47 protein-coding genes (2 of these 47 only partly in view) are annotated in these 57,671 nt (G+C 60.3%); 22 read left to right on the forward strand and 25 right to left on the reverse strand.

Going from position 1 to position 57,671, the window contains the following annotated elements; all coding sequences use genetic code 11:
- From chlG to J5J10_RS21935, 3 genes are all read left to right on the forward strand, one after another.
- Nucleotides 1-637: the 3' portion of a chlorophyll synthase ChlG gene (gene chlG / locus J5J10_RS21925; RefSeq protein WP_211931747.1), read on the forward strand. Its footprint begins 284 nt before the window's first position; the window shows 637 of its 921 coding nt (coding positions 285-921); the start codon falls outside the window, past its left edge; its stop codon occupies nucleotides 635-637.
- Between the two features lie 62 nt (nucleotides 638-699).
- Nucleotides 700-2,019 carry a BCD family MFS transporter gene (locus J5J10_RS21930; protein WP_249116985.1) on the forward strand — a complete coding sequence of 440 codons (1,320 nt, stop codon included), beginning with the start codon at nucleotides 700-702 and terminating at the stop codon, nucleotides 2,017-2,019.
- Nucleotides 2,020-2,023: 4 nt separating this feature from the next.
- Nucleotides 2,024-3,277 (forward strand): geranylgeranyl diphosphate reductase, encoded by a 1,254-nt coding sequence (locus tag J5J10_RS21935; RefSeq protein ID WP_249116986.1) that lies wholly within the window; start codon nucleotides 2,024-2,026, stop codon nucleotides 3,275-3,277.
- 248 nt (nucleotides 3,278-3,525) lie between these two features.
- On the opposite strand, the gene J5J10_RS21940 is transcribed toward J5J10_RS21935, so the two are convergent.
- On the reverse strand, nucleotides 3,526-3,987 hold the full coding sequence (locus tag J5J10_RS21940) for a TspO/MBR family protein (protein WP_211931749.1): 462 nt from the start codon (nucleotides 3,985-3,987) through the stop codon (nucleotides 3,526-3,528).
- A 163-nt stretch (nucleotides 3,988-4,150) separates the two neighbouring features.
- On the opposite strand from J5J10_RS21940, the gene J5J10_RS21945 reads away from it, so the two are divergent.
- The 3 genes from J5J10_RS21945 (at nucleotide 4,151) to J5J10_RS21955 (ending at nucleotide 7,659) form a co-directional block, all read left to right on the forward strand.
- Complete coding sequence (locus tag J5J10_RS21945; protein ID WP_211931750.1) at nucleotides 4,151-4,540, forward strand: cytochrome c family protein; 390 nt, start codon at nucleotides 4,151-4,153, stop codon at nucleotides 4,538-4,540.
- A 179-nt stretch (nucleotides 4,541-4,719) separates the two neighbouring features.
- A complete protein-coding gene (locus tag J5J10_RS21950) occupies nucleotides 4,720-6,627 on the forward strand; it encodes a 1-deoxy-D-xylulose-5-phosphate synthase (protein ID WP_211931751.1) in 1,908 nt (635 codons plus the stop codon).
- 111 nt (nucleotides 6,628-6,738) lie between these two features.
- Nucleotides 6,739-7,659: a cobalamin B12-binding domain-containing protein gene (locus tag J5J10_RS21955; protein WP_249116987.1), complete on the forward strand. Its 921-nt coding sequence runs from the start codon at nucleotides 6,739-6,741 to the stop codon at nucleotides 7,657-7,659.
- A 40-nt stretch (nucleotides 7,660-7,699) separates the two neighbouring features.
- Here J5J10_RS21955 and J5J10_RS21960 read toward each other — a convergent pair whose 3' ends face one another.
- The 5 genes from J5J10_RS21960 to J5J10_RS21980 all read right to left on the reverse strand — a co-directional run bounded on the left by J5J10_RS21960 (nucleotide 7,700) and on the right by J5J10_RS21980 (nucleotide 13,658).
- Nucleotides 7,700-8,590 carry a dihydrodipicolinate synthase family protein gene (locus J5J10_RS21960; protein ID WP_211931752.1) on the reverse strand — a complete coding sequence of 297 codons (891 nt, stop codon included), beginning with the start codon at nucleotides 8,588-8,590 and terminating at the stop codon, nucleotides 7,700-7,702.
- 25 nt (nucleotides 8,591-8,615) lie between these two features.
- Nucleotides 8,616-10,235, reverse strand: coding sequence for an ABC transporter ATP-binding protein (locus J5J10_RS21965; RefSeq protein WP_211931753.1), 1,620 nt, complete (start codon nucleotides 10,233-10,235; stop codon nucleotides 8,616-8,618).
- Nucleotides 10,228-11,151: an ABC transporter permease gene (locus tag J5J10_RS21970; RefSeq protein WP_211931754.1), complete on the reverse strand. Its 924-nt coding sequence runs from the start codon at nucleotides 11,149-11,151 to the stop codon at nucleotides 10,228-10,230. The genes J5J10_RS21965 and J5J10_RS21970 overlap by 8 nt, the downstream gene beginning before the upstream one ends.
- A gap of 9 nt (nucleotides 11,152-11,160) precedes the next feature.
- Nucleotides 11,161-12,075, reverse strand: a complete 915-nt coding sequence (locus tag J5J10_RS21975; protein WP_211931755.1) for an ABC transporter permease — start codon at nucleotides 12,073-12,075, stop codon at nucleotides 11,161-11,163.
- 83 nt (nucleotides 12,076-12,158) lie between these two features.
- Nucleotides 12,159-13,658 carry an ABC transporter substrate-binding protein gene (locus J5J10_RS21980; protein WP_211931756.1) on the reverse strand — a complete coding sequence of 500 codons (1,500 nt, stop codon included), beginning with the start codon at nucleotides 13,656-13,658 and terminating at the stop codon, nucleotides 12,159-12,161.
- A 386-nt stretch (nucleotides 13,659-14,044) separates the two neighbouring features.
- On the opposite strand from J5J10_RS21980, the gene J5J10_RS21985 reads away from it, so the two are divergent.
- From J5J10_RS21985 to J5J10_RS21995, 3 genes are read left to right on the forward strand one after another with little or no spacing between them, the layout of a single operon-like run.
- Nucleotides 14,045-15,232: an exo-alpha-sialidase gene (locus tag J5J10_RS21985; protein ID WP_211931757.1), complete on the forward strand. Its 1,188-nt coding sequence runs from the start codon at nucleotides 14,045-14,047 to the stop codon at nucleotides 15,230-15,232.
- 1 nt (nucleotide 15,233) lies between these two features.
- Nucleotides 15,234-16,190: a 4-hydroxythreonine-4-phosphate dehydrogenase PdxA gene (gene pdxA / locus J5J10_RS21990; RefSeq protein ID WP_211931758.1), complete on the forward strand. Its 957-nt coding sequence runs from the start codon at nucleotides 15,234-15,236 to the stop codon at nucleotides 16,188-16,190.
- A complete protein-coding gene (locus J5J10_RS21995) occupies nucleotides 16,187-17,311 on the forward strand; it encodes an iron-containing alcohol dehydrogenase (RefSeq protein ID WP_211931759.1) in 1,125 nt (374 codons plus the stop codon). Before pdxA ends, J5J10_RS21995 begins: the two co-directional genes overlap by 4 nt.
- 44 nt (nucleotides 17,312-17,355) lie before the next feature.
- Here the strand turns inward: J5J10_RS21995 and J5J10_RS22000 are convergent, their stop codons facing one another.
- Together J5J10_RS22000 and J5J10_RS22005 are read right to left on the reverse strand one after the other, a co-directional pair.
- On the reverse strand, nucleotides 17,356-18,078 hold the full coding sequence (locus J5J10_RS22000) for a FadR/GntR family transcriptional regulator (RefSeq protein ID WP_208553677.1): 723 nt from the start codon (nucleotides 18,076-18,078) through the stop codon (nucleotides 17,356-17,358).
- A 3-nt stretch (nucleotides 18,079-18,081) separates the two neighbouring features.
- On the reverse strand, nucleotides 18,082-19,110 hold the full coding sequence (locus J5J10_RS22005; protein WP_211931760.1) for a four-carbon acid sugar kinase family protein: 1,029 nt from the start codon (nucleotides 19,108-19,110) through the stop codon (nucleotides 18,082-18,084).
- A 744-nt stretch (nucleotides 19,111-19,854) separates the two neighbouring features.
- Here J5J10_RS22005 and J5J10_RS22010 point away from each other — a divergent pair.
- The 4 genes from J5J10_RS22010 (at nucleotide 19,855) to J5J10_RS22025 (ending at nucleotide 24,672) form a co-directional block, all read left to right on the forward strand.
- Nucleotides 19,855-20,991, forward strand: a complete 1,137-nt coding sequence (locus tag J5J10_RS22010; RefSeq protein ID WP_211931761.1) for a sugar ABC transporter substrate-binding protein — start codon at nucleotides 19,855-19,857, stop codon at nucleotides 20,989-20,991.
- Between the two features lie 122 nt (nucleotides 20,992-21,113).
- Nucleotides 21,114-22,646 (forward strand): sugar ABC transporter ATP-binding protein, encoded by a 1,533-nt coding sequence (locus J5J10_RS22015; RefSeq protein WP_211931762.1) that lies wholly within the window; start codon nucleotides 21,114-21,116, stop codon nucleotides 22,644-22,646.
- Nucleotides 22,647-22,654: 8 nt separating this feature from the next.
- A complete protein-coding gene (locus J5J10_RS22020; RefSeq protein WP_208553673.1) occupies nucleotides 22,655-23,704 on the forward strand; it encodes an ABC transporter permease in 1,050 nt (349 codons plus the stop codon).
- Nucleotides 23,705-23,712: 8 nt separating this feature from the next.
- On the forward strand, nucleotides 23,713-24,672 hold the full coding sequence (locus J5J10_RS22025) for an ABC transporter permease (protein WP_211931763.1): 960 nt from the start codon (nucleotides 23,713-23,715) through the stop codon (nucleotides 24,670-24,672).
- Between the two features lie 62 nt (nucleotides 24,673-24,734).
- Here the strand turns inward: J5J10_RS22025 and J5J10_RS22030 are convergent, their stop codons facing one another.
- From J5J10_RS22030 to J5J10_RS22090, 13 genes are all read right to left on the reverse strand, one after another.
- Nucleotides 24,735-26,432: a PP2C family protein-serine/threonine phosphatase gene (locus J5J10_RS22030; RefSeq protein WP_211931764.1), complete on the reverse strand. Its 1,698-nt coding sequence runs from the start codon at nucleotides 26,430-26,432 to the stop codon at nucleotides 24,735-24,737.
- On the reverse strand, nucleotides 26,422-28,506 hold the full coding sequence (locus J5J10_RS22035) for a hypothetical protein (protein WP_211931765.1): 2,085 nt from the start codon (nucleotides 28,504-28,506) through the stop codon (nucleotides 26,422-26,424). Before J5J10_RS22035 ends, J5J10_RS22030 begins: the two co-directional genes overlap by 11 nt.
- Nucleotides 28,507-28,508: 2 nt before the next feature.
- The gene (locus J5J10_RS22040; protein ID WP_208553669.1) at nucleotides 28,509-29,540 is read right to left on the reverse strand and encodes an ABC transporter substrate-binding protein; all 1,032 of its coding nucleotides are present in this window, start codon (nucleotides 29,538-29,540) and stop codon (nucleotides 28,509-28,511) included.
- 34 nt (nucleotides 29,541-29,574) lie between these two features.
- A complete protein-coding gene (locus J5J10_RS22045; RefSeq protein WP_211931766.1) occupies nucleotides 29,575-31,719 on the reverse strand; it encodes an MFS transporter in 2,145 nt (714 codons plus the stop codon).
- Nucleotides 31,720-31,729: 10 nt separating this feature from the next.
- A complete protein-coding gene (locus J5J10_RS22050) occupies nucleotides 31,730-32,518 on the reverse strand; it encodes a hypothetical protein (RefSeq protein ID WP_211931767.1) in 789 nt (262 codons plus the stop codon).
- 92 nt (nucleotides 32,519-32,610) lie between these two features.
- The gene (locus J5J10_RS22055; protein ID WP_208553666.1) at nucleotides 32,611-32,973 is read right to left on the reverse strand and encodes a hypothetical protein; all 363 of its coding nucleotides are present in this window, start codon (nucleotides 32,971-32,973) and stop codon (nucleotides 32,611-32,613) included.
- Between the two features lies 1 nt (nucleotide 32,974).
- Complete coding sequence (locus tag J5J10_RS22060) at nucleotides 32,975-34,837, reverse strand: tetratricopeptide repeat protein (protein ID WP_211931768.1); 1,863 nt, start codon at nucleotides 34,835-34,837, stop codon at nucleotides 32,975-32,977.
- Nucleotides 34,838-34,847: 10 nt separating this feature from the next.
- On the reverse strand, nucleotides 34,848-35,501 hold the full coding sequence (locus J5J10_RS22065) for a DUF3540 domain-containing protein (protein ID WP_211931769.1): 654 nt from the start codon (nucleotides 35,499-35,501) through the stop codon (nucleotides 34,848-34,850).
- Between the two features lie 35 nt (nucleotides 35,502-35,536).
- Nucleotides 35,537-36,559: a hypothetical protein gene (locus J5J10_RS22070; protein WP_211931770.1), complete on the reverse strand. Its 1,023-nt coding sequence runs from the start codon at nucleotides 36,557-36,559 to the stop codon at nucleotides 35,537-35,539.
- A 42-nt stretch (nucleotides 36,560-36,601) separates the two neighbouring features.
- Nucleotides 36,602-38,119 (reverse strand): type VI secretion system tip protein TssI/VgrG, encoded by a 1,518-nt coding sequence (tssI, locus tag J5J10_RS22075; RefSeq protein WP_211931771.1) that lies wholly within the window; start codon nucleotides 38,117-38,119, stop codon nucleotides 36,602-36,604.
- Between the two features lie 48 nt (nucleotides 38,120-38,167).
- Entirely contained in the window at nucleotides 38,168-38,572 is a 405-nt protein-coding gene (locus tag J5J10_RS22080; protein ID WP_208553661.1) for a PAAR-like domain-containing protein, read from the reverse strand.
- A gap of 1 nt (nucleotide 38,573) precedes the next feature.
- Entirely contained in the window at nucleotides 38,574-39,686 is a 1,113-nt protein-coding gene (locus tag J5J10_RS22085; protein WP_211931772.1) for a pentapeptide repeat-containing protein, read from the reverse strand.
- Nucleotides 39,679-42,879 carry a DUF2169 domain-containing protein gene (locus tag J5J10_RS22090; RefSeq protein WP_211931773.1) on the reverse strand — a complete coding sequence of 1,067 codons (3,201 nt, stop codon included), beginning with the start codon at nucleotides 42,877-42,879 and terminating at the stop codon, nucleotides 39,679-39,681. The genes J5J10_RS22085 and J5J10_RS22090 overlap by 8 nt, the downstream gene beginning before the upstream one ends.
- A gap of 431 nt (nucleotides 42,880-43,310) precedes the next feature.
- On the opposite strand from J5J10_RS22090, the gene J5J10_RS22095 reads away from it, so the two are divergent.
- From J5J10_RS22095 to J5J10_RS22110, 4 genes are all read left to right on the forward strand, one after another.
- Complete coding sequence (locus J5J10_RS22095) at nucleotides 43,311-43,823, forward strand: Hcp family type VI secretion system effector (RefSeq protein ID WP_208553658.1); 513 nt, start codon at nucleotides 43,311-43,313, stop codon at nucleotides 43,821-43,823.
- Nucleotides 43,824-44,131: 308 nt separating this feature from the next.
- Complete coding sequence (tssH, locus tag J5J10_RS22100) at nucleotides 44,132-46,816, forward strand: type VI secretion system ATPase TssH (protein ID WP_349252103.1); 2,685 nt, start codon at nucleotides 44,132-44,134, stop codon at nucleotides 46,814-46,816.
- 112 nt (nucleotides 46,817-46,928) lie between these two features.
- Entirely contained in the window at nucleotides 46,929-48,584 is a 1,656-nt protein-coding gene (locus J5J10_RS22105) for a sigma 54-interacting transcriptional regulator (RefSeq protein WP_211931774.1), read from the forward strand.
- Nucleotides 48,585-48,681: 97 nt separating this feature from the next.
- Complete coding sequence (locus J5J10_RS22110; protein WP_211931775.1) at nucleotides 48,682-50,136, forward strand: serine/threonine-protein kinase; 1,455 nt, start codon at nucleotides 48,682-48,684, stop codon at nucleotides 50,134-50,136.
- On the opposite strand, the gene J5J10_RS22115 is transcribed toward J5J10_RS22110, so the two are convergent.
- The 4 genes from J5J10_RS22115 to J5J10_RS22130 are packed head-to-tail and all read right to left on the reverse strand — an operon-like array spanning nucleotide 50,133 to nucleotide 52,270.
- Complete coding sequence (locus tag J5J10_RS22115; protein WP_208553655.1) at nucleotides 50,133-50,909, reverse strand: MinD/ParA family protein; 777 nt, start codon at nucleotides 50,907-50,909, stop codon at nucleotides 50,133-50,135. The two genes, J5J10_RS22110 and J5J10_RS22115, sit on opposite strands and share 4 nt — an antisense overlap.
- 56 nt (nucleotides 50,910-50,965) lie before the next feature.
- Nucleotides 50,966-51,409, reverse strand: coding sequence for a hypothetical protein (locus tag J5J10_RS22120; RefSeq protein ID WP_208553654.1), 444 nt, complete (start codon nucleotides 51,407-51,409; stop codon nucleotides 50,966-50,968).
- Nucleotides 51,410-51,466: 57 nt separating this feature from the next.
- Nucleotides 51,467-51,904 carry an ATP-binding protein gene (locus tag J5J10_RS22125; RefSeq protein ID WP_208553653.1) on the reverse strand — a complete coding sequence of 146 codons (438 nt, stop codon included), beginning with the start codon at nucleotides 51,902-51,904 and terminating at the stop codon, nucleotides 51,467-51,469.
- A 9-nt stretch (nucleotides 51,905-51,913) separates the two neighbouring features.
- On the reverse strand, nucleotides 51,914-52,270 hold the full coding sequence (locus J5J10_RS22130; RefSeq protein ID WP_208553652.1) for an STAS domain-containing protein: 357 nt from the start codon (nucleotides 52,268-52,270) through the stop codon (nucleotides 51,914-51,916).
- 211 nt (nucleotides 52,271-52,481) lie between these two features.
- On the opposite strand from J5J10_RS22130, the gene tssA reads away from it, so the two are divergent.
- From tssA to tssF, 5 genes are all read left to right on the forward strand, one after another.
- On the forward strand, nucleotides 52,482-54,140 hold the full coding sequence (gene tssA / locus J5J10_RS22135) for a type VI secretion system protein TssA (RefSeq protein ID WP_211931776.1): 1,659 nt from the start codon (nucleotides 52,482-52,484) through the stop codon (nucleotides 54,138-54,140).
- 172 nt (nucleotides 54,141-54,312) lie between these two features.
- Nucleotides 54,313-54,819 (forward strand): type VI secretion system contractile sheath small subunit, encoded by a 507-nt coding sequence (gene tssB, locus J5J10_RS22140; protein WP_211931777.1) that lies wholly within the window; start codon nucleotides 54,313-54,315, stop codon nucleotides 54,817-54,819.
- Nucleotides 54,820-54,912: 93 nt separating this feature from the next.
- Nucleotides 54,913-56,394: a type VI secretion system contractile sheath large subunit gene (gene tssC / locus J5J10_RS22145; protein ID WP_211931778.1), complete on the forward strand. Its 1,482-nt coding sequence runs from the start codon at nucleotides 54,913-54,915 to the stop codon at nucleotides 56,392-56,394.
- Between the two features lie 80 nt (nucleotides 56,395-56,474).
- A complete protein-coding gene (gene tssE / locus J5J10_RS22150; RefSeq protein WP_208553648.1) occupies nucleotides 56,475-56,885 on the forward strand; it encodes a type VI secretion system baseplate subunit TssE in 411 nt (136 codons plus the stop codon).
- Between the two features lie 13 nt (nucleotides 56,886-56,898).
- On the forward strand, nucleotides 56,899-57,671 hold the 5' portion of the coding sequence (tssF, locus tag J5J10_RS22155; protein ID WP_211931779.1) for a type VI secretion system baseplate subunit TssF. The gene runs 976 nt beyond the window's last position; only the first 773 of its 1,749 coding nucleotides appear in the window; its start codon is at nucleotides 56,899-56,901; its stop codon lies beyond the right edge, outside the window.

Here is a 57,671-nt window from a genome sequence, read left to right on the forward strand (position 1 = left end):
GGGTCGCTGGGGTCTGTACATCGCCATTCTGATGTCGATATTGTCGGCACTTGTCGCGGCGCTGCTTGGCCCTTTTGTGCTTATCGCATCCCTGATCGGCCTCGTCTTCGCATGGGCCTACAGCGCACCGCCTTTCCGCTTCAAGCAGAACGGCTGGATCGGCAACGGGGTTGTAGGCCTGAGCTACGAAACACTTCCCTGGATTACGGCGACCACCGCGATGACCGGCCTTGTTCCGGATGCTGACAATCTTGCGATTGCCCTGCTTTACGGTCTCGGAGCACACGGCATTCTGACACTCAACGACTTCAAGTCCATGCGCGGCGACCGGGAAATGAACATCGCCACACTTCCGGTTCTGCATGGAGCCAGAAATGCAGCCTTGATCGCCTGCATTGTCATGGCACTGCCGCAGATCGGCGTTATCGGCTTGCTGGCACATGAGAACCTTGCCTACCACGCCGCGGGCCTCTGTCTCCTGCTGGCGATACAGGTCGTGTGCATGATCCGCTTCCTTCGCGATCCCGTCGGACGCGCCGTCTGGTACTCGTCGATCGGCGTAGGCCTCTACGTCAGCGGCATGATGGTGGCGGCGTTCGGTCTCCGCCATCTCGCACTCGTCAATTCTCTGGGTTGAAGGACTCGCCGATGTCTCACCCTCGACCGGCAATCGAAGCGAACAAAGCGATACGGTCAGGGTTGAGCTGGATCGATATTGGACGCCTTGGTATCGTACAGGCAGCCCTTGCATCGATCGTGGTGTTGACCAACTCGACGCTGAACCGCGTCATGATCGTTGAACTCGGTCTTGCGGCTGTCGTGCCGGGCTTACTCGTCGGCATACACTACGCGGTACAGCTAAGCCGTCCGATGTGGGGGCACCGGTCCGACACCGGCGGCTCGCGCACGGTCTGGATTCTCGCTGGCTTGGGCACACTGGCACTCGCGGGCACCCTCGCCTCGTCGACAACCTACCTCTTTGCTGAGCATCCAAACCTGGGTTTTGTGATCGCCGTCCTCGCATATGTGATGATCGGCATGGGCATCGGGGCAAGCGGCACCTCCCTGCTCGCGCTTCTCGCAACCCGCACGGCGACCGAACGTCGCGCGGCGGCGGCAACGATCACCTGGATGATGATGATCTTTGGTATCATCGTCACTTCGATCGCCACCGGAATAGCTTTGGAGCCCTATTCCCATGGCCGGCTGGTGACGGTGACTGCAGCAACGGGGATCATCGCGTTACTTGTTGCCTGGCTTGCGGTCAGAGGCATCGAACAAAAACCGATGGTGGCAGCCGCTCCGGATCAGTCCATGCCGCCCCAGCGCTTCCGTGACAGCCTGCGCGACGTGTGGGGCGATCGGCAGGCGCGGATACTAACCCTGTTCATCTTTCTGTCGATGTTCGCCTTCTCGACGCAGGACCTCATTCTCGAACCGTTTGCCGGCCTGCTCTTCGGCATGACGCCAGGCCAATCGACCCAGCTCTCGGGACTACAGCATGGGGGCGTCCTTCTTGGCATGGCAGCCTTCGGTCTGGCAGGCATTGTGTTTGGCAAACGAGTTGCCAATCTCCCGAGGCTCTTCATCATCATCGGCTGTCTGGGCTCTGCCGGCGCGCTTGCATTTCTCTGTATCGCCGCAACAATCGCGCCGAACTGGCCGCTGCCCTACAATGTGTTTTTGCTCGGCCTCGCCAATGGTATGTTTTCAGTCGCTGCCATTGGCACGATGATGTCGCTTGCCGCAGCCGGCGCGCACGCCAATGCGGGGATGCGGATCGGTGCCTGGGGCGCGGCTCAGGCCCTTGCATTTGGTCTTGGCGGTCTGTTCGGAAGTTTTGCCTTGGATCTCGGTCGCGGTCTCGCGATGACAGACGGACATGCCTTTGCAACGGTATTCGGTTTCGAAGCGATCCTTTTCATGGCGTCGGCGGGCCTCGCATTGGCTATCGGCAACCGGTCGGCATCGACCGACGCACCGCAATCCTGCTCACCCTTACTGCAGCCGGCGGAGTGACCGAATGGAAACGCAAATTCGTCGAAACCAACAGCGTCCGGCAGAACCGATGTTTCCGGAAATGTTCGACGTCGCCGTGATTGGCGGTGGTCCAAGCGGCGCAATCGCCGCGGAAAGACTTGCAACGGTTGGCCGCAGTGTTCTTCTCGTCGATCCCGGCAACCGCATCAAACCATGCGGCGGCGCCATTCCGTCGAGAACCCTCAAGGACTTTGGCATTTCCGAAGACATGTTGGTGGCGAAGGCAAATGCAGCGCGCGTGATTGCCCCCTCGGGACGAGCAGTCGAGATGCGGATCGGCAATATCGGCTTTGTCGGAATGGTGGATCGCGCCACGTTCGACCCTTATCTGCGTGAACGAGCCGAACATGCCGGTGCGAGACGGTTGAATGGAAAGCTCATCTCGGTCGAAGAAGGCAAAGATGGCACGTTGCAAATGACATTTTCGCAGAACGATGGTGATGCATCGTCACAGAATTTGCAACTTCGCGCCCGAATGTTGATCGGCGCGGACGGCGCAAATTCGGCCGTCAGGCGACTGATGTTTCCGCGCGCAAAACGTCCTCCCTATGTGTTTGCCTATCACGAAATCATTGAAAGCCCGCGGGAAACGGAGACAACCCCCTGCGCCACCGATCAATGCGATGTGGTCTATGACGGACGGATTTCTCCGGACTTCTACGGCTGGGTCTTTCCGCACGGCACCACGATGTCGGTCGGCTGCGGTTCGGCTGTCAAGGGGCATAACCTGCGGCAGGCAACGGCGGATTTGCGGCGAGCGGCAGGCCTGGCTAGTTGCCGGACCATCCGCCGAGAAGGCGCACCGCTGCCGCTCAAACCGATGCGGCGCTGGGACAATGGCCGGAATGTCGTTCTGGCCGGAGACGCGGCCGGCACGGTCGCGCCGTCATCGGGCGAAGGCATCCACTACGCCATGCTGTGCGGGAAACTCTGCGCCGACGCGGTCGATACCTGTCTGAGAACCGGCAAGGCATCTTCCCTGCGGCAGGCCCGCCGCATCTTCATGCGAGCGCACGGACGGGTTTTCCTGATCCTCGGCATCATGCAAGCGGTCTGGTACCGCAGTGACCGGATGCGGGAAAAATTTGTTGCCATGTGCGCGGACCCAGATGTCCAGCGGTTGACCTGGGAATCCTACATCAACAAGAAGATCGTACGGCGCGACCCGCTTGCGCATGTCAGGGTGTTTTTCAAGGATATCGGCCAGTTGCTCGGCATCACGGCGGGTCAACAATGAAACTATTGACCGAGTTACTCGCCTCGGGCTGGATCAGCGCGATCGCGGTCGCGATCCTGTGGGCTGAAACCCTCGTGCTGTCATTGCTCTCCCATGAGCCAGGGCGTCGCTTCCGTTCTCTCGCCGCCAACGCCTGTTCGGGAACCTTCCTACTGCTGGCCGTCGGGATGGCTCTGCGTGGCGATGATCCGCGCGCGATACTCATTTTGCTCGCCGGATCGCTTGTCGCGCACGGCCTCGATATCCTGTCACGCACGCCCATCGATCGGCTGCGTGTTCAGCCGCAACACGGTATAATTCAACATGCCAGCGGTGCTGACCCAGGCAATGTAGGGAATAAACAAAAGTGCGCTGATGACGGAAACCGGCCACGCGGTCACGATGAATCCGAGGATGGAGATCCACAGCAGCGCGATATCTGCAAGCGCCAGATCCATACGGCGAAGTCCAAAGAACAGCCAGGACCACATGGCATTGAACACGATCTGAGCGCACCAGAAAGCGAGCGGCAGAGACCAGCCCGCCAGCGTCCATACGCTCCAACCGGCGTAGGCGATGCCAGCGTAGAGAAGCGACCATACCACCGGGAACGCCCATTTTGGCGGCGTCCAGGATGGCTTGCGCAAGGTTTCGTACCATTGGCCCGGCTTGAACACCGCGCCACTCGAGGCCGCGATAAGAACAATGACGATAAAGGTGACAGCGGCCATGACCTGCTCCTGTGATTGGGAACGACGCCCGACACTACACATCGTCGGCTATCGCGCAACGTCGGCGGAACAAGATCGTTGCACAGAGTGCTCGAACACCTTCTTGATCGCCCGTTCGGCGGCACTACTTTTTTATCCGCAGCTTCGTTACGGGAGGTAACCAATGTCGAAGTTTTTCGCATTCGCATTCAGCATGGCCGTTGTATTGGCGCCGACACTCACTCTTGCCCAGGAGGGAGACGCCGCCGCCGGCAAGACTGTCTTCAACAAATGTATGGCCTGTCACAACGTGGACACCGACAAGGCCAAGGTCGGCCCGTCCCTGAAGGGCGTGATCGGCCGGCAGCCCGGCACCGTGGAGGGCTTCAAGTATTCCAAGGCCATGGTCGATTTCGGCGCCGGCAAGGTTTGGGATGAGGCACTTCTGGCCGCGTATCTGCCCGACCCGCGCGGCCTCGTGAAGGGGACCAAGATGGCATTTGCCGGCCTGAAGACCGACAAGGAGGTCGCCGACGTGATTGCCTACCTGAAGCAGTTCAGCGAGCCGCAATGAGCCTGGTCAAGGCCAAAAGCTTGACCCGTGACAATACAAATCGGGCGATGTGTAAAAAAAAGTTTACACATCGCCCGATTTACCGGAAGATGACTTTCCATTCCCGACACCTGGGTGCAGGTCGATAGATTCGACAGCCCGGCAGCGACAACCGGGAAGCGTCAGGGCGGGAGGAAAACATGGGCTTGATATCCGCGTCGGTCGCAACCCCGATTCTCGATGGCATACGCGATCCATCCGATCTCCGGGCGATGAGTGACGACGAACTCGTCCATCTGGCCGATGAACTCCGATCCGAAACCTTGAGCATTGTGTCGCAGACAGGCGGTCATCTAGGATCAAGCCTTGGCGTGGTCGAACTCACCATCGCCATTCACACGGTGTTCGACACACCCCGCGACAAGCTGATCTGGGACGTTAGTCATCAATGCTATCCGCATAAGGTCTTGACCGGCCGACGCGAAAGAATGCGCACGCTGCGCAAACAGGACGGTCCCTCAGGTTTCACGCGCCGCGCCGAGAGCATCTACGACGCCTTCGGCGCCGCCCATTCGTCGACGTCCATCTCCGCCGGCCTCGGTTTCGCCGTCGGCCGCGACCTGGGAGCGGATGTGGGTGACGTCGTATGCGTGATCGGCGATGGCGCTATGTCCGCCGGCATGGCGTTCGAGGCGATCAACAATGCGGGTGCGTTGGGGAAACGGGTCTTCGTCATCCTCAACGACAACGCCATGTCTATCTCCCCTCCGACCGGAGCGCTGTCCTCGCACCTTGCTAAACTTTCAGGGCGGCTTGAAGACGCAACTGAATATCTCGACGGTAGCGTGTCGAACCTCTTCGAGCACATGGGCTTCACCTATCACGGACCGATTGACGGTCACGACCTGAAGGGTCTGCTTGCAACGCTGCGCCACCTGAAGAGCGACGGCCAGGGTCCGATCCTCGTGCACGCTGTGACCAGGAAGGGCGCAGGATATGTCCACGCCGAAGCCTCCGAGGACAAATACCACGGCGTCAATCGGTTCGATATCGCGACGGGCATCCAGGAAAAGGGTGTCGCCAAGGCACCGACATTCACAAAGGTTTTCGCGACGGCGCTGGTTGCCGAAGCCGAACGCGACCCGCGTATCGTCGCGATTACCGCAGCGATGGCGGCAGGCACCGGCATAGACGTTTTCTCGCGCGCCTTCCCTGATCGCTCCTTCGATGTGGGAATAGCCGAACAGCACGCAGTCACCTTCGCAGCCGGCCTGGCCGCGAGCGGCCTGAAGCCATTCTGTGCGATCTACTCGACATTCCTGCAAAGGGCCTATGACCAGATCGTCCATGATGTGGCGCTGCAGGGCCTCCCCGTCCGTTTCGCGATAGACCGGGCGGGCCTGGTCGGCGCTGACGGCCCCACGCATGCCGGTTCGTTCGATATCGGCTATCTCGCGAACCTTCCGGGTTTCACGGTGATGGCAGCGAGCGACGAGGCCGAACTGGTGCATATGATCGCGACCGCGGCCGCACACGATAAAGGACCGATCGCATTTCGTTATCCGCGCGGCGAAGGCGCTGGCATAGCATTGCCGCCACGCGGCGTAGTCCTCCCGATCGGCAAGGGGCGGATCGTCGAACATGGATCAACGGTAGCCCTCCTGTCGTTCGGAACGCGCCTGTCGCACTGTCTTTCCGCTCGCCGGACATTGGCTGCGCACGGCATTTCGGCCACCGTAGCCGACGCGCGCTTTGCCAAACCGCTCGACACCGAGCTTATAGAAGACCTGTTTTCAAATCATCGCCTGCTGATCACGATCGAGGAGGGGGCGACAGGCGGGTTTGGGTCGCTCGTTCTTCATCATCTCGCAGGCAGAGGAATGTTGGACGGTCGGTGTTGCGTACGCACCATGACGCTCCCCGACATCTTCATCGCCCAGGGCTCGCCCGAACAGATGTACGACGCAGCCGGCTTGACCTCACGTCACATAGAGCAGTTGGTTCTTTCAACATTACCACGGCCACGGGCGCGCCATGGCCATGGACGCCATGGTCTTGGTGGGAAGCAGAAGGGCCTTTCGGCGTTACAACGACCGGAGGATCGATAGGAGCCGGTTGGGCGCACCCGCAGATATTAAAGAATTTGCGGAAACGTCATGATGCAGTATGTTCGTCATAAAAGGGGCAAAGCTCCTTAGGCCTATCTTCGGGAGGGGGACATGGCCGATAAAGAAACAGCAGACCCAAAGCGGTCCCTGAGCGAAAAAGCTGCCGGGCGATCTGAGTCGTCGGCGGGCGCTGGGACCGGAGCCCAGTTGAGTTCGAGCGACCACAACTTGCTTGAGAAAGCGATACGTCGTTCGGTGCCAAACAAGGTTGGATCCAACCACGCGGAGCTGTCTGCGGGGGCTCGTGATGTTGCTATCGTCCACGAGCACGATCTGATCATGAATCCGGAGCTTCACCCTGTTGCCCGGCAGATGCCGGGCACTGAGCGGGCGCTCGATTATCGCGACAGCCTGTTGAACTGTCTGGTCGACGCTGACCCCCGCAATCAAAGAAGCTTCATTGAGGAGCTTCTCCAGGCGTCGATTCCGGTTCCAACTCTTGCAGTCCACCTATTTGCACCGGTCGCAGCTCGCCTGGGTGATCTGTGGTGCACCGACGAAGCCGATTTCATGCAGGTCGCGGTGGCATCTACCCGGCTGAGCATGATTGTGAACCACGTCTCCCATCTCGGCATCAATCCGCCGGTCGACGCCAAGGAGAACAGACGTGTCCTGTTGGCAAGGACATCGGGCGCCATGCACACGATCGGTATATCGATCGTTGCGTCATGCTTCCGCGATATGGGCTGGACGGTCGACGGCGGCTCCGACCTCGAGATCGGCGACAGTCTTTATATGCGGCTATCGAACAGGCCGTACAATCTTCTTGGCATTTCAGTCGGCCGCGTTGACGAAGTCCTGGAATGTTCAGAAGCGATCCACCGGGTACAGACAAGTCGCCCAACCCGTAACATGAAGATCGCTGTAGGCGGTCCAGCGGTTATCGCCTCTCCTAAGGCCTTCAATCGTATTGGCGCCGACTTCGTCACCCGCTCGGCGCTGGATGTCATGCAGCTTGCAAGCCACGTCTAGAATGGACATCCGGACTGAGAGCGGGAGGCCAGCGACCCGCTCACACCACCGGAACCAGACCGTAGCGACGCAGGATATCGCCAATCCTGGCATCCTGCTCCGGATCAGGCAACAGGGCGGGCTGGCGACTTGCACCTACTGATACATCCTGAAGATAGAGTGCCCGCTTGACCATGGCCGGTGCGAAGCCTAGCGCATAAAGATCCGTGCGGAACGCCGTAAAGATCGCCTGCTGCCGCTCGGCTTCCGGGATATCACCGCTGTTGTATCCCTTGAGAATGCCCGCCAAGACTTCCGGAAGGGCATTGCCGAGACCGGAGATGCAGCCGGCCGCTCCATTCTGCAGCGCCCAGAGCACCAGGTGGTCGGGGCCGGAATAGACATGAAATCCTGGCATTTCGCGCGAGACGCCGAGATAGGCCTCCAGCGTTTCTTTCGCCCCGCCGCTGTCCTTGATCCCGGCGATATTGCCGTGGGCAGCGAGCTTGCGCGCGGTCTCAGGCTCGATATGGTTCTGCGTGCGTGCGGGGATATCGTAGAGATAGATCGGCGTTTTCACGGCGTCAGCAACCGTCGAGAAATGCCTGACAAGGCCGTCCTGGGTGCAGGCGATGAAAAAGGGCGTGATGACCGCGATGGCGGAGACGCCGATCCGGTCGAACTCCTTCGCAAGCTTGATCGTCTCGAAGGTCGCCGGCATTCCGGCATTGACGATCACGTCGACCTTGCCGCCGACTTCGTCGACCACAGCCTCCGCCAACTTCACCTTCTCCTCGAAAGTCAGCGCGGTGAAGTCACCGTTGGTGCCGGCGCACATGATGTTGTTGCCGGCCGCGACCTGACGGCGGACCTGCGCGCGCGTCGCCTCGTAGTTGATCGTCTCGTCCTCGTTGAAGCAGGTAACAAGCGCGACGAAGGCCTTTTTTGACATGTGATGTTCTCCGGTATTCTTGTTGTCAGGACGCCCGGCTCAACCGGTTCGCACGGTTTTGGGCCTGAACGTCCGGATCTGGATCGAGACCGGCGGCGAGCAGCGCCTGCGTATAGGGCTTCTGCGGTGTCTCGAATATCTCGCGCACAGTGCCGAGCTCGACGACCTCGCCCTTCTGCATGACCATCACATGGTCGGCAAAGTCGCGCACCACGGGCAGGTCATGCGCGATGAAGATGAAGGCGATGCCCATTTCCTTCCGTAGTTTGTCGAGAAGCGCGATGACCTGCGCCTGCACCGACACGTCGAGTGCCGATACTGCCTCGTCGCAGATGATCAGCTGCGGCTCGAGCGCGAGTGCCCGGGCAATCGCGATGCGCTGGCGCTGGCCACCCGAAAATTGGTGCGGGTAACGTCCCATATGCTCCGGTCCAAGCCCGACCTGGGTCAGCAGTTCGGCGACGCGCTCGCGCCACCTGGCTTTGGGAAGGATGTCGGGATGGATGGCCCATGCTTCCGAAATCAGCTGGTAGACCGTCATGCGCGGATTGAGCGATTGTGTCGGGTCCTGGAAGACCATCTGCAGATCGCGCCTGAGCTTGTAGAGTTCAGCGGCCGACAATTGGAAAAGGTCCCTGCCCTTCCACTGCGCAGAACCGGAATCCGGTTCATCAAGCCGCAGCAATACGCGGGCGAGTGTCGACTTGCCCGATCCACTTTCCCCGACCACGGCAAGAGTCTCTCCGGCAAGGAGATCGAAAGAAACACCCTTCAGAGCCGCAAACGCACCGTAGTTCTTGCGGATGTCCCGCACGCTCAAGACCGGTTCGTGGCGTTTTAGCGGCTCATGCATCTCGCCCTTGCCAGGGGCCGCCGCGATGAGCTTCTTCGTGTAGGGATGCTGCGGGTTCTTGTAGAGCTCGCGCACCGTGCCGGCCTCGACCAGAACGCCTTTCTCCATCACCACGACACGGTCCGCGATCTCGGCGACGACGCCGAGATCATGCGTGATGATGAGGACGGCCATTCCGGTCTCGCGCTGCAACTCCTTGAGAAGCGCCAGCACTTCGGCCTGCACGGTGACGTCGAGAGCAGTGGTCGGCTCATCCGCGATCAGCAGATCGGGCCGAAGTGCAAGCGCCATCGCGATCATGACGCGCTGACGCTGACCGCCGGAAAACTCATGCGGATATTTGGCCAGCGCATGCTCCGGGTCCGGAATACCGACGCGACCGAGAAGCCGCAGCGCCTCGGCCTGAGCACTGGCGGCGTCGGTTCCGTGCGTTGTCAGCGCCTCGCGAACCTGCCATCCGACGGTATAGACCGGGTTCAGGTGGCTGAGCGGATCCTGGAAGATCATGGCAATGCGGCGTCCGTTGATCTCTCGACGTTCTGACAGCGGCATCGTCAGCAGATCGACGCCGTCAAGCAGGATTTCGCCGCCACTGATACGCCCTGGCGGCATATCGATGAGGTTCATGATCGCCGAAGACGACACGGACTTGCCCGAACCGCTTTCACCCAGGATCGCGAGAGTCTCGCCCCGGTCGAGATGATAGGACATGTCGCGCACGGCCTTCACGACGCCGCCAGCTGTGTGGAACTCGACCGAGAGGTTGCGGACCTCAAGCAGATGCTCAGCCATTCTTGGCCCCTTTCATTTCCAGACGCCAGCGCTGCACCGGATCCAGCGCAATCCGCATCCAGTTCGAGAGCAGGTTCAGCGACATCGTCGTCAGGATGATCGCAAGCCCCGGCCAGAAGGAAAGCCACCATGCATTGGTCAGGTATTGCCGACCCTGGCTGATCATGAGACCCCACGTGATCTCCGGTGGCTGGATGCCGATACCGAGGAAAGACAGTGCGCTCTCCGCCAGCATCACATAGGCAAAGTCGAGGGTGGCAAGCGTTGTAAGCGTCGGGAGGACCACCGGAAGGATGTGGCGAAACAGGATGCGCTTGCTGGACGCGCCCATGACACGCGCAGCCTGGACGAACATGCGCTCGCGAATTTCCAGCACCTCGGCCCGTGTTGTGCGCAGATAGACGGGGATGCGGGTGATCGCCAGTACCATCATCAGGTTCAGGATCGAAGATCCGAGAATGTAGAGCACGATGACAGCGATCAGCAGCGACGGGAAGGACATGATGACATCAGCCAGACGCATGATGACCTGATTGACGCGCGGCGAAGAAAAGCCGGCAATCAGTCCAAGCACGGTTCCCACTACAGAGGATATCAATACCGCGCCGGCTGCCACCATGATCGTGTTCTGCGTCGCGACGATGATGCGTGCAAGCAGCGGGCGTCCGAGCGCATCCGCACCCATCCACCAAACCCATGCCTTCTCAAAGTCGAAAGGCGCAGCATTCCGACCGCGCAGGTTCTGCTTGGTGGCGATATCCCCTAACCAGCTGGGACCGATCAACGCCATCAATATGACCAGCAGCAGGAAAACCGCTGCGCAGAGGGCGAACTTGTCGGCCAGCAGCATGCGGAACATACGCCTATAAAACGGCGGTTCATCGGTTATCGCAACGATGGAGGTGTCGAGTGTCATAACCCCTCCTCAATGCCGAATTCGTGGATCGAGAATTGCATAAGCGAGATCGATCAGCAGGTTCATCAGGAAGATGGCAAGCGCCGTCACCAGGATCGCAGCCAGCACCACATTGAAATCGCGCTGCAGGATGGAATCGATCATCAGCTTGCCGACGCCGGGGAAACCGAAGATCGTCTCGATGATGACGGCACCGTTGAGCAGGCTCGCGGCTTGGTCACCGATCACGGTGATAACCGGCAACATGGCATTGCGCAGCGCATGGACGAAAATGATTGGGGTCGATTTCACGCCTTTGGCACGCGCCGTCTTCACATAGGCGGACGACAGAGCCGTAATCATCGAGCCGCGCACCACCTGCACGATGATGCCGAATGGCCGCACGAACAGTACAGCGATCGGCAAGATCCAATGCCAGATCGAGCCGGTGCCAGATGTCGGCAACCATGCGAGATTGACCGCGAAAACGACGATCGCAACGATCGCGAGCCAGAAGTCCGGCACGGACGCGCCGACGAGCGAGACGATTGACGAGAAACGGTCGAAGAATCCGCCAGCCCGAAACGCGGCAAGAGAGCCGACCACGATCGCGGCGACGGTAACGAGGCTCATCGTGATGACGGCGAGCCACAGGGTCCAGACGAAGGCTTCAAGCACCACGTCGAGCGCCGGCCGCGCCTTGCGCAGCGATTCACCAAGATCGCCCGTCAGAACATCGCCGACATAGCGGCCGAACTGGACCATCAGCGGATCGTTGAGACCATGTAGTTCGCGAAACTGGTTCTTCATCTCCTCTGAGGCCTCGACCGGCAGGAAAAGCGCCGCCGGATCGCCGGTCAGGCGGGAGAGGAAGAAGACCATGACGATAAGCCCGATGAGCGAGATCAGACTGGCCACGGCACGTTTTCGGATGAAGCTCAGCATGGCACCCTCGGAGAAAACGCTGCGGCGGGATCATCCCGCCGCATGATTGCTTTGAAAAGTTCGCGACGTTCCGTTGCCCGCGCTTACTTGATCTTGATCTCGGACAACTGGAGCATGGAATTCGTCGCCATCGTGGGCTTGAAATCCAGGCGCTCGGAAACCCGGGAGAAGCCGACCATGTGGAAGAGAAGCACATCGGCGACCACGTCGTCATGCAAATAAGCAATCAGCTCGGACCAAAGCTTGGCGCGTTCGTCGCCCACCGCTGCCGAAGCCCGCTTGATCAGGTCGTCAACCTTCGGATCGGAAAAGCCCGACTGGGTTCCGTCGCTCGCATACTTGAAGAACATGGAGAACGAGGGGTCGCCCTTGGAGTTGTCGTGCATGGCGGCGACGATCTGAGGACCACGACCTTCCGCGAAGGGCTTCGAATAATACTGCTCGTGCTCGGCAACCTCGACGAACTTCAGCTCGATGTTGAAGCCGACTTCCTGCAACTGCTGCTGGATCGCCTCCATGATTTCAGTGACGTTCGGGAAGTTCGCCGAACGGGCGATGATCGTGATCGGCGTGTCGACCTTCACGCCATCGGCCTTGGCCTCCTCGATCAGCTTCTTGGCAGCGTCCGGATCATAGGGGAATACCTTGACGTCAGGGTTCCAGCCGAGCGTCGGCGGAGGAACGATCGCGGTTGCCAGCAACGCGCCGTCCGGCACCAGCGTGCCGAGGAACGCCTCGCGATCGACGGCCAGGTTGAGAGCGCGGCGAACACGGACGTCGTTCAGCGGTTCGATGTTGTGATCGATACGCAGATAGACGGTTTCACTGTCGAGATAGGAGAAGTCCGTAGCCGGATTTGTCGCTTCAAGCTGCGAGATCGAAGGGGAAAGGTCAGCCTCACCCGCCTGAACCATTGCCGCGCGCACGGATGGATCCGCACGGAAAACATAGGTCGCCTCCGTTACCTCCGGCTTCTCACCCCAATAGTCGTCGCGGCCCGTCAACACGATCTGCTGGCCAGGTGTCCAGTTCGTGAGCTTGTACGGGCCTGTCCCGATCGGTTCGCGAATGAATTCGAGCGGCGTCTCTTCCGGAACGATGGTCACCAGCGACATCAGGAGCGGCAGGATTGGCTGCACCGGATCTGCGTTGAAGTCGATGGTGTAGTCGTCGACGACTGTCGGCGTGACAGTCATGCCGCCGAAGTAACGGCGAGACTCGCAGGTGTTCTTGTCGCTCATGATCCGGTCGAAACTGTGCTTCACGTCCTTCGCGTCGAAGCTCGTGCCGTCCGAGAATGTCACACCCTGCCGCAGGTGGAAACGCCAGCTGCCGTCTTCGTTCTGTTCCCACTTTTCAGCAAGGCGCGGCATGACGCCCTTGTCGCCACGGACATCGAGCTCCGTCAGCGTCTCGCTGACGTTTTCCATGATGATGCGGCCGATATTCGAGCGCGTCGCCATGCACGGCTCGAGCAGATCAGCCTCCTCCGGCAGAACAACCTTGATCGGGCCCGAACCGGCATAGGCCGGCGACAGAGCAGTGCCCATAATTAGGGCACACAGCAGAGCAGTTTTCTTCATGTCATTCTCCTCCCAGATAAACTCGTTCGTATGTGCAGCGGCAACACGCCGCAAGAATTGCATCGGCACCGTGCCGACGAGCCAAAGCAACAGCGCCAACGCTCGCCCCTTACAAAGCAGGTGGACAACACCGGGCACGCGGAACACCTCTATGTCCGGCGACCAATCCGACTGCACTCCGCCTCCTGACCAGACCATCCAATTTCCTACGAACTTTGTCAATTATTTTCGGGATGTAAAAAGAAGCCCCGGAGATGGTAGATTATTTTATGATTTAAAATCATATGTTTAAACTGATAACAATTCAGGAACTCAAAATAAGGAAACATAAAAAAACTTGACAACTTTTTGGAAAAGATCGATTTCGAATGCAAGAGGAGCATTCCATGACACCTGATGAAATCGCGCGCCGGATGAACGGCAGATTGGAAACGGCAGCAGACGGACGCGTTGAGGCATACCTGCCGTCTCCGATGATTCAGAATCATGCAGCCTTTCTCCACAGGGCCAGAAACGGCTCGCTGATCTGCGCATGGTTTGGCGGATCGCTGGAGGGGAAATCCGATATCTCGATCTACGCCTCGGTTCTTTCCGACTCCATGACCTGGGGCGCCCCTCAACGCTTGAGTTCCGATCCTAACCACTCCGAACAGAATCCCGTCCTGTTCGATGCGCCTGATGGCCGCCTTTTGCTGTTTCACACGTCGCAGCCGTCAGGCAATCAGGATGAATGCCGTATCCGGATGGCTGAAGTCGTCGTGGACCAAGGCGACCCGCATAAACTTGCGACGGCGGCGGAAACGTATCTCGATCTGCCCCGAGGCTGCTTCATCCGCGCGCCACTGACGATCCGGGATGACGGCGCCTGGTTGCTGCCGATTTTCCGCTGCGTCCAACGCCCCGGGCAAAAATGGAATGGAAGCCACGACACGGCTGCGCTCGGAATCAGCGAAGACGCAGGAAAGACATGGCGGCTGGAGGAACTGGACGGGTCGACCGGCTGCGTTCACATGTCCCCGGTCGCGCTCGGCGGCGGCAGATATGCAGCCTTCTTCAGGCGACGTCAGGCGGATTTCGTCTATAGAACCGAAAGCACCGATGGCGGGCGAAGCTGGATCGCTCCAGCCGCGACCGACGTTCCCAACAACAATTCGTCGATCGCGGCCATTACGTTGAAGGATGGACGCATCGCGATCATCTGCAATCCGGTCAATGCGGAGCACTCCGCCGACCGGCGCACATCCCTCTATGACGAACTGGGGGAAAATGACGATAGGCCGGAGGCCGACCCGGCCGGAGGGATCGTGCCTGTCTGGGGAGTGCCGCGTGCGCCCGTATCGGTCTGCCTTTCCGACGACGGCGGGATCACCTTTCCGCGCCGTATCCTGATCGAGGATGGTCCGGGCTCTTGCCTCTCCAACGACTCCACCGACGGGCGCAATCAGGAAATGTCCTACCCGTGGATACTGGAAGGACGCGACGGAAGCCTGCATCTCGCCTACACCTACCATCGACGCGCGATCAAATATGTTCGGCTGGCACCCGGCTGGGATCGCCTCGACAATGGAGAATGATATGAGCGGAATTATTGGCATCACGATGGGCGATCCGTGCGGCGTTGGTCCCGAGATCTGCGTCAAGGCACTTGCCGAGATGTCGGACGCCGACCGGGCTGCCACACGGATATACGGAAACCTGAAGACGCTCGAGGCCGCTCGCGATGCAATTGGCCTCGAGATGGAGTTAGCTCCGTTCGTCGTCGATCTCGCTGTGAACGGGGCGCCCCTGCCCTGGGGGCAACTGAGCCCGGTGGCAGGCGACGCGGCCTTCCGCTTCATCGAAAAGGCGGTGCGGGACGCCGAGGCAGGCCAGATCGGCTGCATGGTTACCGCGCCGATCAACAAGGAAGCGCTCAATGCCGCCGGCCATCACTACGATGGCCACACCGGTATGCTCCGCAGCCTCACAGGCGCGAAGGCCGCTTACATGTTGCTCGCGTCTGAGCGTCTCAAGGTCATCCACGTTTCGACCCATGTGTCATTGCAGGAAGCAATCCGCCGCGCAACGACGGAACGGGTCTTGGCAACCATCCGGGCCGGCAACGACCATCTGAAGCGCATAGGTTACGATACACCGCGCATCGCGGTGGCCGGGGTCAACCCACATTGCGGCGAAAACGGGCTGTTCGGCACCGAGGATGACGATCAGATCGCGCCCGCCGTCGCCGCTGCTCGCGCCGAAGGCATCGATGTCCAAGGACCGATTTCCGCCGACACGGTTTTTCACCGCGCCTATTCCGGCGCCTTCGATCTCGTGGTCGCGCAGTATCACGACCAGGGCCACATCCCGATCAAGCTTGTCGCCTTCGACACCGCGGTCAACGTCTCGGTTGAACTGCCGATCGACCGCACGTCCGTCGATCACGGCACGGCCTTCGATATCGCCGGCAAGGGCGTCGCCAACCACGGCAACATGAATTCCGCCATCGCCTATGCCCGCAAGCTCGTGGCAGGCCGCCGCAAGCAAGGATGAGACAGATGACAGCATCCATCACTCTTCACCAGCCGCGCCGCCTGATCGTCGGTGCGGGCACGGTCGGCGAGATCGGCGATCTCGTCGGCGCCGCCTCGTCGGTCTTCGTGCTCGCAACGCCGATCACGGCAGGCTTCATCGACAGAATGAGGATCAGAGGAAAGCTGGAGGTCTTCGATGCCATTCCCGGAGAACCCGATATGGCGACCCTTGACGCAGCGCTTGTGTCGGCGCGACGCGCTCGCCCGGACGTGGTGATAGGGCTAGGCGGCGGCTCTGTGCTCGACGTCGCGAAACTGGTTGCCGTGCTCTGGGACTCCGAACAGACGCTCGCCGACGTCGCCGGGCCCAACAAGGTAGCCGGCCGCAATACACGCCTCATCCAGATTGCGACGACCGCCGGGACCGGATCGGAGGCTGGGATCCGTTCGCTGATCACCGATCCCGTCAAGGGCGCCAAGGTTGCGGTCGAGAGCCCACACATGATCGCCGATGTGGCGGTGCTCGATCCGGAATTGACCTTCACCGTTCCGCCAGCGGTTACTGCGGCAACGGGCGTCGATGCCATGGCCCATTGTGTCGAGGCCTTCACCAACAAGCGCGCCCATCCGATGATCGATGGTTTCGCCCGTATGGGCTTCCGTCTCGTCGGCAAATATCTTGCGCGCGCCGTGAAGGACGGAAGCGACACCGAGGCTCGGGAAGGCATGATGCTTGCCTCATTCTACGGCGGCATCTGCCTCGGCCCGGTCAACACCGCCGCAGGCCACGCCATAGCCTATCCCCTGGGCACCCGCCTTGGCCTGCCACATGGCCTTGCAAACGCGATCGTCTTTCCACACGTGCTCGCCTTCAACCAGCCGGTCGCCACAGAGAAGACGGCCGAAGTCGCCGACGCATTGGGGTTCGGCGATATCCGTTCGCCGGAACAGCTTCTCGATAACGCCTGTCGCTTCTGCGCCGATCTGAACATCGAGATGGCGCTATCGAAACACGGGGCGAGCCAGGAAAATCTTGCCGTCTATGCCAGCGAGGCCCACGCGAACCGGCGCCTGATGGACAACAATCCCGCCGATATGTCGGTCGATGACATTCTCGGAATCTACAACGCGGCGTACTGAGTGTCGGACTGTCGCTAACAGCACGCCTACCCGTTATCTTGGCGTCAGGCATCCTCTCCCGAGACCGAGGCACTGGCTTGGAAAAGCCGCGCCCTCGATCCGGTGAGATGAGAAAACATCAGTTCCTTTGCCCGAGCCCCATTGCCCGCTGCGATGGCTTCCGCGATCGCCTCATGCTCGGCAAAGACGCGCGCCAGCCCGGCGCTATCGCGCTTGACCGACGCGCCATGGAACCGCATGCCGACCGCGATATGGTCCTTCAGGGCTTCCATGGCCGTTGAAAAATAGCTGTTTTGCGCCGCCCGGGCGATCGCGAGATGAAACTGGAAATCCGCGTCTTCGCGGTGTGCCTGTCGATTCGTCGCATCCCGCATGAGTTCGAGCGCCTCGCGGATCGCCGCCAGCGTCGCCGTATTGTGCCGGTCAGCCGCGGCTTCGGCAGCGGCGGGCTCCAGGGTCAGACGGAATTCGTAACAGTTGAGCAGGTCCGCCACGTTTTCGAGTTGCCCGAAGCCGAGCGGCTGCTTCATGCCGACAGCCCGTACGAAGCTCCCTGCACCGCGTCTCGAGTAGATGAGCCCCTGCTCCCGGAGGCGCCGAAGCGCTTCGCGTATGATCGGGCGGGAGACCTCGAATTCGATCGCAAGATCGTGTTCCGTCGGCAGGCGTTCATCGGCCTGATAGGCACCTGATTTGATCGCCCTGTGCATTCTTTCGAACACAAGGTCGGCCAGACTCTTCCGCGCTGTTCCGCTTTGCAATCCCATTCGTCAATCCATGTCCCGGAGAATGCGAGACGCCAGAATGGCAAGCGTATCCGGCGCTCCGAATCCCCCGGATTTCGCGATGATACATTGGTCGCCAGCATAGGCGAGCCCCAGACCCGGCAAACACTCGCCGTGCAGCCTGAAGCGCCTGACTCCCATTCGGGACAGCACGGCCTCCGCCGTTGCCCCGCCCGACAGCAGCAGGGTCCGGGCGCGTGACGTGAGCTCGGGGTGGACACCCCCGGCCAGGCAGGCAGAGACATCCTGCGCCGAGACCGCGTCACTGCCTTGTGTGGCCTGGACCAACACGACGCGCCCGCCCTTGGGCGATACCGTGCCGAGCCGTCCGTTGGGGGCTGAGAGATAGTCGACGTCGCCCCGTGCGCGCAAGGTCTCGACCTGCGCCAACGTGATCGGATCATGCGAACCGATGACGAAAAGTCCGGCTCCCTCGGGAGGCTCGACGGATTGAGGTATCTTACCGCCTGTCATCCTGCGCGCGAGTGCCTCCGCAAGCCCCCTCGCGCCGACGAGCAGATCCAGGTCCTCCCGCTCGGCGGTTTCGAGCGCCGCGTCCATGTCTGCGTCGCTTACCGTATCCGCGACCCGACACCGCTCCGCATGTCCTCCGAGCCGATCGGCGATCCGGATTGGTCGCGCGACACCGAATCCCTCGACACATCCATCTCGAACGATCCGCCCGAACGCCGGGATAGCGGGCGCCACCAGAGCTTTCCTGTAGGAGATCGCATCCAGTTCCGCCGCCACATGCCCTTTCAGACGGGAATCCACCTTCTTGAATATCCGTGTTCCCCGCGGCAATGCCTGATAGGCAGCCCGCGCAAGCGCGGCGGCGTGCGCCTCATCGAACTCGCGCGATCCGAGATTGATTGACAAAACAGCAGGCTCTTCCGCCAGCGCGTCGGCGATCGCCTCAACGCCGATCGCAACCTCTGTGTGCAAACCTCGGCCGGCAAAGGGAGAACCTGTATCGAGCGCCCCGGTGAGGTCGTCGGCGACTATAGCGAGCAACTGACTTCCTCCTCCCGCTGTTGTCATCTTTTATGACCGTATTTTCCCATTCTTTCCAGAGATATCTTGCTCGATGTATTACAAATTGAAGGAGTCAACGTTGGAGGCTAGGAGCGGAGTACACAGGAGGATGGCCCATCAACGGGAACAGACATGAAGCTGAGGCGGTATCCGGCCTATCGTCGGGCCGGAACGTCAAAAGTAACGGGTTCGGATAGCTCTCGCACGGCTCGATTTTACAATAAGATTTAGGACTAGCCACGCAGTGATCCGTGGGAGGCAGCGAACAGCGAAGCCTGAAGTTTCGAATCTTTATTAAAATTACTAATAATATTATTGACCAAGGTCGTGGCAGTCTGTTAATTGTCCCACAAATAAATCCACAGAATTGGAACGCCGACGCGTCCGGCGATGCCGCGGCGCAGCTTACTGGGCGTGCGCGCTCTGTGGTCATCGCCTGAATTCGCATTTTGACCACCAACGAGCTATCGGGCGGTTTCGTAGCGGGACGCGACCGACCTTTTCGATAACCGCCGGGGCGGAACACAGGGACGCTGCTATCTCACTGGAGCTGAGCGCGCAGGACAGAAGAAAGACTCTGCTCCAACGGAGCTTCAACGCTTCGAGGACATGAGGTCAGGAATGCTGCTGGAAGGAGGAGGCCCTCCAGCAGTGACATAAGACGCACGCATCGTGTGGCGTCCATCAAGATGGGCACCGTGGAAAGTGCCAAGGAGGAGGAGCATGAAACTGAAGGCTTTATTGATTTCAACAACGGCATCTGTGCTGCTGAGCGCCGCCATGGCGTATGCCGGCCCCGAGGTTGTCGCAGGTCCTGGCGTCGAGCCCGAGTGTTTTGCGCCGTGGAGCGCCGACACAAAATACATGCAGTGGCCCAAGAAGGATGGTCCGTTCAAGGTTGCGATCGTCAACGGCTTCGTCGGCAATACCTGGCGCATCCAAATGATCAAGACGGCCAAGGCCTATGCTGAAGACCCGGCGGTAAAGGACAAGATTTCCGAGTTCAAGGTGGTCTCGACAGGAACGGATGCACCGGCCCAGCTTGGCGCCATCGAGGACTTCATCAATCAGGGTTACGACGCCATCGTGACCATCGCGGTCGCGCCTGACGGTTTCGATCGCGTCATACGGCTTGCCGACAAGAACAATGTCGTCCTCGTTCCATTCGACAATGTTCTCGACACCGACAAGGTCATGCAGGTGAACGAGAACCAGCTTGAGATGGGCCGCATGTGGGGCCAGTTCGCCCTGGACGAACTGCATGCCAAGGGCACCAAGGACGGGAAGATCCTCGAGGTCCGTGGCCTGCCTGGAAACTCCGTTGACCGTGACCGTTCGATAGGCATCAACGAGGTGTTCACGAAGGATGGTGGCAAGTGGGAGATGGTCTCTGTCGTCGGCAACTGGGACGACGGCACGACCCAGAAGGTTGTTGCCGACGCGATCGCCGTTCACGGCCAGTTCGACGCCGTGGTCGGACAGGGCGGATCCAATGGTGTCATCCAGGCGCTGAAGGATGCAGGCCATCCCTGGGTTCCGATTGCCGGCGAATCCGAAAACGGCTTCCGCAAGGCGATTGCAGAGCATTCAGCTGATGGCCTCAAGGGCATTTCAATCGGCCAGTCACCAGGCCTCGTGGCGATCGCCATGAAGGCGGCGATCTCGGCGCTCGAAGGCAATGTCATGCCCCAGCTCATCTCGGTGCCGCTGCCAGTCGCAACCTATAAGGAGCTTAAGGACGGCGAGAACTACTGGTCCAATCTTCCGGACAACTTCTTCACCGTTAACGAGTTCCCGCCCTGCGGCGTGAACATCTCGGGCCCCGCCATCATGGCACAGGACGAGTCCGACACGAAATAAGTCGGTATGTCAGGAAGCATGCCGGCTCGGGTCGGCATGCCTTCGTCCGGCTGCCCTACGATCCGCCCGGGGCGGCTTGAGCGTGTGATTTATGGTGTAGCGGATCGGTGGAGTAGCAAATCGTGAACGACAAGACTCGTCCGGATGTTCCGATCGTTGGATTGCGGGGAGTTTCCAAATCGTTTTCAGGCGCCAAGGCGCTGGAAGACGTTGATTTTTCTTGTCGAAGCGGCAGCACACACGCGATCCTTGGCGAAAACGGAGCCGGCAAGTCGACGTTGATCAAAATCATGTCCGGCGTTCTGCAGCCCGACAAGGGCGAACTCTTTCTGAACGGGGAGCCCGTGCGTTTTCGTTCACCGGCAGAGGCTGCCAAGTCCGGAATCGTCTGCATCTTCCAGGAACTGTCGCTCTTGCCCGACCTCACCGTCGCGGACAATATCTCCATTGCCGATCCGCCACGACGCTTCGGCCTGATCGACGGGCGCGCGCAGAGGCGCCGCGCCGAAGCGCTTCTCGCGCGTATCAAATGCGAAGACGTAGACCCCAATGCTCTGGTGCGCGATCTCTCCCTGTCTCGTCGTCAGATGGTGGAAATCGCGAAGGCTTTGGGTATGAACCCCAAGGTTCTAATCCTGGATGAAGCAACATCAGCCCTCACCAGCCGCGACGTCGAAACAGTTTATGGACTTCTGGGTGACCTGAAGAATGAGAACGTCGCCTCGCTTTTCATCTCACACCGCATGCACGAGGTGGATAGGCTTTGCGACACCCTGTCCGTCTTCCGCAACGGCAATCATGTGGACACATTCGCCAAGGGCGAGCGCTCGCCCGGCGAGATCGTCCGGATGATGATTGGTCGCGACGTCGAGGCGCATTTTCCACCTAGGCCCGCACCGCGCAAAACCGTCTCCTTTTTCGAAATCAACAGCCTCTCCTGGGAAAGCCGGCTCAACGGGGTCAATCTGAGCGTCGGAAAGGGTGAGATCGTAGGCCTCGGCGGGCTTGATGGTCAGGGCCAGAAGGAACTTTTGCTGGCCCTCTTCGGCGTTCTGCGCGGCGTTGGCGGAGAGGTCAAAGCAGGCGGATCGGTGGTTTCGCCATCGTCTCCCTATGATGCCAAGACCGGCAAGACACGCATCGCACTCGTACCCGAGGATCGAAAGACGGAGGGCCTGATGCTGCCCATGTCGATTGCCGACAATCTGCTGGCCGCGTCCTTTGACAAGGTATCCACCGGTGCCTTCATCGACAGCGGCAAGGAACAAGCGGCCATCGAGGACGGAATCCGCAAGCTTCAGATCAAAATCAACAAGGCAACCGACGCTGTAGCAACACTGTCGGGCGGCAACCAGCAGAAGGTGGTCATTGCCAAGTGGCTGATGACCGAACCCGATGTCATTCTGTTGAACGACCCCACGCGCGGCATTGATGTCGGCACAAAACAGGAAATCTACAAATTGATGCGTGACCTGGCTGGAGAGGGCAAGGCGATCCTTTTCTATTCGACAGATTATGCCGAGCTGATCGGCTGCTGCGACCGGATTGCTGTCATGTATGACGGCATCATCACCACCGAACTCAGCGGTGATGCGATCAACGAGGAAGCCGTTGTCGCAGCCTCGCTCAATATCAACGCGCAATCGGCGGCCTGATAGCGATCATGGAAAATCTCAAGACCGCTTTCTCGACACGCTTGAAGCAGGGCCGCGCCTTTTATGGTGCGTTGGCCCTTCTTCTTACTATCTACCTGATTTACAACATTCTTCATCCACGCGGTTTTTCTTCGGCCGTACTCGTCCAAAATGCCAATGAGACTGTCGCTATCGCTTTTCTGGCGATGGCCCAGACGGTGCCTGTCCTCATGGGCGGCCTCGACCTCAGTGTCGGCGCTGTCATGACTCTGACATCATGCATTGCATCCGAGCTGGTCAACGGCTCTCCCGCCGAGATCCTGTGGGGCATATTGGTCACCCTCCTCGCCGGCACGGCATTCGGGTTGATGAACGGTATTGTTATCGTCTATGGGCGGCTTCAGCCGATCATCGTCACACTCGCAACCGGTGCCATCGCTATCGGCCTTGCGCTTTTCATCCGTCCAAAACCGGGCGGCGAGATCGACGGAGACCTGAACTGGGCCTTTACCAACAGTCTTTGGGATTTGGTTGACACCTACCAGCTGTTTGACCCGGACGCGGCCTGGTTCTCGCCCTTCGCATGGATTCCCACCCCGCTCATTCTGGTGCTTTTGGTGGCCTTCGCAATCTGGATGCCCTTCCGCAAGTCCGTTACCGGGCGAACCGTCTATGCCATCGGCTCGGCGGAAGGAGCGGCATACATGTCCGGCCTGCCGGTCAACCGGGCCAAGATTGCGGCCTTTGCGCTGGCTGGTTTCTTATCCGCCTGCGGCGGGCTTTATCTGGCGATCCAGACCTCTTCGGGAAATGCCGACGTGATGCAGGCGGGCGCCTATACGCTCAATTCCATCGCGGCGGTGGTGCTCGGCGGTACGTCGCTGCTTGGCGGCGTCGGCGGTGCGATCGCATCGCTGGTCGGCGCCTGCATTCTGCGCGTCATGTCCTTCTATTTCCGCATCGTTTCGATTGATCCGCTGCTACAACCGCTGATCGAAGGCATCGTGCTGCTGGCGGCCGTCAGCCTCGGCGCCTTGCGCACACTGCGTGTCAGGAACCGACTTGATCTCTTTCGCTAGGTGACATGATGAAAAGCTTTCCATCGAAAATCCGGCCTGAGAACAAGCCGATCCTCATCGCTTCGCTCTTCATACTCGTCATCCTGACGATTGGCACCGGCTACACACTTAGCGTCCAGGGAACCGCACCGCTTCTGTCACCCAACTACCTCCTGCAGCAATTGCAGACGGGCTCGTTTCTCGGCATCGTTGCGGCGGGCATGATGATGGTCATCCTGCTGGGGCATATAGACCTGTCCGTCCCGTGGACCCTGACCGCAGCAGCCATGATGGCAGCAAGCGTGGGCGGTGACCTGGCCCTGCCCGCCGGCATTGCGGTCGGGCTCGCAGTCGGCCTCGTCAACGGACTGGGCGTCGCCTATCTGCGCATTCCGTCCATGATCTTCACCCTGGGCGTCGATTCTGTGTTGCGTGGACTGATGGTCGCCCATACGGGTGGCTTTGCCCCGCAGGACCAGGCAACACCGCTGATGCGTTTTCTCGCTGCTGATCGCCTGCTGGGAGTTCCGATGGCGATTTTCGTCTGGATCTTGGTTTCGATCTGCATCGCGCTGACGCTGAGCCGCACGAGTTTCGGGCGTTCCATCTACGCAACCGGTAACAGCGAAGGTGCCGCCTACCTCTCCGGCATCCGCACCCATTTCGTCATCATTGGCGCGTTCATGGTTTCCGGCGTGTGCGCAGCCCTTGCCGGCGTGCTTCTCGCCGGCTACTCGGCCAAGGCCTATCAGGGCATGGGTCTACCCTACCTGCTCCCAGCCATCGCCGCCGTCGTGCTCGGCGGAACGCGCATTCTCGGCGGACAGGGCAGATACATCGGCACACTCGTCGGCGTAGTGCTGATCGTCCTCCTGAACTCTGTTCTCTCCATCATGCAGATGCCTGAGGCGGCACGGCAGATCATCTACGGCACCGTCATCGTCGGCATGTTGCTCGTTTATGGCCGCGGCGCGAAGGTGAGCTCCTGACCAGGCTGGAGCCGCTTCGGAATGACGTAATGCGGCTAAAGACGGGAACGCTAACCGGATCCTCAGCCCGAAAACGAGCCGATGCACAGCGTGATGTCGTCATATTGCGGCCGGCGACCGGCAAAGTCGAGCACCGCCGTCTGCAGTTCCTGCATCAAATCGGCCGGATCACGGTTGGGGGTCTGCCGCACCAGCTTGATTAGCCGCTCGTCACCGAACTGGGCGTCGCTGTCATCGAAGGCTTCCGGAATGCCGTCGGTGTAGCACACCAGCAGACTGCGCGGAGAAAGCGGCAGATCAATCGTGGCGTACGAGACGTCCGGAATCATTCCGAGTACCAAGTCGCCCGTTTCCGGCAGATAGGTGACATCCCCCTCGCCCGTTTTCAGGATCGGCGAAACATGACCTGCATTGGCATAGCGCAGCCGTCGCTCGGTACGGTCGAAAATGCCGTAAAACATGGTCACGAAAAGGTTCTGGTCGTTGGATTCCGACAGCACACGGTTGGCTTCGGCAAGCACCTCGCCCGGCGGACGACCGGTCATCGCCAGCGAGCGGACCACTGTTCTCGACATGGCCATGAACAGCGCCGCCGGTGTGCCCTTGCCGCAAACGTCGGCGATCAGGAAACCGACGCGACTGTCGTCTATGGTGAAATAGTCGAAATAGTCGCCGGCCACCTCCTGCGACGGAACCATCTGCCCATGAAAGGCGACGCCCTCTGCCAGCAGCGGACCCCGCGGTAACAGTGCCTGCTGCAACTCCGAGGCAATCGCGAGCTCGGCCTGCAGACGATGCAGCGCCTCCTGGTTTGCATGGGCGGCACGCAGCGCCTCTACAGCCTTCGAAAGGCGCTGAATCTCTATCGTGCCGGTGCTGGTATCGAGTGGCGGTGCCTCTTCGCCGCGCGTCAGACGGTCGATGACGTCGATCGCTGCATCCAGAGGCCGGAAGGCACGCTTGACCATCCACACCAGGCCGCCGAGCAGATGTCCTACGAACACCACAACGAGACCGCCCGTCAACCATTGAAACCATTGGGTCTGACGCAGTTCGGCAGAAGCTTCGTTCGACACGACGAGATAGCCAAGCACCCGACCGTGCGTAAAGCCATCGGCAAGCGGGATCAGCGTCGCTCCGGACCTTGCGCTTCCGGTTTCGGGTGGTGCGCCATCGACGCCGGCGGCCAGAAGCTGGACATCAAGATCGACACCCTGATCGAAATGCTCGACGATACGCGAAAGCGGCGTGGCGACGATCGCGTAACCAACGACGCCGAACCGGAACCGCAACGGCACAATCTTGAGCCGATAAGTGGACGAACCGTCACCTATATCCAGGTCGGCGAAACCCTCGGTGTCGCTGGTGCGCACCATCCGCGAGACGACATCCCCGAAATCCGCAGGCGGGCGGTGACCCAAGCTTGTGTAGATCGGCGCAAGCTTCTGGTCGAGAATGATGATTGAGCGCCCCTCGGTCATGCCTCCCACATCCATACGCTCAAGAACAGCATCGGGGCGCTGCTGGAAGACGGCGTTCAAAAGCTCCACATCGCGGCGAATGCGGCTGGCGATATCCTCCTCAACCGCGCTCTCGTCATCTACATGGTTCTGCCACATCGCTTGGATGAGAACGGTCATGTCGCGACGAGCCGCCTGATCGGTGACACGCACGCTGACCACGACCTGGGCAACGAAGATGACGCTGAGGATCAGCGTCGCGATCCCGACAAAAAGGGCGATACGAGATCTAAGCGGCATGGATGAGCTCCGCGCTCCGGCGGCGGGTCCAGGCGGGATCCAGACCGGCGAGGGTCGCATAGGCAAGCGGAGCCAGTGCGACGAGGCAGGCCATCACGGCCGGAAGCGCGAAATCCTCCGGCGTTTCGACGAAGAGGCCGAAGGCCATGGCGGTGACCAGCGCGATCAGTCGAACGTAGGTCAGCATTGTCTTCGCTCCGTCGCCGCTCCGAACGAGAAAGGGTAACTCGACACTCAGACGAGCCGCCGCACCCGACAAGGCGGCGGCGAGAGCGGTGCAGACAACGACGCTCCACCCGCCGATATAGGCGGCGGCGACAAACATCACTGCGGCGAAGATGCAGACCTCAAACAGAGCCACACGTCCTTTCAATCCGGGATTGATCGCTCCTGCCAGCCGATAGCTGACGAGATGTAGGATGAAGCAGCACAGAACATAAGAGAGCGCGCCAGCGGCCAGCCAATCCCGCTCTTGGCGAGCGGCAAGGACGACGAGAAGAAAAAGGGACGTCTGCATAAGCCCAAGGCAAAGCCATATCCATGGAAGGTCGGGAAGGCCGGCAAGCTGCCAGTCGGCGCGTGACTGCCCTCGCCACGCCGACAACTTGCCCACCTGGGGCGAAATCGCGATCGACGCGACGGCCAGTACCAGAACGGCGACAGCAACAGGCGCTCCGACAGTCACGGAACCGAGCATCTCCGCACCCATAAGCACAACGCAGGGCAGCATGGCGACCAGAAGGTGCAGTGTCCGGATCGATTGCCCATGCGAGATGAATGCCACCCCGACAAGCAGGCCAGTTCCGCCATAGGCGAGCGCGACTTCGAACCAAAGGCCGAGTAGAATTGAGACGACCGCTATACCCATCGCCAGCATTGCCAACCGCGCACGAAGCAAGAGGCCGAGGATCAGGCCGACCGCGAGCGAAGCGATTTTTAGACCTTGCGGAAAAGTCGAGGGACCAAGGTCAGCGAACGGGCTGAACAGGATCAGAAACAGCAATGCCGGCGCGACCGCGGCGGCCAGGGGTGAGCGTTCCGCGCCGCTCACGCGACCGTCTGCCAACCCAAGCAACAGCGCGCCACCACAAACCCAGAAGACTCCCACCGCCACCGCCAGGCTTCCAAGGTCCACCAGGATCGGATGGACGCTGACAACCGCATCGACACGGATACCGTTTGCGAGAACCTGGCCAACTCCCAGATCGACCAGCCGAGACAGTGGCGGCGCCGACAACAGGGTGGCCACTGTGGAGCCGAAACTTTCGGTACCGGCCTGGAACTGCAAGCCGTCCACGCCTTTGACCGTCAATTGATTGATAGCGGAGTTGGTCCCGAGTTGCCGGGCCAGAAAATCCTGCATGCCAACCAGTTGATCGAACCGCATGCCGAGCTGGGCGGCACGGTCGATGTCCGACGCGGTCTCCGCGACGGCAAGCACGGCTGCCTGCCGGGAGATTGCCGTCGACTGGATGCCAAAGGCTACCAACAGCAGCAGGGACGTAGACACAAACGCAGCAGCGGCGATCAGTGCCACGCGGCGCAACGGCAAGAAGCCGACAAACAGAGCGAGTGCGACGCCGAATATCGCAAGGCCGACCGAAAGAGCCGTCCGACGCCATTGCGCCGCGTCCCTGTCACCGGTGATCGATCGAGACAGAATGAGACGGCTTGTGGCCTCGCCGTGACTGTCGAGGATTGCACGTTCCACCACAAGCGCATCGACGTCGGACCGGATCGTATTGGCAGCTGGACGATGTCCGTCGGCGGAAAGGCTCAGCGCTTCCAGCCTGAGGCTCAGTGCATCTTTGCCCGATGCCAAGGACGGCGGCGGTTGAAGAAAGGCTTCTACACTGCCCGGACCAGTCAGAGAAAGCCCGTAATCCAATGAAGCCTCAGCGTGCCCGACATAGGAATCAGCGATCGACGAAACGCTTTCCGTCACGCGCAGGTCAAGCCGTTGTTCAACCATGCGCTCCAGCGCGAAAAGTCCACCACCGAGCAGCACCATGGCCACCAGCCAGAAGGCTACCCGCCGGAGCAGCGGCACGCTCCCCTCGCCGTGTCCGCGCATCGTCACTGGCCTTCGGGCGGATTTACGATTTCGGCGTAACTGAGCAAGGTCATAGGCGGATAAAGCTTGAGCGCCGCGGCCGTCTTCATGTTGACGATGTAGGAGTGGCGGTCCAGCGCAGCGATCGGCAGGTCGATCGGCTTGACCTTGTCGACGAGGATACGCTTCGCCTGGTAGCCGGCCAGACGGCCGATCATCGCGTATTTGGAAGCGACGGCAAGCAGCGCAGAACTCTCGGTCACCGATGTCTCGTAGCTCGAGGCCACCGGAATACCGGCCTCGATCGCCGCTTCGGTGTAGACGTCGGCATTGACGGTGATGAACGAGCTGCTGCCGATATAGAGAAATTCGACGCCGCGGTCGGCCGCCTCCTGGATCAATTGCGGAATATCCTTAGGATCGGGCTCGCCATTGGTGAGTGGCATCGGCAACATCACGAGCTCAAGGCCAAGTTCATCCGCGGCGCGCTTGACCACGTCGGCGTTCAGCTTGGAGTTCAGTTCATTCTCGTTGTAGATGATTCCGAAACGCTTGAACGGCCTGTATTCCAGCATCGCCTTCAATTGAGTGATCTCGGGCACGCGGTTGCGCGTGCCGCTTACATACGGCCGGCCCGAAGATTCATAGGACTTGGCAATCTTCGCCGCGACCGGATCCGCTACAACCATGAACACGCTCGGAATGTCGCCAATGTATTTCGAAGGATCCGGCGCGTCGTAGGTGCCGACCAGTTCCGCAGTCACATTGGTGCCCCAGGTGATAACAAGGTCTGGACGCATTTGTTTGATTTCCTCGACGAATGTCGGCAGGGCTGCCTTGTCCGTCTTGGCGTCGCGGATAACGACATCCGCCGGCATGCCGCTCTCCTTGATGTAGTCGACGAAACCCTGACAAGCCTCCTCGCACCCACGCCAGGCCGCCATGTAGATCGTGAACCGTTGTCCACTCTCCTGAGCCCGGACGAATCCGCCAAGGAATCCTACCAGCATGAGGGCCGAGACGGCCGTCACCGACATCCTCTTCAAACAGGACATGCTTCCCTCCTCCGGTCTGCGACCGTCAGCGGCCTCATCCCGAGACCGCGGGCTTGGCGCCACTGGCGCCTTCCCTCGCGATGATGATGTAGAATAAGGCGGACGCAGCAACGATGCCTATACCGACGATCTGAATCGCCATCTGGAACCCGAACTGGACCACCAGAAATGCGGCGAACAGCGGACCGAGCACGCTTCCGATGCGTTCCGTGGTGCGCAAGACGCCGAGCACGGTGGTACGGCCAATCCGAGCTGCCTCTTCGTCCGCGATTTCCAGCGCATAGGCGATCTGCGGGCTCTTCGTCACCGAATGGCCGAGCCCCATTATAACCACCATGAGCACGACGCCCCAGATGTTTTGCCAATCCGCAAAGACAATGAGACCAATCGCCGATATGACGCCGCCGAAAGCCAGCATGAACCCGGTCCGGCCAAGCCAGTCGACAATACGTCCGCTCGCCGATCCGAGTAGAATAATTGTCAGTGAATAGAGCAGCATGACCCGGCCGATTTCCGCCTCGTTGGAGCCGAGATTGGCCAGATAAAGCGGAACCATATAGAATAAAAATCCGGTCAGCAGAATCTTCGATGGGATCGCCGCCAGAAGGATCATCGCCGTGTAACGGGTATTCTGCATGAGCGCCGCAATGCCCCGTATAAGGCTCATTTTCGGCGTCTTATCAGCCGCTAGCTCGGAAATTAGCATCGAGCGAGCCAGCAGACCGGCAGCGAGCGAAAGGCCGACGGAAATCCAGAAAACCGTGCGGTATCCGACACGGTCAGCGAGAACGCCGCCTATTGCCGTGCCGCACATCGTCGCGCTCATCAACACCCCGACGAACATGGCCATGGCCCGTCCGCGGTTCTCGCTAGTTGCAATCGCGGCGATATACCCCTGGCACGAAATGATGATAATGGCGTAACCAAACGCGGTCACGCCGCGACCGATGACCAGAGCAAGCGTATCGGGCGCCATGGCGCAGATCATGTAGCCGACGATCGCCGGGGCCAAGCCGATCATGAACATAAGGCGTGCGCCATAGTCGTCCGCCCAACGCGACGCGAAAGGCGTAACGATGGCAATAGTGCCCATGTAGACCGATATCGGCAATCCGACCAGAACCTCCTGCGAAATCAGGGAATTCGAGCCGGCCAGACTTGTAGCGTAGAGCGGAAGCCAGGATTTCTGCAACTCATCCGCAAAGCTGAACAGGAAGAGCGGTACGCGCACATCCACGAAACTGCCGATAAACAGACGCTTGGGACCAGCAGAACTGAGGCTGAAGCGGGAGGAGACGGTCTGGAGCTGATTGTGGACAGAAGGAGCGGCATTCGAGAGCGACGCCACCAGGGTGACGAACCGCCGGTGCAGCGAGATTACCACGTCGGACACACGCCTGGTTATCTGGCCGATTTCGTCGTTGTTCTTCGGATCGATATAGGTGTCGAACTTGCCATGCGCGCCGTTGACTACCAGGAAGATCAGTCGCCGGATCGGCGTGACGATGTGAAACAGGATGAATGCGGTCATGATCTCGAACGCGACAAGCAGCGAGACAATTAGAATGACCACCATATCAAACAGGATGTCACGGAACTGACCGTTGATGAAATCAGGGGCGATCTCGACGCTAAGAACTGCATAAATCTGATCGCCCCTCATAATCGGTTGCTCGAGCACGGGCGCGTTGCTTGAGAAAATGCCGAGAAGTCTTTCAGCGCCGGAAAGAAGCATCAGGCTCAATCGGTCGTTTTCCGGAACTGTGCTGTCCTGGTTAGACTCGACGCTCTCGGGAAGTGCCGCCCGCGCCGTCTTCGCAGCCGCTGGCGTATCCTTGCCCCGTCCGACGCTCGCCAGGACGTTTCCCTCGGGGTCCTTGAGTTGTAACGACTGTATCTGGGAGTTGTTCTCGATTGTCAGGACAAAGAAGTCATCCACGCCAGCGAGATCTGCGGCCGGAATGCCAAGATCGGCGGCCATGTCGAGCGTATTGGTCACCGACTGGGCGATCTGCGTACTCGCCGCATGAATGTCCGGCTCGAGATCCTTCTGGAAAGCCTGGATCGTCATCACGAAGAGGGCGCAACTCGCAACGACGACAAGCAGCGCTACGGCAAGGCCGACATGGCGCGTGATACGCTGGGCGGCGCTATCGACCAGTCGTTCGCTGCTCGTCATGCTATCAGTGTCATTGACCATTCTTGCGGCTTTCGGCGTTGGCAAGCATCTCAATTGCATCGAGTGTCTGGGTGGCTTCCTTACGCTGCTGCTCAAGGTCGCCGAAGATGCGCCCGAACCAATGAAGCGTCGGAGCCAGCGGCCCGCTGGCATTGGCCACCCGCGTTTCGTCGCGCTCCTCGACAACCGAGCGCATTGCCTGGATCGACCGACCGAGCGGCCTCAGGCTGACGAAAACCACCATGGCGGCCAGCAGAGCAATCGGCACCAGTGTAATGAAGGAATAGGAGATGATACGCCGCAACATTGCGTTGTCGCGTTCGGTGATGACCGCATCCGGCTGCAGTGCCACGATCGCACCCTCGGACTCGCCGAAAGAATTCACGATGGTGCTGCCTACAATCAGATAGCCGCCATCGCGGAAGCTCCAGCTCTTGTCCCGGGCAGCGATATGCGTCAGCAGGGGCGCTGACGCAACGGGCAGCCCACCGACCTGCCCCGGCATCGACACTAGCTCGCCACGAGCATCGACAACGACGACCCGCGCATCGTCGTCGATCAGTTGCGATGCCACGGAAAGCGGCCCGCTGGGCTGCTGTGCCAGAGCTCTCAGGCTCACGCCAAGCGAGCCGGCCTTCTCGACGGAGGCACGCGCATCCTCGATCACCACGGCAAGGCGCTTTGACATGGTTTCAGTCAGGATGGTTTCGTATTTCACAATGCTCATCAGCCCGAGCAGCGCCAGCGCCGCGACGATCACAAGCATACTGTAAACGTAGACGCGCAAGCCGATGCGCATTCGCAATATCCTTACCTAAAATCGTGCCGCCGAGGTGTACCACCTGCAATTGACACTTCCGTGACTGCCGTCAACCGTCCGGCAAGCGATCCTTACCGCCTTAAATCGCCCCTCTCGAAGCTCGACACCTTGACGTCGAGTGATAGGAAACAGCTGGTTTCTGTGTCGACCACCGCCTCACCGTCGACCCTGTATCCGAGCCGGGTGTCCGCCGCCTGCCCCGAGATTGTAAACACCAGCGCCTGGCGTCCGCTGAAGTCGCGTTTGCGGTCTGGTAGCATCGATAATTCTATCGCCAGTTTTCGTCCGTCGGCAATGATCGTCGTTACCTGTCCGAGGCTTCCCCCGCTCGGCGTGGCCTCGCGATAGACGAGGCCGGCGCGATCGCGAAGGTAATCGAGCAAAGCAGCCTTCAGCGCATCCGGTTCACTTGCAAGCGGTCTCCAGCCCCCCATATCAGGCAACCTCCTCATCGACCGTCTCGGTGTCGACCGGAATTCCGACGCCCGGGCTTGCAAGATCATCCAGACAGCGGCGAATGTCGGCGATCACTTCGTCGCGGCTGACAGCCCAGGGACCGACGCATCGCGTCTGCGCCACCTCGATCGAAGGGTACCAGACGGAGCGATCATCTTTTGCAAACCAGTACCAGACCGCGTTCGGTTGCGTCAACGCTAGGCCACGCACACCCATCGCACCGGCGAGATGGAGCGGCACGCAATCCGGGGCGAGGACGAAATCACATTCGGCAATCGCGGCCGCCACATCGGCCATCCCCGCCATATGCGCGCCTGCGTCGATGACATGCGGGAAAGCGCTCAACTGATGCCGGCCCTCGTCCCAGACGACTGAGATGAACGTGCCTGAAAATTCCCCCAGGATGGGACGGAGATCGTCGAGCAACAGTCCGGGCCGCCCGGCATTCCACGCCAAGGCGACAAGCGGTCGCGGAAATTCGGCCAGCGCCGCCCGCCAGATGGCGCGCTGCTGCTCCGGCGGCTCCAAGTACGGGACGGTCGCGCCCAACATCTCGGGGGAGATATCCGCCAAGCCGATCAGCGCCGGTAGCGAGATGCCGGGCGGGGCCGGCGTACCCGCAGCGACCGGCCGAAAGGACATTCCGGGCACGAGCGCGGCGATATCCGAAAAAAGCTCCGAACCGGTCCATTCCACCGGGCGTCCGACTTTTGCCAGATGCGCAAGCCGCAGGAGTGGTACAATGTCGATGGAACTGGTCGTGGGCGGGATGGAGACGGCGATAGGCAAATTGGCGACATCACTGGCGAGCGATTCGACAAAGGCATCGAGGTTGGCAAGCGTCGCGGCGGCGGCCTTGAAATCGCCCAGAGCCAGAGACGATTCCCGACGCAGACCGTCGACAAGAAGCGCCTCCACAGGCGACACACGATCGGCAAGCGGAGCGAGCAGCTTGAGGCAGACAGTATGCGCGCCCGACAGGCGATAGCAGTCTGCCAGACAGATCAATGCGTCGATCCGGTTCGGATGCGCGCGCGCCACTTCGCTAAAACGCTTCAGCGCCGCCTCACCTTCGCCCCGGAGGATCTCGACCCGGACATGGGCCCGCCACGCCACCAGCAGGTCGGGGCGGATCGCGATCGCCCGCGCGGCAAGGCGCCTCGCCTCCGAAAGCTCTCCGCAACTTGCATGGCATTCGACGAGATCGATCAACACGGCAATATCCGCCGGCGCTAGGAGCAGCGCGCGCTCGTAACGGTGTAGCGCGCCGCGATGATCACCGAGCGCCAGCAACTGGCTTGCCAGCAGCGCATGGCACGATGCGTCTTCCGGTGCCAGGGCCGTGGCGCGTTCGGCAAGCGACAAAGCGTCCTCGACCATGCCTCCAGCAAAATAGAGACGCGAAAGCGCCGAGATGAGTTCGGTATTCTGGGGTTCCTGCCGCAGCGCCTCGACCAGAATGCGTTCGGACGCGGCCGGGTCACCGAGAGCAGCGGCCCGCTCAGAGCGAAGTCGGGCGGTCGACACACCGTTCGGATCAAGGAGGACGATCTGGTCGATCGCAGCCACGGCGCGCTCGGGCTCGCCGCTCCGTTCCGCACATCGAGCGAGAAGCGCAAGCGCATCTACATCGTCCGGCGCCAGCGCCACGGCAGCTGAAATTGCCTCCAAGGCCTCGGCGCTGCGACCCTGGTCCGCGAATATCCCGGCGATCGCCTTCAGGGCATGACGGTGTCGCGGATTGACGTCGAGTACGAGCTGATAGAGCATCAGCGCGCTGTCAAACCGGCCCTCGCTTCGATGGGCGGCGGCGGCGGCCAGTCTCTCCTCGATCGATATCATCGCCGTCGCCTCAGCCAACGCTGACGCGCTCGCCGTCCAGCCGGACGTCGCGCTTGGCGGTGATGAGAGCGATCTCGCTGTTCTGGGTGACGACGCTCGAGATCGTCTGCACCAATGAACCGGCCTCGAGCACGTCGACCTCCCGTACCGCGGTCGTCCGCGATTGCGCGGTGGTGGTGACGGTCCGGGCGCCGACGATCTTGTCGACAACCGTCTCCGTGATGCGGCGGAAATTGCTGGTGAGGCTCTCTCCGGCCTGAAGCAAGGCGCGCGCCATCAGCTCGACGCGCGGCGCGGCAAGACTAATTGTCGCGGCCTTGACGTCGAGACGGCCGGCGACTTGCAGCACCGCATCCGTCGCACCCGGTACGCCGAGTTCCGCCACGCGCTCGGATTGCCGTTCAAGCACGGCGAGGATAAAGGCGTCGCGATCCCCAACATGAACGAGCACGCGATCGCCCATCGCCGGTGCAAGCAGGCAGCTCGCCGCCTGACGGGCGACCAGACTATCACCCGCGTCGGTTTCGAGGATTGCCTCGCTGGTCGTCACAAAAGCCCGAACGATGGCCCGCAGCATCGCATTTTCGACCGCTGGCACCGCGGCTTCGCCAATCCGTTCCTCGATCGCCCTCTCGACGATCAACAGTCGTTCGTTTTTTGACATGCCGGCATTCCTTCCTCACGCGGGTCGAACACGCCTCAAATGTAGCTGGTCAGGCCGTTCGTATAACTTGCCAATCCCTCAAGGCCGGACTTGATCCCACCCTTGACGGAGTCGATACCGTTAGAGATGGCAGTTATCGCGCCGGTCTTTGCCTCGATGGCATTGAGTGCGGATCTGACATTCTCCATTTTCACACCAATTGCATCACAGGTTAAAGACCCGCTCTTGAGCTCGGTCTTCCACTGAACGATGTCCATTTTGTAGAGGCCGATATCTGACTTTGCCAGATATATAACGACATCGACTGTCTTGATACTCAGCGCGACGGAAAGAGTATATGAGAACGCACCACCTAGAAACACGCTCGTCGTTCCACCGAAATATATACTATCAGATATACCGTTGGTAAACTTAGTGTCATTGCCGTATTTGATTGAATATGTATTGGCGTCCGTGTATGTGTATTTATCGTCTACTATATATTCGTAATCTTTTCCGTCAATATTCTTGGTCGCCTTGTTCGCCTTGATTGTCACCAACGCCTCTTTGACACCGTCGGTCGCCGTACCGCCAAGAGCCTCGATGAGGATCTGCGATGCATTTTTAGAGCGTATGGTTATGGTGGACTGCGACTCCACTTTGATCGCCTTGTCCGCCGTGATGTCGAGCGTCGATTGCGTGTCTATATTCATGCCCGATTTCGATTGGAGAAAGAACTTCTCGCCGGCGCGAAGCAACATTCGGCCGTCGCACGACAGCAGAATTCCCCCGCGATAGCCGCCGGAGGATGGACCACTGGCATTGGCGAGCGCATTCGCCCCCTCAGAGTCCATGTGGTGTTCAGGATAAAAAGCGCTGAGATCCGTCGCGGCAGCCTCGACACTTGAGTAACCGCCCAATCGAAGGATCGCGCCCGGCGCCCTCGAATCGTCGGCGGAGGAAGTCCGCGAGCGCCCGGCATTGTAGGGCACGAAAAGATGAGCCGATCCATCCTGAATGGAGGATTTTTGCCCGGTGACAGGTTTCCCCCCGCTTCCCTGACTCTGTGTGATAGGCATGCGTTGTTCCTTTCGTCCTGTCGATCCCGGTGCCCGCCGAGCTTAAAGCCCGCCATCATTGAATTCGAACACGATACCCGAGGCGGTGCGCGTGCGATGCGCGACGGCGGCATTTCGCTCCGACACCGGATTGCTTTTTTCCCCGTTGGACATCGCGCCCGCGATCACCGGACGGTCAGGATCGCCGTTGATGAACGCGAGCAAAACCTCGGTGCCGACGAGAAGAGTTGAATGGGAGCCATAGCCATCGCCGCCGCCATAAGGTTCCGCCTTGCGAACCGTGTGACTTGCCTTGCCACCGGACAAGCCGCTTTCCTCGTCTAGTATGCGCACATGATAGCGCCCCTGGTCGTCGAGTTCGGCGCGATCGGCCCCCTCCGAACCGTCTATGACCGCATGCAACAGCCCGTGCACGATAGGTTTCGGTGTCTTTAGCGAGGGGCGGAACGGCGCGTCCATCGGGAGGCAGACGAACTCGTTGGAATAAGGCTCGGCCACTTTATCAGGCGAGGAGAAGCCGCTAGGTGTCGGCTCGGCGATACGGTGCACGACCTCTGTTACTGCGTAATGGCGCTCAAAGGCGCTGTCTGGATGGTCGACGAGTTTGAAGAACATGCCCGGACGCATCAGCGGGATATTGCTCTTACCGATGAAACGCAGGCGCTCGGCCTCCAGCATCTCCGCACGGACCTTCGCAAGCGACTGGCCGTCCTGTGGGGTCGCGTAGTGCTCGCCGTAGCGGACCTCGATCCCCTGCCCTTCGAACGAGGTACTGGCGGTGACTTTCAGGTCGACGCTCGGCGTGTCGTCATTGTAGTCGCGCAGCTGCACATGGCCGGGTTTCACCGTCCAGGCGGAATTGAAGGACCGCACCGCGAAACCACCTGATCCGATCAGTTGCTCGCCACTTCGGAAGGGCAATTCTTCGGTCAGGTCCTTGCCGGCCATCCGGTTGAAGTGGACGTTGCGGTCGCAGATCAGCAGCTCTTCCTGCTCGCCTTTGTGATCGAAGGCATAAAAGATGCCGAACTTTTCACAAAGCCGCGAGAAGAAGGCGAAATCGCTCTCGAGATATTGCAGGACAAAGGGAAGCTTCGGATATGCGCCACTCGCAAGCATCCGGTGCGGGATGCGACGCGCCGCGCGATTGCCGCCAGTCACGGAACCCGACTTGACCGCATCGCTGAGCTCGGCGTCGATGATGTCGAGCACGGTCATGTCGCGGTCGGTACCGTAAACCTGGTTTTGGCCGCTGAGCCGCATCAGCGACATAGCCGGCCCGATGACGATACGATAGACGAATTCCCGGTTTCGGGTCGGGTCGAGACTGCCCGCGAATAGGATGATCCCTTTAACCTCAAACGTTTCGTCGAGAACCTTGATCGTCAGCTTGGCCGCCTTGCCGAGCATCGACTCAAGGTCGAGAACTTTGGGCGATATGACATCGACCTCGAACTCGTAGAGTTCGCTCAGGGCTTCCCGCCCGCGCACCTGATCGGCGTGCACGGCGTCCTCGTCCAGATTGGGTAGCGATATCCTGATTTCCTGAGCATTCTGCATGGCGTTCACCTCGGCGAGGCCTCCGGTCGGAAACGGTTTGTTCGGCGGTCAGCCGCTCGGATTGAGTAGACGGATTTGCGACGGAACGATCGTCGTCCCGAAGGAGTTTGGCGATATGCCGTTCTGGATCGTCGGATCCATCAGCGCCCGGGTGGCCGGCATCGCCTGCACGAAGAGCTTCACGGAGCCCTTCAGGTTAGCGCTTTTGGAGCACACCATGCCGGATAGCACGCCCGGCCCAGGTCCGGCGATCGAGACCGGAGCCATGTTCATAAGGTTATGGCCCGGCATGCACGTCAGGTAGAAGCGCAGGCAAATCGGGATGTCGGTTGGACGCATGCCCATGGAGAACAGCGGCACCGGTATCGGGCCGACGGGTGTTGGCTGCAGGTAGACGTCGGGAACCGAGAAATCCATGCCCGGTATTGGCCCCTGCGAATTGACGAACGGCATCTCAACTCCCCCCTGGCATGGTCTCGCCATCAAGCGTGACCCGCTTCGTCGAATAAAGCTCCGCGATCGCCCTCTCCTGATCCGTTCCGATGGTAGAACCGGATGCGCCGAAGAAAAGCGTTCCTTCCGTCTTCGCCGCATGAAGCTTCGTATTGGCAAAGCTTGCACTCGACAGATTGGCGCCGCGCAGGTCGCTGTGTGACAATTCCGACTGCGTCAGGTCGCAGCGTTCGAACTGCGCATTGCTACATTCGGCCTCGCTGAGGACTGCCGAGGAAAGTACGCAGTCGTTCAAAACTGCGCCGGATAGATTGGCGCGGTGGAAATTCGCCAGCGCCAAATGGCTGCCGGTCAGGTCCACCCTCTCCATCCGGCTTACCGTGAAGCAGGTCATGGGCGCGTGGACGGCCTTGAGCGAGGCTTCCGAAAAATCGCATTCGTTGAAAACACTGCCGCCGAGGCGGGCGTTGTCCATGCGTGTGCCGTGAAACTTCCCCTGATGGAAAGTGCAATGCTGCCAAGACTGTCCGGAGAGGTCCATACCCGCCATGTCTGCTTCGGCAAACAACCCGACATCGATGTGGGCGCCACTCAGATCCGCCTTGCGCAATTCCGATTTCGTCATGAAAATTGTGTTGAGCACACTTCCTGCGAAGGAAACGCCGGCGATCGGGCACTCGAGAAAAGAGCAGCGCTCCAGCGTCGCCTCGCTGATGTCCGCCGACGACAAATCCGTTGCGACAAAGGACGTGCGATCAAGAGAGGCACCCCGCAGCGTTGCCATGCTCGTCTTACCGGCGACGAAGCGGGTTTCAGTCAACCTGCAGTCTTCGAAATCCGCTCTGTCGAGCTCGCAATCGATGAAGGAGGTGCCGCCAAGGGCAGCGCCCTGGAAGATGCATCCGACCATTCGACACTTGACGAAACTGGCCTCCGACAGATCGGCGCCGCGAAAATCGGCGCTCGAAAAATCGCACTGGACGAAATGTGCCTTGGCGAGTGGCGCGGAGGCCAGATCGATGCCGCGCGCCTCCTTCAGCATCACCGGCTGCTCATGGGCGTGGTATTCGAGGATTTCCGCCCGGTCGGCGGGCTTGGTCTCGATGTCAGGCATTGGCCACCCGCCCCATCCTTGTGCCGCCAAGATTGGCGCCCGTAAGATCGCAACTCGCCAATTCGGCGCGGTCTAGCGCGGCATAGTAAAGATTGGCACCTCTGAGCGAGGCGCGTGTCATGTCGCAATAGCTAAGTGACGCACCATAGAGGTTGGCCGCGAAGAGATCGGCCCCAATAAGCACGGACTTGTCGAGCCGGGAGTTCTTCAGTGTAACGAGACGCATGTCGGCGGATGACAGGTTGCATGCATTGAAGAGACAACTGTCCATGTCGGCGCGCAACAGACAGGCGCGCGCAAGGTCGGCGGTGTTCCAGGAGGTGTCACGGGCGATTATTGCCTCGAAGCTGCTGTCGGAAAGCGATGTCGCGCCGAAAAAGCCCGTGCTCTTGAAACGCGCGCCTCTGAAAACCGCCTTGGACGCGTCGATCTCCGTCAGCCCGACGCGATCGAAACTGGCATTGGCGAAACTCGCTCCCACGAGCGGAATCTGCACCAGGGTGGCGCGGTCGAGAATGCCGTCATCGACGGTCAGACGCGCCGCCGTCCCCTTTAGCAATTGCACCTCGGAGAGCGTCGAACCGGAGAAATCCGCTCCATCGAGGCTGCATTCGATGAAGACGACCCGCGCCATCCGCCCCTGGCGCCACGACATGCCATCGAACTTGACCCGGATGAACTTTCCGTCTTCGAATACGCAGCGGTCGAAGCGGGCGCCGGCCAGAACGGCGCCGCCGAAGTTAGCCTTCCCAAGTCGTGCCGAGGTGAAATCGGCCCCCGTCAGATCGGCCTCCGCAAACACGGCTCCATCAAGGTCGCAGTCAGAGAAATTGGCGTTCCTCAAATCACAGCGCTCGAACAGTGTCCCGCTCAAGTCGCGTCCGCTGAGATCGATGCCGTTCAGGTCGGCGCCTGCAAGGTCGGCTCCGCGAAAATCGTCACCTTCCGCAATCCGCTGCCGCAAGGTCGCTCCGAAACGCTCTGCGACGCCGGGCAGAAAGAGTTCCATTGGGAAGATCGCCACCGGGGATTCCTGCCGCGCATCGCGCATCGCGGCGTCGAGCGACGTCTCCGCGTCGTCCAGCCGGTTCTCGACTTGTTGTTTAGCCTCGCGGAGATGCTCGCCAATGGTCAGCGCGGGCTTATCTCCCTCGACCGGCATCGCGGCCGTCAACTCCGCCATAATGTCCCGCGAGGATCCGCCGGCCTTGATCGACTTCAGATTGGGAAGGATCCTTTCCAGAACCGGCACCATCGCGGTTTCGGCCGCGGTAATCGGTGCGGTGTCAACCGGGAAGTCATCGTCCACGGGCAATGAAAAGCCGGATGCGGGTGAACCTGGGACTGGCTTGTGCGGCATCTGTGCGATCGCTGCCATACGCTCGCCAATCCGACGAACCACCGGCTCGTCGTCATCGAACAAGTCGGCATCGGGCTCGAAATCGAAGGAAATGTTCGCTGCCGTCGCGCGAGCATCCGCGAACAAACTGCCCTCGGGTAGACCAAGCGCGCGCGCCAGGGCCTTTTCATACTGCGCGTCGGCCTCCGCCTCGTTGAACCCGGACGCCTCGTCGAGGGTAGCAAACATGTCATCGAGCGTGGCGTTAAGACTATCGATGGCGTCCTCGGGGAATTCCGACAGGTCCGCGTTCGCGAAAGCGGCCGCGTCTGGCCAGGAGATGTCGACATCGTATTGCTCGGCGAGCTCGTCGGCGAGTTCGGGGTAGTGTGAAAGCTCCTCGTCATTTACAACGGGCTTTTCGAGTGCTGACCTTGTTTTGCCCGCGGGCGCCTTCGCCACCATGGAGCGGCGGACAAGTTCGGCCCGCGCCATTTCCTTGCGGCCCATTTCCATCAACGCGTCCGACAGCCTCTCGACGTCATCGAGCACTTCGGCAAGATCCAGATCGCCCTTCGCGATATCCTCGCTGGTCGGCATCGCGACCAGCGGCAGTTCGGTGAACCTGGTCCTGTCCGATGGGGGAACGAGATCCGGCGACATGCCTTGTTCGGACATCAGCTTGCGGGCCATCCACTCCTGATTGTCCATGAACCGTTCCCGGTCGGCTTTCGCCTTCTCCAGCCGCTGGGCGCGGCGTAAGCCGACGACCGCCTCGTCTCGTTTCGGCATCAACTGAAAGTCCGAAAGCGCATGTTTGTGAGCCTGGGCCGGATCCGTGCGAAGCCCAAATATCTCTCCGAAATAGGCAGAAGGCCGGGCCTGGTCCTCGATATGCTCGACCGCCAGCATAATCGATCCGATATCCTCGGCGAACGCGTCTACGCACTTAACCACGCCGCGGAAGGCCAGCGCCATCTTGGTGATGTTCGGAAACAGGGTAACCGTATCGCACACCAGCCGGAACTCGGTCAGACTGCCGTCGACAGGACGGTGGGCGAAGCCCCGGACCGTTACTGCCGGCAGCTGACCGCCGGCAATGCCGCCGCGGGTCATTCCCGAGATGGAGAAGGTCTCGTTGCCGGAAAAATAGCCCGAAATGCGCTGCTCTTCCGGGGCGTCGCAGTGAAATAGCGGATTGAAGTCGGCTGGACGCAGCGGCGCAATCGTTTTCAACCAAGCCTCGTCATAGGTGCCGACATAGCGCATGCGCGACGCGGCATCCGGAGCGAGCGGTCCTAGATGGGCGGGATTGGGCGCGTCGTCAGGCGAGCGCACGGGCCGTGCCGCGTCCTCGACATTGGGAAGCGGCGCGTCGAGCCCGGCATCGAGGAGCGCCCGCGCGCCGTGTCCCTTGCCGCGGGGATTGGCAGCGAACCGCGGCCCGCCAAAGGCATTGCCCTCAACGATCGGCATTTTGTGAAACGGAACCGCTGGGATCAGCTCGATTCCCCGCTCGGTCTGCCGCCAGTAACGGTCGCCAAACACGGAGAGGCGCTTTTCCAGTCCACCCAGTCTTGCGATGACCGTGATACCGCGCACCGCTTCCTCGCCTGGCGCCATCGCCGCACCCGCCACGATCCATTCGCCGCGTGGCTTCAGATAGCCCTTGTCGAAGATGCCGCCATTCATCTGCTCGACCGTCATTGGCCAGAGCGCCTGCTCGCTAAGGAAATCACGCGGACGTTCGAAGTCGGACAGCAGAAAGGCCGAGACTGTCAGCAGGCCACCGTGTGGCGCCGGCTCGGCGCGCACTGCCGCCGCAAGGCGTGATGGCTTGATGATCGCAGGCATTCTTCAAACATCCTCCAGAGGCCCATGAACTTCTGGTTGCCAGAAGCGCCGTCAATGGCTTGAAAGAATTCCACCGGTTCGCGACGCGGTCAATTCGCAAAAATTCGCGCACTACGGCAGCGGCTTTTATCAGAAAACAGGAATTCTCCTTTATTTTCAATTGGCCTCCTTCTCCACTCCGGTCGCGTCTCCATCCTCTTCGATGGTTTTCAGCCCCAGGAAACGGTGAAAATCTGCGCGGTTGCCATCAGAACTGAGAAGAAAACTGCGCAGTCCCGATTGACACAGAAGCTTACCAAAAATCATTTAATATATTGATTTAGAAAGAAAAAATTCGTCACAACCAGAACTGGCACAGCCATTGCAAACTCATTGTTATCGGCTGCGGCTGATAGCAGTTTCACAGTCCCAAGCACCTTTTGGAGAGCACAATGGCAACCATCGCATACGTCAAGATCACCGGCAAAACCCAGGGTGAGATCACTAAGGAAGCATCGAGCGACAAGTCGATCGGCAACATGTGGCAGGAAGGCCATGCCGATCAGTCTATGGTCTTCTTCTTCGAAAGCAACGCCATCGTTCCGCGCGACCCGAATTCCGGCACCGCAATCGGCTCGCGCCGTCACGAGCCTTCGACCTTCATCAAGCCGCTCGACAAGGCCTCGCCGCTCCTGTGGCAGGCTCTGGCGACCGGCGAAAACCTGGAGATCGAAATGCAGTTCTTCCGCACGGCGATCGACGGCAAGCAGCAGCACTATTACACCATAAAGTGGACCGATGCCGTCCTCGTCGGTGGCAAGATCATCCTGCCCGACACCAATGACGACGCAAATGCCAATCGCGTTCACCAAGAACAGTGGTCCTTTGCCTATCGCCAATGCGATTGGACCCATGAGGTCGCCGGCACGTCAGCCACAGACGACTGGCGCAAGCCCGCCGTCTGACCGGCAGTCACATCCGAGGGTGGCGCTTCTGGCCACCCTCCCGTCCACAGGCTTTATCTGGGATTGAAAAATTCTTGTCACACGACCGCCTTACCGATAGCCTGAACCAAGGATGTCGGGACTGGGTGCCCGCCGATCAGGCGTGCCGCCATTGGCGGCTTCATGGGGGAATAACAGACGAAGTGACGGCTTCCTCGCCGCATGTCAAAAGCCCGCGCATCGCAGAAAAGCGTTGTGAGGCCTAAACCGCAGGACGGATTGGAAAATACTTTTTTGGCCGCCCGCGGCCCCGAAACCGGATTTAAGCAGTGATAGATATCGATCTCCGCCGTCTCATCAACCGCCTTAATACCTATTCGCGTCGCGCCCTTGAGTCGGCCGCCGGTCTTGCCGTGTCCCGTGGTCATTATGAAGTGTCGATCGAGCACGTGCTCCTGGTGTTCCTGGAGGATAGCCAGCACGACGTCCAGGCGGCATGTCGTCATTTCGAGATCGATATTGCCGGCTTCAAGCGCCGTCTGCAAACAGTCATTGAGACCTTTCGCACCGGCAACCAGGGACGGCCGGTCTTTTCGCCCCTGCTGGTTGAATGGCTGACCGAGGCATGGCTGATTGGCTCTATCGAGTTCTCGCTCGACCAATGCCGTTCCGGCGCCCTGTTCGCAGCGATTTTCGCGCGACCGAACCGCTTCGGCGACGACCGTTGGCTGACCGGTTTAGACTCAATCACATATGCGCGGCTCAAATCGGAATTCAATGCAGCCACCGCCGGCTCGCAGGAAACCACCACGGGCGCAATGACTAGCGGCGATCAATCGCAGACGGCGGCAGTCCCGGGCATCGGCGGAGACTCGGCGCTGGCAAGGTTCTGCACCAATTTCACCGAGCAGGCGCGAAGCGGACGGATCGACGCCGTCTTCACGCGCGACCGCGAAATCCAGCAGATGATCGACATTCTCGGCCGGCGCCGCAAGAACAATCCAATCTGCGTCGGCGAGCCGGGTGTCGGGAAGACCGCCGTCGTCGAGGGCCTGGCACTGAAGATCGCCGAGGGTGACGTACCGGACTTTCTGAAGGACGTCGAACTGATTGGCATGGACCTCGGCATGCTGCAGGCTGGTGCTGGCGTGAAGGGCGAGTTCGAGAACCGCCTGAAGGGGATTATCGACGAGGTAAAGGCCTCGCCGAAGCCGATTGTACTGTTCATCGACGAGGCACACATGCTGATCGGCGCCGGTGGCGCGGCGGGCGGCGCCGATGCCGCGAACCTGCTGAAGCCGGCGCTGGCGCGCGGCGAACTGCGCACCGTCGCCGCCACGACCTGGAGCGAGTACAAGAAATATTTCGAGAAAGATCCGGCCCTCGCCCGACGCTTCCAACTCGTCAAGCTCGACGAGCCCTCGCCGGACCAAGCCATCACCATCCTGCGCGGCCTGAGAAAATCCTACGAGAAGGCCCATGGCGTCTATATTCGTGATAGCGCCGTCGAGGCCGCAGCCAAGATGTCGGCGCGCTACATCTCCGGTCGTCAATTGCCGGACAAGGCTGTCGACGTGCTCGATACGGCCTGTGCCCGCGTCAAGCTGTCCCTGTCCTCCACGCCGCCGTCTATCGAACTCAAACAGAAACGGGTCGGCGAGCAAAGCCGGGCTTTCGAGGCGCTGACGCGCGACCGTCATTCCAGCCAGGACGGAGACGAGGCGCGCATCGAGGCGATCGAGCGGGACATTGATCGGCTCAAGGCGGAAATCGCCACGCTGGTGGAGAAACGCGACAATGAGCTTGCCCTGGTCCACAAGATCCTGGAGATCCGTGGCAGGCTCGGACTGTCGCTCGAAGTTGACAGCGCCGAGACAGAGGGGGCGGACGAAGCCGCAGCCGACTCGAGCGTCGACCTCGATCAGGAAAAGTTGCGCGCAGAATTTCGTGACGCTGTCGACGCGCTCAAGAAGATACAGAAGGGCAATCCTCTTGTCGCCTTCGAGGTGACCGAAGAGGTTGTCGGCCAGGTGATCGCAGAATGGACTGGTATCCCGCTCGGCAACATGGTGAAGGATGAGGCCCAGTCGATCCTGACCCTGTCGGAAAACCTGAAGGGTCGTGTCATCGGCCAGGACCAGGCGGTCGAGGCCATCGACCATGGCGTACGCGTTTCCAAGGCGGGTCTGCAAAACCCCGATGCGCCGATGGGCGTCTTCCTGTTCGTCGGCCCCTCCGGCGTCGGTAAGACCGAGCTTGCCACCGCCATTGCCGACCAGTTGTTCGGCGGCGAGCGTTTCCTGATATCGATCAACATGTCGGAATTTCAGGAAAAGCACACCGTCTCCAAGCTCGTCGGCTCCCCCCCAGGATATGTCGGCTATGGTGAGGGCGGCGTTCTGACCGAGGCGGTGCGCCAGCGACCGTACTCCGTCGTCTTGCTCGACGAGGTGGAGAAGGCCGATCTTGAAGTGATGAACGTCTTCTACCAGGTGTTCGACAAAGGTGTCCTGTCGGACGGCGAAGGTCGGCAGATCGACTTCAAGAACACGATCGTGGTGCTGACCTCCAATCTCGCGACCGACGTGCTGACCCAACTTGGGACACGCGAAGCGCGACCGACAGTCGAGGAACTTGTCGACGCCATACGTCCGACGCTCAGCGCCCATTTCAAGCCGGCGCTCCTCGCTCGCATGCAGATCATCCCGTTCTATCCGCTGGTGGGCGCTCCGCTCGAAAAGATAGTCCGTCTGAAGCTCAACAAAGTGGGCAAGCGGCTACGTGAAAGCCAGAAGATGGAATTGTCATATGACGATGCCGTGGTCAGCGCCATCGCGGCGCGGTGCACGGAGGTGGAAACCGGTGCGCGCAACATCGACCACATCGTGAACCGGACCATCCTGCCGGACATGGCGACGGAACTGCTCAGCAACATGGGTGACGAAAGCAAATCCTTCAGCGGAGTATCCATCAATGTCGGGGAGCAGGGCCAGTTCGTCTATAGCCTGTCATGATGGTCAGGTCAGGCACGCCATCCGGGGGGCGCCGCTCAGGGCACCGGCCTGCTCGGCGGACCGGGACAACTCTGACCGGCAGGCAAAGCGGCGTGATCGTGAAAGCTGGGCGATGAGCAACGAGACGATCTACGAGGATCTGCTGGAACTGACGATAACGCTCGCCAAGGAGCGGCGGGTGGAGGCACTTCTCGTGCATGTTCTCGACGCCGCGCTCCGTTTATCTCGGGCCGAAGGCGCCGCGATCTTTACCCTGGACCGCCTCGCCCGTCACCTGCACCGCGTCTGCTTCAATTATCGCGGCATCACCACCGCCAATCAGTCCGAAGCCCGCATCTCGATTTACGATAAGTCATTGGCGCCGAACCTGCGCGATCCTGCCACTTTCGCCGTTTCGACTTCCACGCTGGTCGCCGTGGCCGATATAGACAATGCGCCGGGCTTCGATTTCGACGTCATTCGCGACTCCGACAAGGCGATAAACTTTCGCACGCGTTCGCTCACAATCCTCCCATTGACGGTGGGCGGTGAGGAAACGATTGGAATTCTGCAATTGGTTAACCTGCCGGACAGGGCTGGCGGTTCCTCCGGAACGCTACCGAAGCACGTGGTGCGACCGATGCAGGGACTGGCTTCCCACGCCGCAGCCGCCATCCGCAACGCTCGGCTGTTCGAGGAAAACCAGAGGCTCATCCGACAACTCGGCCGGATGAATGACGAATTGCAGCAGGAAAACACTCGTTTGATGAGCAAGGCCGCGGCCTTCAAGTCGAAGAAGCCAAAGGGCCTGATTGGCAACAGCGCGCCAATGGAGAAAGTGTTCGACCTGATCGAGCGTGCCGCCGGATCTTCGGTGCCAATCCTACTGCGGGGTGAGACGGGCACCGGCAAGGAGATGATGGCAAACTACATACATCTCTCCAGCGAGCGCAGCCGCAGCGCCTTCGTCGCGCAGAACTGCGCGGCATTGCCGGAGAGCCTGCTGGAAAGCGAGCTTTTCGGCCACGTGAAGGGTGCATTCACCGGCGCCCTCGCCAACAAGCCTGGCCTCGTCCACGAGGCGCACGGCGGCACCCTCTTCCTGGACGAGGTGGGCGACATGCCCCCCGGTCTCCAGGCCAAGGTGCTGCGCCTACTGCAGGAGGGCGAGATTCGCCGGGTCGGGTCCACGAAGACCGAAATCGTCGATGTCAGGATAGTGGCGGCCACGAACGTCAATCTTGAGGAAAAGATCGAACGCGGCGAGTTTCGCAAGGATCTCTACTATCGGCTTAACGTGTTTCCGATCGTCGTGCCCCCTTTGCGGGAGCGACCCTCCGACATTCCGCGTCTGATAGACCATTTTCTAACCGAGGCGGTCGGTGGAGACGGCGAGCGGCCGGAGCTCACAGCGGATGCGCTCGACACCCTGTTGCGCTGGGCTTATCCCGGTAATGTCCGCGAACTCAAGAACATCCTTGAACGCGCCGCCCTGCTTGCCAACCGGGGTCAGGCGATCGACCGTGAACACCTGCCAGCGGAAATCTCTGGATTCCGCGAGGAGACCCTACACGGCGCGCATCCAAACCACATTCCCCATGGCGATCTGAAGTCGATTGTGGGACAATACGAAGCAATGGTCATCGAGGCGAGACTGCGCGAGGCAAACTGGAATCAGAGCCACGCGGCACGGAATCTGAACGTCAGTCGGCGCACGATGGTCGAGAAGCTCAACCGGTATTCCATCCGCCGTCCCGGCGCGACGGACACTGCAACGTCGAAAGACTAGACCACTGAGACTGTTCGGAAGCAAGGCGAGCGGACGTCAGGACAATCTTGGGACCGATCGGCCCGAGGAGGCTCTTAATGCATTTCTTGGCGGGCGGATGAGCTATGAGATCCTGGTCTCAAGATTGAAGGCTGTGGCCGCCGACAACGCACCAGCCGTCGTGCGAGCCGTGTCCGACGTCGCCGAAACGGGCCGTCTGCCGGCTGATATTGCCGCTATCTTGCTCGGCCAGTTGCCTCTGCTGGCAGACGACAAGATGACGCCGCCGCCAGGCGACAACCAAGGTCAATCGAGGGAAATGCATCTGTTCGAGGAAGCGACCATTCCGCACGCGTTCGTGCCGGCATGGCCCTCGGCAGACGGACGGATTACGGCAACCGCTGTGAACCAGACATTCGCCACCGAGGTTCCATCCCGCGCGCCCACGCCTGCCGTCGGCGTCCTGCCTCCCGTCCAGCCTATGCATGCGGCCGAAGCTCTGCCGGGATTTGACGAATTGCGCACCCGCGTCGATGATGTCGTGCTCTCAGGGCTAATAGGCGACTACAAGGCGTTGCGCGGATCGTCGAATCCACCCGCTGACGACGCCAACGGCCGCCGCCCAGACCAGCTCAACAATCTGCTCGGAACGTATCGCAGTGCCCGCTTCCGTTCCACGGCACGCCGAGTGGTACGCGAGGGCGCCGGCGATGGTACACCTCTCAACAAGCTGGCGGACTATTCGAGCCACCGCGCCGGAGTGGGTTCTATCCTGCGCGACCGTTTCATCCTGGACACGGAAATCGGCCGAGGCGGGATGGGCGTCGTCTACTGCGCCGTCGACCGCCGCAGGCTGGAGGCAGGGAGCCAGCAACCCTATGTCGCGCTTAAGCTTCTGAACGATGCCTTCCGCGCAAACTCCAACGCCTTGCGAACGCTGGAGGCTGAGGCGCGCAAGGCGCAGAGTCTTGCCCATCCGAACATTGCAACGGTCTTCGATTTCGATCGGGACAAGACCGAGGTGTTTATCGTCATGGAACTCCTGACCGGCCAACCGCTGAACCGGCTGCTGTCGGAGAGGACAGGCCAGGCGATGGAAGCATCCCTTGTCGCCGCCGTCCTGAGGGGCATCTGCGGCGGACTTGCCCATGCCCATGCCAACGGCGTCGTGCACTCCGACCTGAAACCGGGCAACATCTTCGTGGGCGATGACAGGCTGGTTAAGCTCCTCGATTTCGGTCTCGCCACGGCCGGAAACGGAGCGGGATTTGATGCTGTGCAGCTCGGCGCGCTGACGGCCGCGTATGCAAGCCCCGAAATGTTCGAGGGCGCCGAGCGCGACCCGCGCGACGACATTTTCGCCCTCGGTTGCATCGCCTATCAGATGCTCGTCGGTTTCCATCCCTTTTCGATGCAAGCCTCGAACGAGGCGCGCGACCGGGGACTTGCGCCGGAGCAAATTCCCGACCTCGACCCGATGGCATGGGATGCGCTCAGGAAGGCACTGAGTTTTGACCGCAGCGAGCGTCCGGAGTCTGTCGATGCGTTTGCCGCTGCGCTGTTCGAAACCTAGTCCTCGATCGCGTCGATCAGGGTCTCTATGCCGCTCGAAAAAGGATGATCCGGATACATGGCCCGCACCAGCCCTGTGCTGCCGACGCGGATCAGGTCGGTCGACAGCGGTAGAACCGCCGCAACCGGCGTGCGATAACTAGCGAATACCCGCTGCGCCAACTCCCGGAAATCGAAACTGTCCAACGCCTTGTTGACGACCAGAAGCAATTGGGGAACCTCGAGTTTGCGCGCCAGTTCCAACGTCACGGCAGTCCCCTGATAGTCTTGGATGTCAGGTCTCAGAAGCAACATCAGCGTGTCCGATATCGCAATTGATAGAAGGGTCTCCTCGTTTACACCCGGATGGGTGTCAATCAGTAGATAGTCGAGGTTCAACTCCTGGCAGAGATCGTGGAAACCGTTGTTGAGATCCTCGACGTCATACTTCTCCTTCAGGATGCGGGCTATCTCGCCCGTCTTAATGCTCGACGGCACGAGGAAGACCTTGCCCTCATCGGGCACCAACGGTTTGCCCGACTCATCGACGACGCCCGAGGTCACATCGAGCGCGGCCTCGCGAACGCCGCACTTTCCCCAGAGATAATCGTTCAGGGTAAAATGGACAGCGTGGGGATCGACCCGAAACAGGGTATGGATGCCAGGTGACTGGATGTCGGTGTCCACGACCCCGACCCTGTGACCACGCAGCGCAAGTCCTGCCGCCAGATTGGCCGTGAGGTTCGATTTTCCGGTACCGCCGCGGTAGGAATGTGTGGAAATGATTTTGGTCATTCAAGCCTTGCCGTGATTGGAAAGTGAACAGAGAACGCGGCGACCGCGTTGGAAAATCAGTCCTTGAGCTTGAAGCGCTGCCGGAGCGACTTGGCGCGCTGCTGCAGGTCGACGAAATACTCGCTCTCGGCGATTTCCCGGATTTCCTGTGCGGCCTGCTCCTGATCGAACTGCACCTCAAGCTTTTTCAGGCGCTGTTTCAAGTCTTTGTTTTCCTTACGCAGCGCCTGTTCAGCTGCCTCGAGCTGTCGCTGCGTCTCGCGCAATTGCTCGATCAGCTGGTTTGCGTGAAATTCGCGTGCCTCGATCTGAACCACCATGCTTGCAAAGGTTTCGGCCAGTTCACGAATGTCTCCCGGCAACATCTCGTCGGCGAGGATGGCAAACAGTTGCTCCATGTCGTCGAACTGTCCTCCGGCGATCGCCTCGCATGTCAACACCAGGCTGCCCATCGCCCGCCGCCGGTCCGCCTCACCATCTTCTCTTTCACGCTTTTCCATCTTGGCTCCCCCAAGCTCCAGACCCTGCCCGAACCGTACAGGCTGCAGCGTCCCCTCTCATGCCACCGTCCCGACGCCGGGCAGGATTACTTCGGTAATGTTCGAGTTTCCCTGCCGCCGGTGCAGGATCTGGCGCGCCAATTCATGGACCAGAAAAAGCCCGAGGCCACCGATCTGGATATCTTCAAGGCTTTCCTCGCCGCTCGGAACGCGCGGCGGCTGCGACGCATCGAAAGGCCGTGCCTGGTCGCAGATGGTCAGGTGAACGTCGCCATTCTGGCGCAGACCGACCGAAATCGCGATCGTGTCCGGTTCCGCCTCCTCATAGCCGTAATGCACCGTGTTGACAAAGAGTTCTTCGACCACGAGCAACAGGGTATGCCGGACGTCGTCGTCAAGACCGCTGTTCTGCACGAAATCTTCCAGTGCATCCTGGACCGTCGTGAGCTGGTCCAGGCCGTTGGTCACCTCGATCGTGCAAGAGGGGCCCGCCATGGAATTGTCCTAGCTAGAGCCGCCCGGAGGGCTTGCCAGTGCGAGAGCCTCCGCCTCGGCGGCAACGACCGGAATGATGCGGAGAAAACCAGACACGCGCAGGACCTCGTGCACCTGCGGATTGAGGCCGAAAAGCACGTATTTGCGGCCCGTCGGCGCCAGAAGCTTTGCTGCAACCAACATCGAACGCAAACCGAAACTGCTGACATAGTCGACGTGAGCCATATCGACCAACAACGCGCCGTCACCGGTATCGATGTGATTCTTCAGATGGGCTTCGAACGTCTTTGCGGTCAACGTGTCGATCTTTCCTCTGGGACGGACGACGACCACACCATCGTCGACACTGTCAGAAATCTCGATCATCTTTGGAAATAGCCTTTCGTCATCTCGAACGGAACACACCCACGCGTTGTAGCACGGAGCGCCCTCCTACACAGTTCATAGAAGTTACAATTTACATGACTATGACCATAAATTGATTTTTAGATACACGTATCAGTGGTCGCAGCAACCGCATGTGTATCTCGCTTTGCGCGTCGTGACCATTGCCCGCAACAAGGATTTAAGCCTCGCAATGCTAGACCTCGACCTCGACGCACTTCTTGCCGATCCCCGTTCTACCATTGGCTTAGCGGCCATCTCGGACGATCTGCCCAGCGGTATCGATCTACGGGACGACCCGGAATTTGACCAGTTGGAGACCGAATTCCGGAAAATGGAAACGGATGGCCCGAAGGCGGTCGACTGGCGGCAGCTGAACCGTCGCACCCTGGATATCCTCGCCGGCCGTTCCAAGGACATCGTACTCGCATGTCGGCTCGTCTACGGGCTTCACCACGAGGAAGGCTATAAGGGCCTTGCGGTCGGCAGCTCGATCGTTCGCGGCATGGTGGCAGAGCACTGGGACACTCTGTTTCCCGGCGTGAAGCGGGAGCGCGCTCGAGCCGGTACGGTCGACTGGATGGCCGAGCGGCTAGGGCAGCTCGTCGAGGCGCAGCCCCCGGTAGGGGCCGAGGCAAGGCTTGCCGCGCTTGTCGCCTATGAGCGACTGGTCGAACTGGACGGTTTGCTGGCTGAGAAGATGCAGAAGTTTCCGGTCGCGCTCGGCCCCCTGGTCCGGGCACTAAGATCGGTTGCGCAGGAAGTCCGCGGCGAAATGGAGGCGAAGGCAAGGGCCGAGGCCGCCGCACACGAGATCGCGGAGGCGCCTCTACAGCAAGCCCCAGCGCCCGAGCCTCCGGCCAAAGCCGAAGCGCCGCCGCCGGACGCGCCAGTTCCGGTCGCAACGGCCGCCCCGGTCGTGGCGCCGGTTCTCGCCGACATGCCGGTCGCCGCCGGAATTGACCCCGCGTTCGAGGCGCTGTTCTCCGCCGCCACCAAGGTGTCCGGCGCATTGCGCGATGCGGCACCCGCCGATCCGCGTATCTACCTCGCGTCCCGCTTCGGCGCCTGGAGCGGCATCATGATCGCCCCGCCGGACAAGGCCGGCAAAACGACCCTCCCGCCGCCGCAGCGAAACAAACTCCAGGAACTCGCCGCGCTGACCGCAGCCAATAACCACCAGGGTTTGCTTCTCGCAGCCGAAAGCGCCTTCGTGACCTCCCCATACTGGCTGACGATGCAGCACACCACTACAGCGATGATGCGCGCTCTCGGCAGCGATTATGACGCGGCTCGGGAGGCAATCGCAGGCACGCTCGCCGTGCTTTTGAGACGCGTGCCGGCTTTGGTTGATCTGAGCTTCGCCGACGGCACGCCGTTCGCCGACGCCGAGACCCGGGCCTGGATCGACGAGGAAGTATTGGTCGGCGGCGGGAGTGTCTCGGCCGCAGGCGCGATCGACAAGCTGTCTGGCGACGCAGCGCGTCTCGCGCAGCAAGGCAAGGTTCTCGAAGGGCTGAAACTTCTATCTGATTTTGCCGACGCGGCTCCCAGCGGCCGGGAACACTTTCTCGCGAAACTCGAGATTGGCGAGTTCTGCCTTCGTCACGATCTGATCCAACCGGTCCTGGCCCTCGTGCAGTCGCTAGAAAAGCTTGCGGAAAACCAGGGACTGGCGCGTTGGGAGCCTGCGCTGTCCGTCAAGCTCCTGGTGCTCGCCTGGCAATGCCACGCCCACAAGAACGCAGTGCGTGTGATCGGTGAACAGGCCGCGCAGCAGGGCAAGAACAGACTTGCCGAACAGTTGAGCAGCCTTGACATCGTACAAGCGGTGCGGCTAACTGCCGGATAACACAACCACAAGAATTTTTCGAGGCGTTATAAAAGTTAAACAAACCGCCACCAAGATGCATCGAGGCGGGGTTACGGGGTTAAAGGGACGATCAGCTTCACTGATCAATATTTAATACCCTGAATTTGCTAGTTATTTGACTATCGTGGCGATTTTACCGGGGGACTTGAACATGTCGAAAGACTCGACCGTTGCACCGAAGGAGCGTGTGAATATTCGTTACAAGCCGGCCACCGGCGACGCGAAGGAAGAAGTCGAACTCCCCCTGAAGATGGTGTTTCTCGGCGATTATACACTTCGCGCTGACGACACGCCCGTGGAAGACCGCGCTCTCGTCAACGTCAACAAGGACAATTTCAACGAAGTGATGAAGGGTCATGACCTGGCGCTGGACATCTCAGTGCCGAACAAGCTGTCTGACGATTCAGATGCCGGAGATATGACGCTTTCGCTGAAGTTTGATAGCATTAACGACTTTAATCCGGAAGCGATCGTCCGCCAGAGCCCGGAACTCAGCAAGCTGCTCGAACTGCGCGAGGCTCTGGTCGCCCTCAAGGGGCCGCTCGGCAACATGCCGGCCTTCCGCAAGGCAATTCAAGGCGTGCTCGGTGATGACGAGGCGCGCGAACGCCTTATGGCGGAACTCACCGCTATGGCCGCCAGCAAGACCGAAAAATAAATCTTGCCACTGGCGGACGCGCTCTCCGGCCAAGGAGACGCGATTGCCGGTGAGACCTTGCACATTGATATTCATCTCAAGGAAAGCCGTTCCATGACTGAGAGAGAATCCGCCCAGCAGCAGGTGGCCGTCGAAACGACGGAGGCGTCGCTGCTCGATCAGATCCTGCAGGAGACCCGGCTAGCGCCGAGTGATGATGGATACGACACGGCCCGCAAGGGCGTGAGCGCGTTCATCGCCGAACTGCTGAAGCCAACCCGACAGGATCAGGCCGTCAATAGCGCGGCGATCGACCAGATGATCGCCGAAATTGACCGCAAGCTTTCCGTGCAAGTCGACGAGGTTCTGCATCATGCGCAGTTCACGGCACTGGAATCGGCCTGGCGCGGTTTGAAGTTCGCCGTCGACCGGACCGACTTCCGACAGAACATCAAGATCGAGATCATGAACGTCTCGAAGGAAGACCTTCTGACGGACTTCGAGGATAGCCCGGAGGTGGCCAAGTCCGGCCTCTATAAACATATCTATACGGCCGAGTATGGCCAGTTCGGCGGCCAGCCGGTCGGTGCCGTTATCTGCAACTACGCCTTCGGTTCTGGTGCCCAGGACGTCAAGCTGGCGCAATACTGCTCTAGCGTGGGATCCATGGCCCATGCCCCGTTTATCGCGGGCGCCGCGCCGTCGATGTTCGGCGTTGATAGCTTCGAGGAAATCCCCAATCTCAAGGACATGGAGTCGATCTTCGAGGGACCGAAATACGCCAAGTGGAATTCGTTCCGTCAGACTGAGGACGCCCGCTATTTCGCGCTCGCCATGCCGCGTTTCCTGCTGCGGACGCCATATGGGTCAGACACGGTTCCGGTAAAGGGCTTCAATTACGAGGAGCGCGCGGCCGGTAAGACGGAGAACTATCTGTGGGGCAACGCGGCGATTGCCCTCGCCACGCGTCTCTCGGATAGCTTCGCCCAGTTCCGCTGGTGCCCCAACATCATAGGCCCGCAATCCGGCGGCGCGGTCGAGGATTTACCTGTCCATACCTTCGAAGCAATGGGCCAGTTGCAGAGCAAAATCCCGACCGAGGTCCTGATTTCGGACCGCAAGGAATACGAGCTCGCGGAGCAGGGCTTTATCGCCCTCACCATGCGCAAGGGCAGCGACAATGCCGCGTTCTTCTCTGCAAACTCGGTTCAGAAGCCGAAGTTCTTCGGAAACACGACAGAAGGCAAGGCGGCCGAACTCAACTACAAGCTCGGAACGCAACTGCCCTATCTGATGATAGTCAACCGTTTGGCACACTACATCAAGGTTTTGCAGCGCGAAAACATCGGCAGCTGGAAAAACCGCGGCGAACTGGAATCAGAACTGAACAACTGGATCCGTCAGTACGTCTCAGATCAGGAAAATCCGTCCGCTGAAGTTCGCTCCAGGCGGCCTTTGCGCAAGGCGCAAATTGTCGTTGCGGACGTCGAGGGCGAACCGGGCTGGTACAGTGTCAGCATGGCCGTTCAGCCGCACTTCAAATACATGGGCGCGGACTTCACGCTGTCGCTCAAGGGCAAGCTGGACAAGGCCTGATCGAAACGAGTCGAGGGCAGAGGCTATCAGGCCGGGCATGATGATGCCCGGCCAACCGCTTTGGGGATCGAGGTCGTGAAATGGTATCAGTGAGTCTTCTGCAGCGGCTTGGCCATGGCGGCGCAAATGCGGGGACAAGCGAATACACGGAAGATTCCGCCGTGCTGGAGAGCATTTTGCACAATCTCCAGATGATCCTGAACAGCCGAAAGTGCTGCTGCGAAACACGTCCAGACTTTGGCCTGTCGGATTTCAACGCAACCGGTGAGTATCGCAGCGCCCTGACGGCAATAGCTCGCGACGTGGAGCGGCAGATCCGCGCTTTCGAACCGAGACTGCGCAACGTTTTCGTGCAACCGATCGAGGATAAGGCACGTCTTCTCGAATTCGTCTTCCATGTCGATGGAGAGTTGGCGCACGAGGACCGAACAGTGCGCGTTCGTTTCGACTCCGTTCTCGGCTCGGACGGCCGCATCCGCTTTAACAGCTAGCGGGGCAGCGGCGATGGCGATCAACACCTATTACCGAGACGAACTATCCTATCTCCGCGAGATGGGCGCGCTGTTCGCCAAGGCTAATCCGCGCCTGGCCCGCCATCTCGGCCGCGACTCCACCGACCCCGACGTCGAGCGCCTGCTCGAAGGCATGGCCTTCATGGTCGGTCGGCTGCGTCAGCGTCTCGACGCCGAAATGCCGGAGCTGGCTTTGTCACTCCTGCAACTTGTCTGGCCGCATTATCTCCGTCCTGTGCCGCCAATCACCGTCTTAGGCTTCCGTTTCGCCGAAGGCGCAAGCGGCACGTCGATCGAAGTACCGCGCGGGACGCGGGTGCAATCGCGTCCGATCGACGGTGACGCAGTGCCCTTCAGCACCTCCTACGACACCACGGTGCTGCCGTTCGAGATGACCGCCGCCGAACTGGACAACAGGAAGAATTCAAGCCGCCTGACGCTCACCATCCGCAGGGTCGCCGGCAGCGGACTGCAGCCGCTTGCAGTTGCGCCGCTGACGCTGTTCCTCAACAGCGTGAAGGATGTGGCGATGGCGCGCCAGCTCTACCTGTTTCTCCTGGAACGCCGCCGTACCGTGACCGTTTCGACTCCGGGGCGTCAACCGGAGGCAATCGACCTGCGTATCGAACCGATGGGCTTCTTGCCCTCGGAGGCGGTGCTCCCCTACCCCGAAGGCTCCTTCGACGGGTTTCGCGTGATGCAGGAATACTTCTCTTGCCCCGAGAAGTTCATGTTCCTGCGAATCCGCGGCCTTGAGGCACTGTC

The sequence above is a fragment of the Ciceribacter sp. L1K23 genome (assembly GCF_018122705.1).
Lineage (GTDB): Bacteria > Pseudomonadota > Alphaproteobacteria > Rhizobiales > Rhizobiaceae > Allorhizobium.

Bases quoted from the DNA above. Each gene is read 5' to 3' on its own strand.
- J5J10_RS21935 (WP_249116986.1), top strand. From the start codon at position 2,024: ATGGAAACGCAAATTCGTCGAAACCAACAGCGTCCGGCAGAACCGATG.
- J5J10_RS21940 (WP_211931749.1), bottom strand. From the start codon at position 3,987: ATGGCCGCTGTCACCTTTATCGTCATTGTTCTTATCGCGGCCTCGAGT.
- J5J10_RS21945 (WP_211931750.1), top strand. From the start codon at position 4,151: ATGTCGAAGTTTTTCGCATTCGCATTCAGCATGGCCGTTGTATTGGCG.
- J5J10_RS21950 (WP_211931751.1), top strand. From the start codon at position 4,720: ATGGGCTTGATATCCGCGTCGGTCGCAACCCCGATTCTCGATGGCATA.
- J5J10_RS21955 (WP_249116987.1), top strand. From the start codon at position 6,739: ATGGCCGATAAAGAAACAGCAGACCCAAAGCGGTCCCTGAGCGAAAAA.
- J5J10_RS21960 (WP_211931752.1), bottom strand. From the start codon at position 8,590: ATGTCAAAAAAGGCCTTCGTCGCGCTTGTTACCTGCTTCAACGAGGAC.
- J5J10_RS21965 (WP_211931753.1), bottom strand. From the start codon at position 10,235: ATGGCTGAGCATCTGCTTGAGGTCCGCAACCTCTCGGTCGAGTTCCAC.
- J5J10_RS21970 (WP_211931754.1), bottom strand. From the start codon at position 11,151: ATGACACTCGACACCTCCATCGTTGCGATAACCGATGAACCGCCGTTT.
- J5J10_RS21975 (WP_211931755.1), bottom strand. From the start codon at position 12,075: ATGCTGAGCTTCATCCGAAAACGTGCCGTGGCCAGTCTGATCTCGCTC.
- J5J10_RS21980 (WP_211931756.1), bottom strand. From the start codon at position 13,658: ATGAAGAAAACTGCTCTGCTGTGTGCCCTAATTATGGGCACTGCTCTG.
- J5J10_RS21985 (WP_211931757.1), top strand. From the start codon at position 14,045: ATGACACCTGATGAAATCGCGCGCCGGATGAACGGCAGATTGGAAACG.
- pdxA (WP_211931758.1), top strand. From the start codon at position 15,234: ATGAGCGGAATTATTGGCATCACGATGGGCGATCCGTGCGGCGTTGGT.
- J5J10_RS21995 (WP_211931759.1), top strand. From the start codon at position 16,187: ATGAGACAGATGACAGCATCCATCACTCTTCACCAGCCGCGCCGCCTG.
- J5J10_RS22000 (WP_208553677.1), bottom strand. From the start codon at position 18,078: ATGGGATTGCAAAGCGGAACAGCGCGGAAGAGTCTGGCCGACCTTGTG.
- J5J10_RS22010 (WP_211931761.1), top strand. From the start codon at position 19,855: ATGAAACTGAAGGCTTTATTGATTTCAACAACGGCATCTGTGCTGCTG.
- J5J10_RS22020 (WP_208553673.1), top strand. From the start codon at position 22,655: ATGGAAAATCTCAAGACCGCTTTCTCGACACGCTTGAAGCAGGGCCGC.
- J5J10_RS22025 (WP_211931763.1), top strand. From the start codon at position 23,713: ATGAAAAGCTTTCCATCGAAAATCCGGCCTGAGAACAAGCCGATCCTC.
- J5J10_RS22030 (WP_211931764.1), bottom strand. From the start codon at position 26,432: ATGCCGCTTAGATCTCGTATCGCCCTTTTTGTCGGGATCGCGACGCTG.
- J5J10_RS22035 (WP_211931765.1), bottom strand. From the start codon at position 28,506: ATGCGCGGACACGGCGAGGGGAGCGTGCCGCTGCTCCGGCGGGTAGCC.
- J5J10_RS22040 (WP_208553669.1), bottom strand. From the start codon at position 29,540: ATGTCCTGTTTGAAGAGGATGTCGGTGACGGCCGTCTCGGCCCTCATG.
- J5J10_RS22045 (WP_211931766.1), bottom strand. From the start codon at position 31,719: ATGACGAGCAGCGAACGACTGGTCGATAGCGCCGCCCAGCGTATCACG.
- J5J10_RS22050 (WP_211931767.1), bottom strand. From the start codon at position 32,518: ATGCGCATCGGCTTGCGCGTCTACGTTTACAGTATGCTTGTGATCGTC.
- J5J10_RS22055 (WP_208553666.1), bottom strand. From the start codon at position 32,973: ATGGGGGGCTGGAGACCGCTTGCAAGTGAACCGGATGCGCTGAAGGCT.
- J5J10_RS22060 (WP_211931768.1), bottom strand. From the start codon at position 34,837: ATGATATCGATCGAGGAGAGACTGGCCGCCGCCGCCGCCCATCGAAGC.
- J5J10_RS22065 (WP_211931769.1), bottom strand. From the start codon at position 35,501: ATGTCAAAAAACGAACGACTGTTGATCGTCGAGAGGGCGATCGAGGAA.
- J5J10_RS22070 (WP_211931770.1), bottom strand. From the start codon at position 36,559: ATGCCTATCACACAGAGTCAGGGAAGCGGGGGGAAACCTGTCACCGGG.
- tssI (WP_211931771.1), bottom strand. From the start codon at position 38,119: ATGCAGAATGCTCAGGAAATCAGGATATCGCTACCCAATCTGGACGAG.
- J5J10_RS22080 (WP_208553661.1), bottom strand. From the start codon at position 38,572: ATGCCGTTCGTCAATTCGCAGGGGCCAATACCGGGCATGGATTTCTCG.
- J5J10_RS22085 (WP_211931772.1), bottom strand. From the start codon at position 39,686: ATGCCTGACATCGAGACCAAGCCCGCCGACCGGGCGGAAATCCTCGAA.
- J5J10_RS22090 (WP_211931773.1), bottom strand. From the start codon at position 42,879: ATGCCTGCGATCATCAAGCCATCACGCCTTGCGGCGGCAGTGCGCGCC.
- J5J10_RS22095 (WP_208553658.1), top strand. From the start codon at position 43,311: ATGGCAACCATCGCATACGTCAAGATCACCGGCAAAACCCAGGGTGAG.
- J5J10_RS22105 (WP_211931774.1), top strand. From the start codon at position 46,929: ATGAGCAACGAGACGATCTACGAGGATCTGCTGGAACTGACGATAACG.
- J5J10_RS22110 (WP_211931775.1), top strand. From the start codon at position 48,682: ATGAGCTATGAGATCCTGGTCTCAAGATTGAAGGCTGTGGCCGCCGAC.
- J5J10_RS22115 (WP_208553655.1), bottom strand. From the start codon at position 50,909: ATGACCAAAATCATTTCCACACATTCCTACCGCGGCGGTACCGGAAAA.
- J5J10_RS22120 (WP_208553654.1), bottom strand. From the start codon at position 51,409: ATGGAAAAGCGTGAAAGAGAAGATGGTGAGGCGGACCGGCGGCGGGCG.
- J5J10_RS22125 (WP_208553653.1), bottom strand. From the start codon at position 51,904: ATGGCGGGCCCCTCTTGCACGATCGAGGTGACCAACGGCCTGGACCAG.
- J5J10_RS22130 (WP_208553652.1), bottom strand. From the start codon at position 52,270: ATGATCGAGATTTCTGACAGTGTCGACGATGGTGTGGTCGTCGTCCGT.
- tssA (WP_211931776.1), top strand. From the start codon at position 52,482: ATGCTAGACCTCGACCTCGACGCACTTCTTGCCGATCCCCGTTCTACC.
- tssB (WP_211931777.1), top strand. From the start codon at position 54,313: ATGTCGAAAGACTCGACCGTTGCACCGAAGGAGCGTGTGAATATTCGT.
- tssC (WP_211931778.1), top strand. From the start codon at position 54,913: ATGACTGAGAGAGAATCCGCCCAGCAGCAGGTGGCCGTCGAAACGACG.
- tssE (WP_208553648.1), top strand. From the start codon at position 56,475: ATGGTATCAGTGAGTCTTCTGCAGCGGCTTGGCCATGGCGGCGCAAAT.